The 55374-nt window shown below is 66.0% G+C and carries 61 protein-coding genes and 1 other RNA gene (1 of these 62 cut by a window edge); 35 read left to right on the top strand and 27 right to left on the bottom strand.

All coding sequences use genetic code 11. From position 1 onward, the window contains the following. The 5 genes from NN4_RS18350 to NN4_RS18330 form a co-directional block, all read right to left on the bottom strand. Window positions 1–447, bottom strand: the start of a protein-coding gene (locus NN4_RS18350; RefSeq protein ID WP_147132592.1) for an acyl-CoA synthetase. It extends 1179 nt beyond the left edge of the window; 447 of the gene's 1626 nt are visible here — the first part of the coding sequence; its start codon is at window positions 445–447; the stop codon falls past the left edge of the window. Between the two features lie 329 nt (window positions 448–776). After that, window positions 777–1268: an ArsR/SmtB family transcription factor gene (locus NN4_RS18345; protein WP_147132589.1), complete on the bottom strand. Its 492-nt coding sequence runs from the start codon at window positions 1266–1268 to the stop codon at window positions 777–779. A gap of 111 nt (window positions 1269–1379) precedes the next feature. Further along, window positions 1380–2012: a hypothetical protein gene (locus NN4_RS18340; protein ID WP_147132585.1), complete on the bottom strand. Its 633-nt coding sequence runs from the start codon at window positions 2010–2012 to the stop codon at window positions 1380–1382. 720 nt (window positions 2013–2732) lie between these two features. Continuing rightward, window positions 2733–3962, bottom strand: a complete 1230-nt coding sequence (locus tag NN4_RS18335; protein ID WP_107658868.1) for an acyl-CoA dehydrogenase family protein — start codon at window positions 3960–3962, stop codon at window positions 2733–2735. A gap of 33 nt (window positions 3963–3995) precedes the next feature. Further along, complete coding sequence (locus NN4_RS18330; protein WP_371865678.1) at window positions 3996–5390, bottom strand: acyl-CoA dehydrogenase family protein; 1395 nt, start codon at window positions 5388–5390, stop codon at window positions 3996–3998. 129 nt (window positions 5391–5519) lie between these two features. On the opposite strand from NN4_RS18330, the gene NN4_RS18325 reads away from it, so the two are divergent. Beyond that, on the top strand, window positions 5520–7010 hold the full coding sequence (locus NN4_RS18325) for an ArnT family glycosyltransferase (RefSeq protein WP_147132576.1): 1491 nt from the start codon (window positions 5520–5522) through the stop codon (window positions 7008–7010). A gap of 237 nt (window positions 7011–7247) precedes the next feature. Here the strand turns inward: NN4_RS18325 and NN4_RS18320 are convergent, their stop codons facing one another. Beyond that, complete coding sequence (locus NN4_RS18320; protein WP_147132573.1) at window positions 7248–8009, bottom strand: alpha/beta fold hydrolase; 762 nt, start codon at window positions 8007–8009, stop codon at window positions 7248–7250. 50 nt (window positions 8010–8059) lie between these two features. Here NN4_RS18320 and NN4_RS18315 point away from each other — a divergent pair, with 50 nt between their 5' ends. Then, window positions 8060–8428 (top strand): MerR family transcriptional regulator, encoded by a 369-nt coding sequence (locus NN4_RS18315; protein ID WP_147132570.1) that lies wholly within the window; start codon window positions 8060–8062, stop codon window positions 8426–8428. Window positions 8429–8577: 149 nt separating this feature from the next. Here NN4_RS18315 and ftsX read toward each other — a convergent pair whose 3' ends face one another. The 6 genes from ftsX to NN4_RS18285 form a co-directional block, all read right to left on the bottom strand. Continuing rightward, window positions 8578–9483, bottom strand: a complete 906-nt coding sequence (gene ftsX, locus NN4_RS18310; protein ID WP_147132566.1) for a permease-like cell division protein FtsX — start codon at window positions 9481–9483, stop codon at window positions 8578–8580. Beyond that, the gene (gene ftsE, locus NN4_RS18305) at window positions 9483–10172 is read right to left on the bottom strand and encodes a cell division ATP-binding protein FtsE (RefSeq protein ID WP_107658862.1); all 690 of its coding nucleotides are present in this window, start codon (window positions 10170–10172) and stop codon (window positions 9483–9485) included. The genes ftsX and ftsE overlap by 1 nt, the downstream gene beginning before the upstream one ends. 73 nt (window positions 10173–10245) lie before the next feature. Beyond that, window positions 10246–10464, bottom strand: coding sequence for an Rv3103c transmembrane domain-containing protein (locus tag NN4_RS18300; protein ID WP_135232901.1), 219 nt, complete (start codon window positions 10462–10464; stop codon window positions 10246–10248). Next, on the bottom strand, window positions 10451–11296 hold the full coding sequence (locus tag NN4_RS18295) for a mechanosensitive ion channel family protein (RefSeq protein ID WP_107660856.1): 846 nt from the start codon (window positions 11294–11296) through the stop codon (window positions 10451–10453). Before NN4_RS18295 ends, NN4_RS18300 begins: the two co-directional genes overlap by 14 nt. 115 nt (window positions 11297–11411) lie before the next feature. Beyond that, window positions 11412–12527: a peptide chain release factor 2 gene (prfB, locus tag NN4_RS18290; RefSeq protein WP_135232900.1), complete on the bottom strand. Its 1116-nt coding sequence runs from the start codon at window positions 12525–12527 to the stop codon at window positions 11412–11414. A gap of 232 nt (window positions 12528–12759) precedes the next feature. Beyond that, window positions 12760–13608, bottom strand: a complete 849-nt coding sequence (locus NN4_RS18285) for a helix-turn-helix transcriptional regulator (protein WP_147132564.1) — start codon at window positions 13606–13608, stop codon at window positions 12760–12762. 139 nt (window positions 13609–13747) lie between these two features. Here NN4_RS18285 and NN4_RS18280 point away from each other — a divergent pair, with 139 nt between their 5' ends. After that, window positions 13748–14338 (top strand): NADPH-dependent FMN reductase, encoded by a 591-nt coding sequence (locus NN4_RS18280; RefSeq protein ID WP_147132561.1) that lies wholly within the window; start codon window positions 13748–13750, stop codon window positions 14336–14338. 46 nt (window positions 14339–14384) lie between these two features. Then, complete coding sequence (hisN, locus tag NN4_RS18275; protein WP_147132558.1) at window positions 14385–15170, top strand: histidinol-phosphatase; 786 nt, start codon at window positions 14385–14387, stop codon at window positions 15168–15170. Window positions 15171–15339: 169 nt separating this feature from the next. Here the strand turns inward: hisN and NN4_RS18270 are convergent, their stop codons facing one another. From NN4_RS18270 to NN4_RS18260, 3 genes are read right to left on the bottom strand one after another with little or no spacing between them, the layout of a single operon-like run. Next, complete coding sequence (locus NN4_RS18270; protein WP_147132555.1) at window positions 15340–15963, bottom strand: histidine phosphatase family protein; 624 nt, start codon at window positions 15961–15963, stop codon at window positions 15340–15342. Further along, window positions 15963–16475: a GNAT family N-acetyltransferase gene (locus tag NN4_RS18265; RefSeq protein WP_246180938.1), complete on the bottom strand. Its 513-nt coding sequence runs from the start codon at window positions 16473–16475 to the stop codon at window positions 15963–15965. The genes NN4_RS18270 and NN4_RS18265 overlap by 1 nt, the downstream gene beginning before the upstream one ends. A gap of 36 nt (window positions 16476–16511) precedes the next feature. Beyond that, complete coding sequence (locus tag NN4_RS18260; protein ID WP_147132552.1) at window positions 16512–17480, bottom strand: SMP-30/gluconolactonase/LRE family protein; 969 nt, start codon at window positions 17478–17480, stop codon at window positions 16512–16514. A gap of 246 nt (window positions 17481–17726) precedes the next feature. Here NN4_RS18260 and recQ point away from each other — a divergent pair, with 246 nt between their 5' ends. The 14 genes from recQ to NN4_RS18190 all read left to right on the top strand — a co-directional run bounded on the left by recQ (window position 17727) and on the right by NN4_RS18190 (window position 32806). Next, window positions 17727–19556 carry a DNA helicase RecQ gene (gene recQ, locus NN4_RS18255; RefSeq protein ID WP_186818496.1) on the top strand — a complete coding sequence of 610 codons (1830 nt, stop codon included), beginning with the start codon at window positions 17727–17729 and terminating at the stop codon, window positions 19554–19556. 232 nt (window positions 19557–19788) lie between these two features. Further along, on the top strand, window positions 19789–21279 hold the full coding sequence (gene phoA, locus NN4_RS18250; protein WP_371865677.1) for an alkaline phosphatase: 1491 nt from the start codon (window positions 19789–19791) through the stop codon (window positions 21277–21279). 76 nt (window positions 21280–21355) lie between these two features. Continuing rightward, the gene (locus tag NN4_RS18245; protein WP_147132546.1) at window positions 21356–22420 is read left to right on the top strand and encodes a metallophosphoesterase; all 1065 of its coding nucleotides are present in this window, start codon (window positions 21356–21358) and stop codon (window positions 22418–22420) included. A 67-nt stretch (window positions 22421–22487) separates the two neighbouring features. Further along, complete coding sequence (locus tag NN4_RS18240; protein WP_147132543.1) at window positions 22488–22721, top strand: WLR motif membrane protein; 234 nt, start codon at window positions 22488–22490, stop codon at window positions 22719–22721. 56 nt (window positions 22722–22777) lie between these two features. Beyond that, window positions 22778–23251, top strand: a complete 474-nt coding sequence (smpB, locus tag NN4_RS18235; RefSeq protein WP_107658851.1) for an SsrA-binding protein SmpB — start codon at window positions 22778–22780, stop codon at window positions 23249–23251. Next, window positions 23248–24111 carry an EamA family transporter gene (locus NN4_RS18230; protein WP_186818495.1) on the top strand — a complete coding sequence of 288 codons (864 nt, stop codon included), beginning with the start codon at window positions 23248–23250 and terminating at the stop codon, window positions 24109–24111. Before smpB ends, NN4_RS18230 begins: the two co-directional genes overlap by 4 nt. An 89-nt stretch (window positions 24112–24200) precedes the next feature. Beyond that, window positions 24201–24572: a transfer-messenger RNA gene (gene ssrA, locus NN4_RS18225) on the top strand. Between the two features lie 548 nt (window positions 24573–25120). Continuing rightward, window positions 25121–26437, top strand: coding sequence for a Fic family protein (locus tag NN4_RS18220; protein ID WP_222595099.1), 1317 nt, complete (start codon window positions 25121–25123; stop codon window positions 26435–26437). Between the two features lie 99 nt (window positions 26438–26536). Further along, window positions 26537–27004: an NUDIX hydrolase gene (locus NN4_RS18215; RefSeq protein ID WP_147132537.1), complete on the top strand. Its 468-nt coding sequence runs from the start codon at window positions 26537–26539 to the stop codon at window positions 27002–27004. Between the two features lie 92 nt (window positions 27005–27096). Then, window positions 27097–28005, top strand: a complete 909-nt coding sequence (locus tag NN4_RS18210) for a LysR family transcriptional regulator (RefSeq protein ID WP_147132534.1) — start codon at window positions 27097–27099, stop codon at window positions 28003–28005. Window positions 28006–28221: 216 nt separating this feature from the next. Then, window positions 28222–28776, top strand: a complete 555-nt coding sequence (locus NN4_RS18205; RefSeq protein WP_147132532.1) for a cysteine dioxygenase family protein — start codon at window positions 28222–28224, stop codon at window positions 28774–28776. A gap of 39 nt (window positions 28777–28815) precedes the next feature. Further along, a complete protein-coding gene (locus NN4_RS18200; protein WP_147132529.1) occupies window positions 28816–30060 on the top strand; it encodes a pyridoxal phosphate-dependent aminotransferase in 1245 nt (414 codons plus the stop codon). Window positions 30061–30160: 100 nt separating this feature from the next. Then, window positions 30161–31927, top strand: coding sequence for a sugar-binding protein (locus NN4_RS18195; protein WP_246180935.1), 1767 nt, complete (start codon window positions 30161–30163; stop codon window positions 31925–31927). Window positions 31928–32146: 219 nt separating this feature from the next. Further along, complete coding sequence (locus NN4_RS18190; RefSeq protein WP_147132526.1) at window positions 32147–32806, top strand: RraA family protein; 660 nt, start codon at window positions 32147–32149, stop codon at window positions 32804–32806. 14 nt (window positions 32807–32820) lie between these two features. On the opposite strand, the gene NN4_RS18185 is transcribed toward NN4_RS18190, so the two are convergent. Next, complete coding sequence (locus NN4_RS18185) at window positions 32821–34245, bottom strand: pyridoxal phosphate-dependent decarboxylase family protein (protein ID WP_147132523.1); 1425 nt, start codon at window positions 34243–34245, stop codon at window positions 32821–32823. 204 nt (window positions 34246–34449) lie between these two features. Between NN4_RS18185 and NN4_RS18180 the strand changes: the two genes are divergently transcribed. Beyond that, complete coding sequence (locus NN4_RS18180; RefSeq protein WP_147132520.1) at window positions 34450–34884, top strand: MarR family winged helix-turn-helix transcriptional regulator; 435 nt, start codon at window positions 34450–34452, stop codon at window positions 34882–34884. Between the two features lie 118 nt (window positions 34885–35002). Next, window positions 35003–35584 carry a TerD family protein gene (locus NN4_RS18175; protein ID WP_135232881.1) on the top strand — a complete coding sequence of 194 codons (582 nt, stop codon included), beginning with the start codon at window positions 35003–35005 and terminating at the stop codon, window positions 35582–35584. 13 nt (window positions 35585–35597) lie between these two features. Here the strand turns inward: NN4_RS18175 and NN4_RS18170 are convergent, their stop codons facing one another. The 4 genes from NN4_RS18170 to NN4_RS18155 all read right to left on the bottom strand — a co-directional run bounded on the left by NN4_RS18170 (window position 35598) and on the right by NN4_RS18155 (window position 38669). Next, window positions 35598–36224, bottom strand: coding sequence for an SAM-dependent methyltransferase (locus NN4_RS18170; RefSeq protein WP_147132517.1), 627 nt, complete (start codon window positions 36222–36224; stop codon window positions 35598–35600). Then, on the bottom strand, window positions 36221–36973 hold the full coding sequence (locus NN4_RS18165) for a PIG-L deacetylase family protein (protein ID WP_147132514.1): 753 nt from the start codon (window positions 36971–36973) through the stop codon (window positions 36221–36223). Before NN4_RS18165 ends, NN4_RS18170 begins: the two co-directional genes overlap by 4 nt. Further along, window positions 36955–37899, bottom strand: a complete 945-nt coding sequence (locus NN4_RS18160; RefSeq protein ID WP_147132624.1) for an acyl-CoA dehydrogenase family protein — start codon at window positions 37897–37899, stop codon at window positions 36955–36957. Before NN4_RS18160 ends, NN4_RS18165 begins: the two co-directional genes overlap by 19 nt. Before the next feature lie 68 nt (window positions 37900–37967). Next, window positions 37968–38669 carry a glycosyltransferase family 2 protein gene (locus NN4_RS18155; RefSeq protein ID WP_147132511.1) on the bottom strand — a complete coding sequence of 234 codons (702 nt, stop codon included), beginning with the start codon at window positions 38667–38669 and terminating at the stop codon, window positions 37968–37970. Between the two features lie 214 nt (window positions 38670–38883). On the opposite strand from NN4_RS18155, the gene NN4_RS18150 reads away from it, so the two are divergent. The 3 genes from NN4_RS18150 to NN4_RS18140 all read left to right on the top strand — a co-directional run bounded on the left by NN4_RS18150 (window position 38884) and on the right by NN4_RS18140 (window position 42663). Beyond that, on the top strand, window positions 38884–39156 hold the full coding sequence (locus NN4_RS18150; protein ID WP_147132508.1) for a GlsB/YeaQ/YmgE family stress response membrane protein: 273 nt from the start codon (window positions 38884–38886) through the stop codon (window positions 39154–39156). Between the two features lie 35 nt (window positions 39157–39191). After that, window positions 39192–40913: a thiamine pyrophosphate-dependent enzyme gene (locus NN4_RS18145; protein WP_147132505.1), complete on the top strand. Its 1722-nt coding sequence runs from the start codon at window positions 39192–39194 to the stop codon at window positions 40911–40913. 184 nt (window positions 40914–41097) lie between these two features. Continuing rightward, the gene (locus NN4_RS18140) at window positions 41098–42663 is read left to right on the top strand and encodes a peptide ABC transporter substrate-binding protein (protein WP_147132621.1); all 1566 of its coding nucleotides are present in this window, start codon (window positions 41098–41100) and stop codon (window positions 42661–42663) included. A 59-nt stretch (window positions 42664–42722) separates the two neighbouring features. Here the strand turns inward: NN4_RS18140 and NN4_RS18135 are convergent, their stop codons facing one another. Next, the gene (locus tag NN4_RS18135) at window positions 42723–43472 is read right to left on the bottom strand and encodes an SDR family oxidoreductase (protein WP_147132502.1); all 750 of its coding nucleotides are present in this window, start codon (window positions 43470–43472) and stop codon (window positions 42723–42725) included. A 101-nt stretch (window positions 43473–43573) separates the two neighbouring features. On the opposite strand from NN4_RS18135, the gene NN4_RS18130 reads away from it, so the two are divergent. Beyond that, the gene (locus NN4_RS18130; protein ID WP_147132498.1) at window positions 43574–44434 is read left to right on the top strand and encodes a helix-turn-helix transcriptional regulator; all 861 of its coding nucleotides are present in this window, start codon (window positions 43574–43576) and stop codon (window positions 44432–44434) included. 124 nt (window positions 44435–44558) lie between these two features. Here the strand turns inward: NN4_RS18130 and NN4_RS18125 are convergent, their stop codons facing one another. Continuing rightward, the gene (locus NN4_RS18125) at window positions 44559–45053 is read right to left on the bottom strand and encodes a GNAT family N-acetyltransferase (protein WP_147132496.1); all 495 of its coding nucleotides are present in this window, start codon (window positions 45051–45053) and stop codon (window positions 44559–44561) included. A gap of 119 nt (window positions 45054–45172) precedes the next feature. Here NN4_RS18125 and NN4_RS18120 point away from each other — a divergent pair, with 119 nt between their 5' ends. Together NN4_RS18120 and NN4_RS18115 are read left to right on the top strand one after the other, a co-directional pair. Then, entirely contained in the window at window positions 45173–45775 is a 603-nt protein-coding gene (locus NN4_RS18120; protein WP_135232874.1) for a ClpP family protease, read from the top strand. 2 nt (window positions 45776–45777) lie between these two features. Beyond that, entirely contained in the window at window positions 45778–46371 is a 594-nt protein-coding gene (locus NN4_RS18115; protein ID WP_107658826.1) for a ClpP family protease, read from the top strand. A gap of 4 nt (window positions 46372–46375) precedes the next feature. On the opposite strand, the gene NN4_RS18110 is transcribed toward NN4_RS18115, so the two are convergent. Beyond that, window positions 46376–46753 carry a helix-turn-helix domain-containing protein gene (locus tag NN4_RS18110; RefSeq protein WP_147132493.1) on the bottom strand — a complete coding sequence of 126 codons (378 nt, stop codon included), beginning with the start codon at window positions 46751–46753 and terminating at the stop codon, window positions 46376–46378. Between the two features lie 65 nt (window positions 46754–46818). Continuing rightward, window positions 46819–47229, bottom strand: a complete 411-nt coding sequence (locus NN4_RS18105) for a pyridoxamine 5'-phosphate oxidase family protein (protein ID WP_147132490.1) — start codon at window positions 47227–47229, stop codon at window positions 46819–46821. Between the two features lie 149 nt (window positions 47230–47378). On the opposite strand from NN4_RS18105, the gene NN4_RS18100 reads away from it, so the two are divergent. Beyond that, complete coding sequence (locus tag NN4_RS18100) at window positions 47379–47726, top strand: hypothetical protein (protein WP_147132487.1); 348 nt, start codon at window positions 47379–47381, stop codon at window positions 47724–47726. Window positions 47727–47790: 64 nt separating this feature from the next. After that, window positions 47791–48120: a plasmid stabilization protein gene (locus NN4_RS18095; protein WP_147132484.1), complete on the top strand. Its 330-nt coding sequence runs from the start codon at window positions 47791–47793 to the stop codon at window positions 48118–48120. Between the two features lie 9 nt (window positions 48121–48129). Here the strand turns inward: NN4_RS18095 and NN4_RS18090 are convergent, their stop codons facing one another. Next, on the bottom strand, window positions 48130–49023 hold the full coding sequence (locus NN4_RS18090) for an NAD(P)-dependent oxidoreductase (protein ID WP_147132481.1): 894 nt from the start codon (window positions 49021–49023) through the stop codon (window positions 48130–48132). Between the two features lie 64 nt (window positions 49024–49087). On the opposite strand from NN4_RS18090, the gene NN4_RS18085 reads away from it, so the two are divergent. The 3 genes from NN4_RS18085 to NN4_RS18075 all read left to right on the top strand — a co-directional run bounded on the left by NN4_RS18085 (window position 49088) and on the right by NN4_RS18075 (window position 51794). Next, complete coding sequence (locus NN4_RS18085) at window positions 49088–49522, top strand: MerR family transcriptional regulator (RefSeq protein ID WP_147132478.1); 435 nt, start codon at window positions 49088–49090, stop codon at window positions 49520–49522. A gap of 124 nt (window positions 49523–49646) precedes the next feature. Further along, window positions 49647–50540 carry an EamA family transporter gene (locus tag NN4_RS18080; protein WP_246180934.1) on the top strand — a complete coding sequence of 298 codons (894 nt, stop codon included), beginning with the start codon at window positions 49647–49649 and terminating at the stop codon, window positions 50538–50540. 105 nt (window positions 50541–50645) lie between these two features. Then, a complete protein-coding gene (locus NN4_RS18075) occupies window positions 50646–51794 on the top strand; it encodes an Rv3169 family protein (protein ID WP_147132475.1) in 1149 nt (382 codons plus the stop codon). Window positions 51795–51843: 49 nt separating this feature from the next. On the opposite strand, the gene NN4_RS18070 is transcribed toward NN4_RS18075, so the two are convergent. Then, on the bottom strand, window positions 51844–52287 hold the full coding sequence (locus NN4_RS18070) for a hypothetical protein (RefSeq protein WP_147132471.1): 444 nt from the start codon (window positions 52285–52287) through the stop codon (window positions 51844–51846). 465 nt (window positions 52288–52752) lie between these two features. Then, window positions 52753–53031, bottom strand: coding sequence for a glutaredoxin family protein (locus NN4_RS18065; protein WP_147132468.1), 279 nt, complete (start codon window positions 53029–53031; stop codon window positions 52753–52755). A gap of 186 nt (window positions 53032–53217) precedes the next feature. Here NN4_RS18065 and NN4_RS45760 point away from each other — a divergent pair, with 186 nt between their 5' ends. The 4 genes from NN4_RS45760 to NN4_RS18050 all read left to right on the top strand — a co-directional run bounded on the left by NN4_RS45760 (window position 53218) and on the right by NN4_RS18050 (window position 55187). Next, complete coding sequence (locus tag NN4_RS45760; protein ID WP_222595098.1) at window positions 53218–53874, top strand: phosphotransferase family protein; 657 nt, start codon at window positions 53218–53220, stop codon at window positions 53872–53874. Between the two features lie 15 nt (window positions 53875–53889). Further along, window positions 53890–54153 carry a hypothetical protein gene (locus NN4_RS45755; RefSeq protein WP_222595097.1) on the top strand — a complete coding sequence of 88 codons (264 nt, stop codon included), beginning with the start codon at window positions 53890–53892 and terminating at the stop codon, window positions 54151–54153. Between the two features lie 101 nt (window positions 54154–54254). Next, on the top strand, window positions 54255–54662 hold the full coding sequence (locus NN4_RS18055; RefSeq protein ID WP_147132465.1) for a hypothetical protein: 408 nt from the start codon (window positions 54255–54257) through the stop codon (window positions 54660–54662). Between the two features lie 186 nt (window positions 54663–54848). Further along, window positions 54849–55187, top strand: coding sequence for a hypothetical protein (locus NN4_RS18050; RefSeq protein ID WP_107658814.1), 339 nt, complete (start codon window positions 54849–54851; stop codon window positions 55185–55187). The last annotated feature ends 187 nt before the right edge of the window (window positions 55188–55374 follow it).

Below are 55374 nucleotides of genomic sequence, written 5' to 3'. Positions count from 1 at the left end.
GAGGAACTCGCTGTCGTGCAGCATCGCCTTGACGTTCTCACGCTGGCACACCTCGGCGAACTGCGGCTTGGCGAAACCGGTGTTCATCAGGGCCACCCGCACGCCGAGCTTGCCCGCGGCGACCATCGACAGGATGAGGCCGCGGTGGTCGCGGGCCAGCACGCCGATGACGGTGCCCTCGGTGATCCCGGCGGCCTGCAACCCGCGTGCGATCGCGGTCGACTGCTTGTCGAGCTCGCCGTAGGTCAGCTCGCCGCGCTCGTCGGCCAGGCCGGGGGAGTCGGGCGTGATGCGCGCCGCATGCCGGATCAAGGTGGCCTGGGGGCCGAAGATCTTGGATTCCTTGATCGTCCTGATGGTCTCCAGCGGCTTACGCGGGTCGGAAACCCCGCGGGACCGGAGCACCCCAAGCGCTTTGACGGTCTCCAGCGCGTGCGCCAACTTCATGGTCGAACACCTCCACCAGCAAACTCGCGTCGGTACTCGACCTAGCGATATAGAAACGGCGTATCAGGTCACTACCGTAGCAGCGGGGTGTCGGGGATCACATCACCACGCTGTCTCGGGTTCGGACCGCGAGCTATTTGACAGCGCCACGCATAGCGCGTTCGATACCGGTAGGGGGTAGTCGAAGGAAGAATGGAGCTGCGTCGATGATGAATCTCGAGCTTGTTCGATCGGCTGTTGCACCGGATTGCACGTGTGGTCCGGCTTGTCAGTGCGGGTGTCAGTCCGGTGGTCCGTGCGTCTGCGGCGATCGCTGCTGAGCCCGGCGGTCAGCGTCGTGCGCTGGCCAATGCGATGAGTAGTGGCACCACTCGGGCCGCGGGCACTTCGAAACGCCCGCGGCCCGCGGTGTGCAACCAGCCGACGGCGGCGAGCTGGCGTAGATGGTGGTAGACCTGCCCGGAGGTGCCGACGCCCTCCAGTCCGACGAGTTCGGCCGCGGTCCTTCGACCGCCCATGATCTCGCGCAACAGTCGTAGGCGCACCGGGTTACCCAGCGCGGCAAGGCATTCCGCGGTCTCGGCCCAATCGTCCTCGATGAGGTCGCCGGTGGTGAAGGTCGCCTGCCAGCCGTAGTGCTCGCCGGTCGGTAGCCGGGCCGAACCGGCGAACAGCACACCGCCGTTCGGCTCGTCGCCCGCGACGAACTCGTCGTGCAGGCGGGTCACCGCCCAGAGGTCGCCCGCCGCTTTCCCGCTCTCGTCGGCCACCATGTCGTCGAGCCGCCGTTCGAGTTCCGCAACCCGCTCTTCCAGACTCACGCCACCGAAGCTACGGAATTACGTAATTCCGGACAAGAGGTCGATCGTGGGTGCTCCGAGAATGTTTCGGCCCCCACGGAGCGTGCCGTGGGGGCCGAAACGTCGGGTCGATCAGTTGTAGACGGCGCCGAACGACGGCACCGAGATGGTGCCGCGCTGGTACTGGAACCCGTCCGGGTTCGCGTCGCTCACCGGAACCGACCAGCGGTGCCACAGGCTGCCGTACACCGCGGCCACGATCATGCCGCCGCCGGTGTCGAGCTGGCGCGTCCTGATGGTGGTGTCCACGGGAATGTCCTGGTGCTCGTTCAGCACCTCGGTGCCGCTGCGCCCGTTGGACAGGTTGATCCACAGCACTTCCAGCTTGGCACCCGCCTGATTCGGCGCGATAGTGCCCGGTCCGCCGAAGAATCCGAACCGGAACCCGTCGATCCCGAGCGCGATGCCCGAACCGTAGACGCCGGGCCCGTCACCGCGACCGATGTCCGACTGCGCCGGAATTTGGAACGGCTGCGCAGGCAGCGCCACCTCTCCGGCCTTGTTCAGTTGCCCCGAAGCCACCAGGCGATCCACCGCCTGCTCGGCCGCCGGGTTACCCGCAGCGGCCGCCCGCAGCTGCTGCGCGGCACCGGCCCAGTCCACGGTCGCCGGCTCGGCACCGGCACTACCTGCAAAAACACTCGCTACCACCGCGGTCGCGGCAAAAACGGTAGCAAGGCGACGCGTCACGCTCAGTCGTTCCATATCCAGTTGCTCCTCGAAGGTCTCTGGTACAGCTCGAAAGAAATTCGTCCGCTGAATTGTCGATCAAGAAACGTAGCCCGTTACGTTGCCAGCGTTCCCCGATCGGGTCCACTATCCGCCCCGTCGTGTCGGTCCCCGGTCAGGGGGGTTCCAGACGCATGCGTGTCTCGAAGTTCCCGACTGCAACCCTTGTCTTTGCGCTCGTCACGCGGGCCAAAAGTGAAACGAATGCGTTCGCACATGGTTTCGAGCGCAGCCGAAAGTTGTTGGTAGACGCGGGTATTGTGGTGCGCACTTCCTTCCGAGGGGCGATGGACATGGTCCAGACATCGCGCCCAGGGAGGAGGTGGTGGGGATGGCGAAACATCGCCAGAAGAAGAGCAAGGCCCCGGTCGATTACGGCATCAGCTTGACCGTTGCTGTCGCAATCGCCGGGGCACTCATCTTGGTCCGCCGAGTTTGGCTGGCTAGGTAACCCACCAGGTAGGGCCGTCGTTCGCGCGGCGGTCCTACCGCTCAGCATCACTCGCGTGACAACCCCATGGTACCAACCCGCCACGCTCGCGTGCCAGCAACCAGCCAGCTCGACGCGTCAGCATGGGCTTCGGCCGATGGCGGCCTACTGACGGCCCGGGTCTCGAACTATGCAGCTGCTGATGCAATAGAAAACCGGTGCGCGTCCGCCGAACGGGCTCACACCGGTTTCCCTTGTGCCACTTACTACTTCAGCTCTGCGCTGGTCTTGCCGAGGATCCGGCGCGCCACGATGAGCTGCTGGATCTGTTGGGTCCCTTCGAAGATGTCGAGGATCTTCGAGTCGCGGCCCCACTTCTCCAGCAGGGTGCGCTGGGAGTAGCCGATGGCGCCGGCGAGTTCGACGGCCTTGAGGGAGACGTCGGTGCCGGTGCGGCCGGCCTTGGCCTTGGACATGGAGGCCTCGAGCGAGTTCGGCTTCTTGTTGTCGGCCATCCACGCGGCGCGCAGCGACAGCAGGTAGGCGGACTCGTAATCGGCTTCCATGCGCAGGAATTCGGCCGCCGCGGCGTGCTGGTTGTTCGGCGGGGTGTCGTAGGAGATCTCGACACCGGCGTCGGTCAGGATGGCACGCAGCTCTTCGAGGGCGGCGCGGGCGACACCGACCGCCATCGCGGCGACCAGCGGACGGGTGTTGTCGAAGGTCTGCATGACCCCGGCAAAACCCTTCTCCACGTTGACTTCCGGGCTACCGAGGATGTTGTCCTTCGGAATCCGGCAGTCCTGCAACAGCAATACGGCGGTGTCGGAGGCCTTGATACCGAGCTTGTGCTCGAGCCGGGCCACCGAAAGCCCCGGAGCGTCGCGCGGCACGACGAACGACTTGATCGCCGCCCGGCCCAGGCTCTTGTCGACGGTCGCCCACACCACGATGTGGGTGGACCGCTGACCCGCGGTCACGAAGATCTTCTCGCCATTGAGCACCCACTCGTCGCCGTCGAGCACGGCGGTGGTGCTGACGGCCGCGGAGTCGGAACCGAACGACGGCTCGGTGATCGCCATCGAGGCCCACACCTTGCCGAACCGCTTCAGCTGCTCGTCGGTGGCGACGGCGGCGATGGCCGCGTTGCCGAGCCCCTGGTAGGGGATCGAGAGCATCAGGCCGACGTCACCCCAGGAGGTCTCCAGGGCGTTCAACAGCGCGGACATGTTGCCGCCGTTGGAGTTTCCGAGCAGCTCGGTGGCGTGGTTGTCCGACTCGCTGTCGTCCTCGCGGCCACCGGCGGCGCCGCCGATCTTCTGGGTGCCGGAGTCGGCGAGGCCTTCCACCATGGCGGCCATGGTGTCCAGCTCGACCGGGTACTCGTGCTCGGCGAGGTCGTACTTGCGCGAGATCGGCCGGAAGATCTCGGTCGCGACCTGATGGGCCTGGTTTGCGCTGGCCCGCAGCTTCTTGGGGAGTTCGAGGTTGATCATGGGAAGTCTCCTGGAAGGTAAGGAACGAGCCGGTTAGATGAGCACGACACCTTCGGCGACGCCGATGCCCCGCAGGTCGCGGTACCAGCGCTCGACCGGGTGTTCCTTGGTGAAGCCGTGGCCGCCGAGCAGCTGCACGCCGTCCAAGCCGATCTGCATTCCCTTGTCCGTGGCCAGCTTTCGGGCCAGCGACGCCTCGCGGGCGAACGACAGACCCTGTTCCGCGCGCGACGCGCCACGCAGGGTCACCAGCCGCAGGCCGTCGAGCTCGATCGCGATGTTGGCGACCATGAAGGCGACCGCCTGCCGGTGCGAGATCGGCTCGCCGAACGCCACCCGCTCGTTCACGTACGGAATCACGTAGTCCAGCACGGCCTGGCCGGTGCCGACCGCGAGCGAAGCCCAGCCGAGACGGGCCAGCCGCACGGCGTCGGCGTAGTCCTCGGCACGCTGCTTGGCGTCGCCGTCACCGAGGATGGCGTCGGTGCCGACCGCGACATTGTCCAGCAGCAGCCTGCCGAGACCGGCGGCCCGCAGACCCATGCTCGGATCGGCCTCGACCACCAGGCCGGGGGTGTCCGACGGCACGATGAAAAGCGAAGGGCGACCGTCGAGTTCGGCGGCGATCAAGAACAGCTCGGCATCCGCGGCGGCGGGCACCAGGCTCTTCACACCGGAGATCCGGTAGCCGCTCGGCGAGCGAACGGCCTTGGTCTGCAACGCGAACGGGTCGAACAGGGCGCGCGGCTCGCTGATCACCACGGAGGCCTGCGGCACGTTCTCGCCGGTGAAGGCGGGCAGGTAGGTCTTCTGCTGCGCGTCGGTGCCCCACTGGGAGAGCGCGACCGCGACACCGCTCGGCGCCAGGATCGGCAGGGCCAGACCCATGTCACCGTGCGAAAGCGCCTCGGCTACCAGGGAATTGGTGACCGCGCCGCGCTCCGAGGCAGCGCCCTCGAGCTCCTCGGGGACGTTGATCAGGGTGATGCCCAGCTCGGCGGCGCGCTCGAGCAGGTCGCGCGGAGCCTTCGCGGCGGCATCGGCGTCGTAGGCGGCCGGGCGCAGGATCTCGGCGGCGAAGTCCCGCACCGTCTCGACGATCATCTGCTGCTCGTCGCTGGGGGTGAGGTCGAAGAAGTCCTTGTTCTTGGACTCGTTCGGGGCGAGCCGCTTCGGCTGACCGTTGCCGGTGACCTTGGCGAAGGCGCGGGTGGCGGCGCCGAGCGTGCGGAAGCCGGTCTTGGTGCCCTCGTAGGTGACTCGCTCGATCGGCTTGCGCAGGTTGTACTTCTCGGCGAGCTCCGACCCGGTAATGGTCGTCATCACCCGCATGGCCGCGCCCATCCAGTCCCGCTTGGGGTGGCTGAGGCCGACTGCGGACGTGTCTGGACTTCGCTTCGTTGCGCTGTCTCGAGTGCTCATCATCACCTGTTTTCTCGGGTGGGTGGGGTGAGGTCTTGTCCCGGCTATCTTACTCCTGAGTAAGACTATCTTACTCCAGAGTAAGAACCGCGTCGAGGTGCAGCATACGCCGCTTATCTGTGCCAGGCTGAACGGGTGCCCATAGTCGCGGCGTTGTTTGCCGTTGTTTTGGTCGCCTGTGCCCCGCGCTACGGGTATCACCGCGACGAGCTGTACTTCCTTGCGGCGGGTCGCCACCTGTCCTGGGGCTACCCGGATCAGCCGCCGCTCACGCCGCTGGTGGCCAAGGCCATGGCGGCGATCGATCCCGATTCGTTATTGATGCTGCGGCTGCCCGCGGTGCTCGCGGCGACCCTGGTGGTGGTGTGCGCCGGGCTGATGGCGCGGGAACTCGGTGGCGGTCGGGCGGCGCAGGCGTTGGCCGCCGCGGCGGTGGCGAGCGCGGCGTTCGTCATGGGGGTCGGGCACATGCTGAGTACGGCGGTGTTCGACCTGGCCGCGTGGTCGGTGGTGACGCTGGTGGTGTTGCGGCTGATCCGGGAGATCGGCGGATCTCCCGAGAGCGCGAATGGTGAGCAGGCCCGTCGAGTCGCCGGGTGGCTCAGCGGTCCACGGTGGTGGCTGGTGATCGGCCTGGTCGTCGGCGTAGGACTACAGAACAAGCTGCTGTTGATCTTCCCGGTGCTCGCGCTCTTGGTGTCGCTGCTGCTGATCGGTCCACGAAAACTGTTCGTCACCAAAGGGTTTGCTATAGCCATCGGGATTGCCGTGCTGATCTGGCTGCCGTATCTGGTGTGGCAGGCAGGTAACGGATGGCCGCAGGGGGAGATGGGCCGGGCGATCGCGGGTGGGTCCTCGGGCACGTCGGATACGCCGATCATGTTCGTGCTCTTGCAATTCGGGCTGATGGGCCCGTTGCTGGTGCCGCTGTGGGCGTTCGGGTTGTGCCGGCTGGCGCGGGATGTCCGGTATCGGGCGTTCGTGATCGCCTACGGCCTGCTTTTCGTGCTGTTCCTGGCGATCGGCGGGAAGGCGTACTACCTGGGCGGGATGTATCCGATCCTGCTCGCGGCGGGCGCGGTGCCGGTGGCGGCATGGCTGGACCGCCGCCGAACCCGTTGGGCGGCAGTCGGTTTCGTGGTAGCGGTGAATGCGATCGGCTCGGCGGTACTGTTCCTGCCGGTGCTGCCCGTCTCGATGCTGAGGAACACACCGGTCCTCGCGGTCAACTACGACGCGGGCGAAACGATCGGCTGGCCGGAATTCACCAGGCAGGTCGGCGAGGCGCGCGCCCGCCTCGGACCCGACGTCGCCATCCTCACCGCCAACTACGGCGAAGCCGGTGCCATCGAACGCTTCGGCGCACCCTACGACCTGCCGAAACCCCACTCCGGTCACAATTCCTACTGGTGGTGGGGTCCGCCGAGCGACACCGCTACCGAGGTGCTCACCGTCGGCCTCGAGCGCGACTACCTGACGCGCTTCTGCACCGACCTGCAACCCGCAGGCCATATCGACAACGGCCTGGATATCGACAACGACGAACAGGGCGAACCCCTCTTCGTCTGCCGAAACCCGCGCGCCTCCTGGTCGGAACTCTGGCCACAAGCCAAACATCTCGGCTGACCCTCCTATCCGAATCCGGACATCCCCGGCCTGACTGCCCGGACCGGCAGGGGCATCCTCGGCTGCCACCTGGGCCGATCGGGGCACGCTCCGCCGACTGCCCGGGCCGACAGGGGCATCCTCCGCCGACTATCGGGCTGAACAGTACGACGGCGGCACTCGATCCAGCGCGCCGAGCGGGACCTGACGGCGGCCACACTCGGTGGACACCGCAGCCATGTCCCGTCCGGCGATGAATCAGAGCTGGTGGCGGACGAGGAAGTCCTCGACGATCTTGCGCCACTGCTCGGGCTGCTCAGCCATGAAAACGTGTCCTGCCGCGATCTCGGCGTATTCCGCGCCAGGGATGGTGCCGGCGAGGAATCGCGAGTTCGACGGATCGATCAGCAGGTCCTCGGTGGCATTGACTACCAGCGTCGGCACGGCAATCCGCCCCAAATCACCGGTCGTGTCGACGCTTTCGACCAGACTCGCCTGCTGGCTGGTGCCGCCCGGAATGGTTGTCACGCCCGCGCGAGCGAACTCGTCGACCTGGTCAGCGGGCAGCCCGTTGAGGAACGCGGCGCTGAACGCCTGCGAGAGAGTCAGGCGGGAGAAGGTCGCATGGTCGCCACGATCGAGGAGGTTCTGCCAGATCTGCACGGCGAGGCGAGCACGGTTGTCGGCCTTGGCGAACCCCGCAGCGAGGATCAGGCCGCGCACCCGCTCCGGATGACGCACCGCGGCGCGCACGGCGACCGTGCTGCCGAGTGAATAACCGAGCACGGTGAACTGCTCGACCCCGCCGTCGACCGCGGCCGCGACCAGTGCGTCGGCGAGACCGTCGAGGGTGAGCTGGATATCGCTGTCCGGATAGTCGGCGGCGACCACGGTGTGCGTCGCGGCCAGTGCGGGAATCAGTGCGCCGAAGTTGGTGTCGATGGTGCCGCCCGCGCCGTGCGCGAGGACCACGCCGGGTCCGGAACCGGTGACGGTGGTCTGCAGGGGAATTGCTGTCATGGGAGCCAAGTTAGGAATTGACATCAGTGTGAAGGCAAACGGAGGAAGCGATGTTGATCGGAGAGTTGGCGCGCCGTACCGCCGTGAGCACCCGCTTGCTCAGGTACTACGAGGAGCAGGGCTTGCTCTATCCGCAGCGGGACTCGCTCGGCTACCGGTCCTATGCCGACGATGCGCCCGAACGGGTGGGTCGCATCAGAGCGATGCTGGCCGCGGGCCTGTCCACCGAGGACATCCGTGGCCTGCTGCCGTGCGAGATGGACCACGGCGCCTGGATCCAGTCCTGCGACAAGTCGGTGCAGATCGTCGAGAGCCGATACAGCGACCTGGACAACAAGATCGCCGAACTCGAACGGCAGCGCGCGCTGCTCACCGTGCAGCGAGCCTCGATCAGGGATGCGATGCCCGCCGGTCAGTGACCTGCCCACCGGTCTTACCGGCCACTTTTGGTGCCGGACTGCCGGAAAACCGCTGTGCGGCACGAAAAGTGTCCGCGGAGGCCGACCCCTCGAACAACACGAGCCGACCCAGCACCCTGGACCGGCTCGCGCTGAGACTCGTACCTCCGCTACTCGCGCACGTAATACCGCAATGTCCCGTACGCGGTCAGTGCCGCGAAGACGATGCCGACCGGCGCGATCACCAACGCGACCATCGCGATATCGTCGCCGGTGATCCGCGGAAAGACCTTGCTGGAGAACAGATCCCCGAGGGCGCGATCGATCACCAGCGGCCGCGCGACGAGTAGCCCGATCACCGCGACCAGCGAACCGGCCAGCGCGGCAACCACCGCTTCGAGCAGGAATGGCAGCTGGGTATACCAGCGGGTCGCACCCACCAAGCGCATGATGCCGACCTCGGTGCGCCGGGTGAACGCGGCGAGCTGCACCATGTTCGCGATCAGCAGCAACGCGGCCAAGGCTTGCAGCACAGCAAGACCGAACGCGGCGTTGCGTAGCCCGTCGAACAGGCTGACCAGCCGGTCCACGATGTCCTTGTCGTTGCGCACCATGCCGACGCCTGGTCGCTGATAGAACTTCTCGTAGATCGACGGATACAGCTCAGCATTACGCATCTTCACCCGCAGCGACGCGGGCAGCGGCGTCTCGCTGACGTATTTGGCCAGCTCGGGCTGGTCCTTGAACGTCTTCTCCTTGGCCTCGCGGACAGCGTCGTCGCGGCTGAGGTACTGAACCGATTCGACATCCTTGGTCGACTTCAGATCCGCCATCAGCGTCTTACACGGGTCGCGGGAGCAGTCCGGGTCGTTCGCCGAGATGTCCTCGGTGAGATACAGCCGCACCTCCAGCCGATCCAGGAAGTACTGCTCGGTCTTGTCCGCGATGCGCACCGCGAGCAGGCCGCCGCCCAGCATGGTGAGCGAGACCGCGACGGTCAGGATCATCGCGATGGTCATCGTGACATTGCGCCGAAGGCCGGCGAAGACCTCGCTGAACAGGAAACTCGCGCGCATCAGCGATCCACCCCGTACACACCGGTCGCCTCGTCGCGCACCAGGCGGCCGCGGTCGAGTTCGATCACCCGCCTGCGCATGGCGTCGACGATGTGGTTGTCATGGGTGGCCATCAGCACCGTGGTACCGATCCGGTTGATCCGCTCCAGCAGCATCATGATGTCGCCGCTGGTGTCCGGGTCGAGATTGCCGGTCGGTTCGTCGGCCAGCAGGACCAGCGGCCGGTTCACGAAGGCGCGGGCGATCGCCACCCGCTGCTGTTCGCCACCGGAAAGCTCGGAAGGTAGTCGATCGGCTTTGCCGCCGAGACCCACCATGTCGAGCACCTCGGGGACGGTGCGCTCGATGAACTGGCGTCGCTTGCCGATCACCTCCAGCGCGAACGCGACGTTGTCGTGCACCGACTTCTGCTGCAACAGCCGGAAGTCCTGGAACACGCATCCCATCCGCTGGCGCAACTTGGGCACCTTGCGGCCCGGCAGCCGGTCGACCCGGAAGTCGGCGACCTGGATCTGCCCCGCGGTGGGGCTCTCCTCTTTGAGCAGTAGTCGCATGAAGGTGGACTTGCCCGAGCCGGACGGTCCGATGATGAAGACGAACTCGCCCTTGCCCACATCGACGGTGATGTTGTCCAGCGCGGGTCGCGTCGAGGTCTTGTACGACTTGGTGACGTTCCGCATGGTGATCACGGGGAGCCAGTGTAACCAGCAACCCCGTGCGCACCGCGTTGCCGAGCGCCGAGGCCCGGCGAGTCCGCCGAGCTCAGCGTGGGGCGACGGCCGGATTCACCGCTGCCGGAACGGTGTTCAGGCTCGACTGCGGCGTATACGGTTGATCCGGTTTGACCACCAGGTACAGCACGAAGGTGGCGACCCAGGTGGCTATCAGGATCGCGGTGGATCGCCGTGGCCTCGATTCCTTCAGGAGTGTGGTGGGTCGCACCGATTCCTTCAAGAGCGTGATGGTTCTACGTGGTCTCACTGATTCCCTCCCGGCGCAACGCAGCGGCTACTCGTACCCGCAGTTCGCGTCCGACTTCGAACTGTTTGCCCGGCAAGGTGCGGGCAACCATTCGGATGTTCATTTGATCAACGGTCAAATCCTCGACGCCCATCACCGTGGGCTCGTCGAGTAGCAGTGGCTTGAGACGAGCGTCTTCGTACGCCCTTGTACCGACCTCGTGCAGGATCTCGTTGACCCTGGTGATGTCCGCGCTCGCGGACACCGGAACGTCGATCGCGGCGCGTGCCCAATCCTTCGACAGATTCGTCACTTTCACGATCTGGCCGTTGGGCACGGTGATCACTTCACCGTCGGAGTTGCGCAGTGTGGTGATCCGCAACGTGACGTCTTCGACGGTACCCTCTGCCATCTCCGCGGCTCCAGTCACCGCGATGCGAACTACGTCACCGAAGCCGTATTGACGTTCGGTGATCAGGAAGAACCCGGCCAGGATGTCCTGCACGATGCGCTGCGCGCCGAAACCGAGCGCCGCACCGAGCACCGCAGCGGGGGCGACCAGCCCGGTGATCGCGAAGCCGAGCCTGCGCAGCACCTCCATGCCGACCAGCACATAGACAATGGTCAGCACCACCCAGGTGACCACCTGCGCCAGCGCGTGCCGGTGCTTGGCCGCCTCGGACCGCACCAGCGCGTCGCCGCCCTGGAAGCCCTCATCGATCTTACGAGTGATCCGATCTCTGATGAAGGTGGCGAACCGGCTGAACAGGATGGCACCGAGGATCAACAGCACGATCTCGAGCCCGTTGGAACGTAGCCAGTTCGTCGTCTCCGAGGTCGTCGCGAGTGACATGGTCAACACCTCGACTGAACTCCCAACTGGACGCACGCCAGACAGGTTACCGCCGTACGTCCTACCATTCCGCGCAAGCGGCACTGCTCGTCGGCTGTTGCACTAACCGCAACAATTAACTCGGCTGCTCACGCATACGCCAGCGGATGCCCGATTCGATGAAGCCGTCGATATCGCCGTCGAGCACCGCCGACGGGTTGTTGACCTCATAGTTGGTCCGCAGGTCCTTGACCATCTGGTACGGGTGCAGCACGTAGGAGCGCATCTGGTTGCCCCAGGACGCACCCTCGTTGGTCTTCAGCGCGTCCATCTCGGCGCGCTCCTCCTGGCGCTTGCGTTCCAGCAGCTTGGCCTGCAGCACGCGCATGGCGGAGATCTTGTTCTGCAGCTGCGACTTCTCGTTCTGGCAGGTGACGACGATGCCGGTCGGAATGTGCGTCAGGCGCACCGCCGAGTCGGTGGTGTTGACGCTCTGACCGCCGGGGCCCGAGGACCGGTACACGTCGACCCGGATCTCGCCCTCGGGGATCTCGATGTGGTCGGTGGTCTCCACCACCGGCAGCACCTCGACCTCGGCGAAGGAGGTCTGGCGGCGGCCCTGGTTGTCGAACGGGCTGATCCGCACCAGGCGGTGCGTGCCCATCTCGACCGAGAGGGTGCCGTAGGCGTAGGGCGTCTTCACCGCGAAGGTGGCGCTCTTGATGCCCGCCTCTTCGGCGTAGGAGGTGTCGTAGACCTCGACGGAGTACTTGTGCCGGTCGGCCCAGCGGATGTACATGCGCATCAGCATCTCGGCCCAGTCGGCGGCGTCCACGCCACCGGCGCCGGAGCGAATGTTGACCAGCGCGTCACGCTTGTCGTACTCGCCCGAGAGCAGGGTGCGGACCTCCATCGCCTCCACGTCACCGTGCAGTGCGGCGCGTTCGGCGTCGGCGTCGGCGAGCGCGGTCTCGCGCGACTCGCCCTCTTCGCCCTCGGCCAGTTCGTACAGCACCGGTAGGTCGTCGAGGCGCTGCCGCAATTCCTCCACCCGGCGCAGCTCACCCTGGGCATGCGAGAGCTCGCTCGTCACCTGCTGCGCGTGATCCTGGTCGTTCCACAAATCGGGATCTGCGGCTTGGTGCTCGAGCTCGTCGATACGTCGGCGCAGCTCCTCGATGTCGAGGACCGATTCGACCGTCTTGAGGGTGGCGTCGAGTTCGGCGAGATCAGCGGAAACGTCAGGATGCACGGTGGTCAAGCCTACTGGTTCGGCGTAGCCGCTATAGCAGTGGTGCGGCTCGAATGGGTTGCGTTCGTGGATTGATGAATTGGGGAAGACCCGAATGCGCGGCGGTGCCGTGGCTCGGTGCGTCGCGTGTGTGCTGCTGTGGCGTGGTGAAGGGGTGCTTATCGGCAAGATCGCACGGCGTGCTGGGGCGACCTGTCGGCTTGGCCGCGCGATGTACTGACCGACTTATCGGCTAGACCGCGCGGAGCGCACCGGGGCGGATGCCCGTCAGCTTGTCCAGAGCGGTGGCGGTGGCTTCGTCGGCGGGGAGATGGACGATCAGGCGTTGATCGTCGTCCGCGGAGAGGTCCAGGATTTCGAAGGCCAAGCGCAGTTGGCCTGCCTCGGGGTGGACGAGGCGGGTGATGCCGGTGGCGGCGGGCAGGCTGGGCACCGTCTCGACACGGTCGGTGAATTCCGGGCCGACGGTGACGGTGAGTTCGTCGGCGAGCGCCGCGATGTGCGGATCCTTGCGGAACGGACCATGTTTGAGGGTGGCGACCTCGTGGTCGGCCACGTGACTCCAGTCCGGGTAGGCCGTGCGGGCGCGGGGATCGGTGAACGCGAAGCGGGCCAGGTTTGCGGGACCGCTCTCGAACAGGCCGATCGGCGCCATCACGCGGTGGTAGCCCGCCGTGTAGGCGAGCACCTCGGTGAGTCTGTTCACGACCACCGCGGGCGCGGGTTCGAGGCGGTCGAGAATGGCGCGGACCGCGGGACGAACCTCGCGCAGCGGTTGGGCGCCGCCCATGCAGCTGAAGCCGAGGTCGGCGGATTTGGTGAGGCGGTGCAGGTGGACTCGCTCGCTCGGGGCGAGGCGCAGCGCGTCGGCGAGCGCGGAAAGTACCTGAGGTGAGGGCCGGCGATCTCGGCCCTGTTCGAGCCGGGTTATGTACTCGACGCTGACTCCGGCCAGCGTGGCCAGTTCGGCGCGGCGCAGGCCCGGCGTGCGGCGGCGCGCGCCGGTGGGCAGGCCGACCTGGGCCGGGGACAGGGCCTCGCGCCGGGTGCGCAGGAACAGGCCCAGCTCGTTGTCACTCACCTCTCGAACCTAACAAGCGGCGGCGGCCGGAGGGTGTCCCTGCCACTACCACCCTTACGGCGGCCTTCCTGGTCGGCGCGGCGACCAGCAGATTGGAGGAGCGGCCGAAACCGGTCGCCGATTTGTTAGGAGGAACTCGATGTCGGCATTGAAACTCGCGGTGATCATCGGCAGCGTTCGGGAAGGACGCTTCGGACCGGTGGTGGCCGAATGGTTCACCGAGCACGCCAGGAGCCACGGTGCGTTCGAGGTGGACGTCATCGATCTGGCGCAGGCGGACCTGCCGCTGGCGTTGCCCGCCGCCCCACCAGCGCTGGAACCGAATCCCGAGCGGCCCGCCGGCATGGTCGATCTCACCGAGCGGCTCGCCGCGGCCGACGCGTTCGTGATCGTCACGCCCGATTACAACCGCAGCATCCCGGCCGCGCTGAAGGCTGTTATCGATTGGCATTTCACCCAGTGGGACGCCAAGGCAATCGGTTTCGTCGGTTACAGCGGCGCGAGCGGCGGGCTGCTCGCCATCGAGCATCTGCGGCAGATCTTCGGCGAGCTCAACGCGCATACCGTGCGCAACTACGTCGCGTTCCCGCGCTACTACCTGCTCTTCGATGAGGACGGCCGTTTGCGTGAACCGGAGGAGCCTGCTGAGGCGGCGCTGGCGATGCTCGATCAGTTGCAGTGGTGGGCCGACGCTTTGGTCGCGGCTCGCACGGTTTCCGCAGTGGCGTGAGCCAGCACCACGGACTCCGATTTCCGGCATCCATTAAGGTGCGGGCGTGGCTGTGGACTCTTCTGACCTGGAACTTGCGCTGCGGTTGGCCGATGCGGCCGACGGCATCACCCGGGCACGGTTCGGGGCGCTGGATCTGAAGGTGGATGCGAAGCCGGATCTGACGCCGGTCTCGGATGCCGACCTTGCGGTGGAGCAGGCGATCCGGCAGGTGCTCCGCGAGCAGCGGCCGGACGATTCGGTGCTGGGGGAGGAGTTCGGCGGGGATGCCGAGTTCAGCGGACGGCAGTGGGTGATCGATCCGATCGACGGCACGAAGAACTTCGTTCGCGGGGTGCCGATTTGGGCCACGCTCATCGCCTTGCTGGAAGACGGTGTGCCGAAGGTCGGTGTGGTGAGCGCGCCCGCGCTGTCGCGGCGCTGGTGGGCGGCGGCCGGGTCGGGTGCCTGGGCGAGCTTCGATGCCGAAGTACCGAAACCGATTTCGGTGTCCGCCGTCGGCGAACTCGGGTCGGCCAGCCTGGGTTTCTCCAGCCTGTCCGGTTGGCGGGAGCGTGGGTTGCGGGAGAACTTCCTGGCGCTCACCGACGATGTGTGGCGGGTGCGGGGTTACGGCGACTTCTTCACCTACTGCCTGCTGGCGGAGGGTGCGCTCGATATCGCGACCGAGCCCGAGGTTTCGCTGTGGGATCTGGCTGCGCTCGACATTCTGGTCCGTGAGGCGGGTGGGCGGTTCACCTCGCTGGCCGGGGAGCCCGGTCCGCATGGTGGTGACGCTGTCGCGACGAATGGGTTGCTGCACGACGAGACGTTGCGTCGGCTGCGGGCCTGAGTCGTACACCGGGGTCGGTCGATGTAGCTCGCGTACATCGCCGCGACCATGGCTGCGTGCCGGTGCACGCGGCGGGCGATTTCGCGCAGCCCGTCGGCACCGTCGGGTGGCCGGCACCCCGGTGCCGGGCCAGGTCGAGCTGCACCTGACCGCTCCGCAGCTCCGTTTCTCAGAGGTGTAGTTCCGGTGGGTACCCGGTCCAGCGCAGGTCCGGTGGTAGGTGGCCGGTGTCGTTGAAGAACAGCACCGAATCGGGTCTGCCTGGGGCGTAACGGATCACTGTGAGCGCGGCGTTGGCTGGGCTGATCCCTATCCAACGCCATTTCGGTGCGTCCAACGCGGCCCGCACCAGCCATCCGATGAGGAACGCGTGCGTCACCAGCAGTTCGTGCCGGGGAGTATCGCCCGCGACCGGTCCGGTGAACTGCTCCACGGCTGCCTGCGCCAGTTGCGGTCCGCGCGACCGCTGCTCGGCGGGGAATTGGGTGAGGAAGCCGAGGATGGCGTCCGCGGATGCTGCGGGCAGTTCGTCTTTCCGTGGCAGATAAGGCAGGTAGTCACCGGCCGACTCGGCGGCGTGCAGCGGCACGCCGTCCAGGCGCTCGCCGATCAGTTGCGCCGTCTGCGTCACCTGGGGCAGCGGACCGTGGTGGACCTGGGCGAGCGAACTACCGCGCAGCCGCTCACCGAGCAGCCAGGCCTGGCTGCGACCGCGTTCGCTCAGTGCACTCTCGTCCGGTGTCGCCTCGCCGTGCCGGGCGAGATAGAGGTACCTGGGGGCCGTTCCGGTCATCAGGCCAGCATCTTCTCCATCAGGACGACGTGCGTCGTGCCGTGGAACTGGGGCGGCAACCGCGTCTCCCTGAGCTCGGTGAAACCCTGTGCGGTGTAGTACTTCCGGAGCACCGCGTTATCGGCGGCGGTGTCCAGGCGTTGCAGGGTGACGCCGTTGGCGAGGGTGTAGTCGGCGCAGAACTGGATTATTCGGGTACCGAGGTCGCGTCCGCGCTGTTCCGGCGCGACCATCAGCCCGTGGATATAGCCTGCCTCGGTGTCGTCGTCGGCGCCCCAGAACTCCGGATCCCGCCAGACCACCCGGACCGCGGCGACCAGCGCGCCGGCCTCGCGCCAGACGAACCATTCGCCGCGCGCGGCTTCCTCGGCGACGAGCGTGCTCGGATACTCGCCCGGCACCCACTGGCCGATGCCGTTGTCGACCATCCACTGGGCGAGCCGATTACGCAGGTGAGCGATGTCTTCGGCATCGTCCGGGGTGGCGACGATCATGGGAGCCGGTTCCGGCATGCTGGTTCCTTTCCGCGCGGGTCCAACCCTTTTGTTCTACCGGCTCGGCGTGGCAGGGGTGAGGTCGATGCCCGCCGGTGGTCGTAGTCGGCGCAGCGTTCCGTCCATGCCGGTGACGTACAGCGCCCAGCCGTCGCCGTCACGGGCGATGCGTACCGAGGTGGTGCCGTCGGGCGGATTACGCATCGGTCCGGGCTTGATCAAGCCGGTGATGATCGCGCAGGCGGCACCCGTCGTGGTGTTCACCTGATTGATGGAGCCGAAGGCGTGGTCGGCGACGTACAGGGTATCGGTGCGGGTGGCCTCCATATCGTCGGGCATGGAAACGAGATTCGGCACCGCGGAGATGACCACCGGACTCTCGGGAGCATCCAGGGGGATGCGGAAGATCCGCATGGTCAGGTTGTCGGTGTAGATGGACTTGCCGTCCGGTGCGAGCGCAAGGCCGTTCGTCAGCGGCAGGCTGGACCACGTTTTGGTGTAGGCGCCGGTGGACGGCCGGTAGCGCCCGATCCCGGTGGGCGGCCCGTTGACGCCGATCGTGCTGAACAGGAGGTCGCCGTCCGGCAGCAGCAGTAGTCCGTTCGGGCCGTTCAGCTCCGTCAGCAGGACCGTCGTCGCGCCGGTGGCGATCTCGTATCGCTGCAGAGTGCCGGGCTTTTCCGTGAGCCCGTCGCCGGTGAGGAAGTACACGTAGGGCCCGGCGACCCGGACCCCGGCCGGATGGTCGAGCCCGGTCAGTAGCTTCTCGAACCGGCCCGCGCTGTCGACGTTGGCGAAGTACCCGTCGAGGAGGCCGGTGACGTAGAAGCCGCCGTCGCCGTCGGAGTCGAGGTTCTCCAGATTGCCGACCCCCTCGACCAGCGTGGTCGCTTCCCAGCCGTCGGCGCACATCGACGGGACGGGGTCGGCGCCGGCGGTCGGTGCTGTCGCGACCAGCCCTGCGGCGACCGCGACCGCGAGCATCGCCGCGCGAATTCGATTACTCCCCAGCCCTGTTGCCATGTGCGTCAACCTAACAAAACCGCAATACTCCGGCAGCGCGGCAGAATTCGGTTGTTGTGCGGAAATCCCAGGTCAGTGCGTCGGCAACGCGGATCGTCCGTCGATCTATCCACATGTGGAGTACTCGAGAACCGAGCTGGGGATTCTGACGGCGTACCGGTAGCGCCCCGTACGCGCACTCGTAGGATGGGCCGGGTGACTCTCCCCGATGCATTCGCGGCCGCGGCGACCGACACCGATCCCGGTATGGACGCCGGATCCGGTGCGGCGCAAGAGGTTCTACGCCGGGTCTTCGGCTACGACAGTTTCCGCGGCGACCAGCGCGAAATCGTGGAGCACGTGGTCGCGGGCGGTGACGCGCTGGTACTCATGCCGACCGGCGGCGGCAAGTCGCTCTGCTATCAGGTGCCCGCACTGGTCCGGCCCGGCGTGGGCGTGGTGATCTCACCGCTGATCGCGCTGATGCAGAACCAGGTGGACGCGCTCAGCGCGCTCGGTGTGCGCGCCGGATTCTTGAATTCGACCCAGTTCCCGGACGAGCGCCGCGCCGTGGAGGCGCAGTTCGTGGCAGGGGAGTTGGACCTGCTGTACCTGGCGCCCGAGCGGTTGCGGCTGGAATCGACGGCGCAGCTGTTCGATCGCGGCAAGGTGGGGCTGTTCGCGATCGATGAGGCGCACTGTGTCTCGCAGTGGGGTCACGATTTCCGCCCCGACTATCTGGCGCTGTCCATGCTGCACGAGCGCTGGCCCGACGTGCCGCGCATCGCGTTGACCGCGACCGCCACCGCGAAGACCAGCGACGAGATCGTGCAACGCCTCGACCTGGGCAACGCCCGCCGCTTCGTCGCGAGCTTCGATCGACCCAATATCCAGTATCGGATCGAGCCGAAGAACAAGCCCGATCGGCAGCTGCTCGACTTCATCCGCACCGAACACGCAGGCGACGCGGGCATCGTCTACTGCCTGTCCCGCAATTCGGTGGAGAAGACCGCGGCGTTCCTCACCGAGAACGGTGTCAGCGCGGTGCCGTACCACGCGGGTTTGGACAACCGCACCCGCGCGGAGAACCAAACGCGGTTCCTCCGCGAGGACGGTCTGATCGTGGTGGCGACCATCGCCTTCGGCATGGGCATCGACAAGCCGGACGTGCGTTTCGTCGCTCATCTCGATCTGCCGAAGTCCGTGGAGGGCTACTACCAGGAGACCGGCCGGGCGGGCCGCGACGGTCAGCCCTCCACCGCGTGGATGGTGTACGGCCTGAACGACGTTGTGCAGCAACGCAAGATGATCGACTCCTCGGAGGGCGACGCCGCCCACCGCCGCCAGTTGCAGCTGCACCTGGACGCCATGCTCGCGCTGTGCGAGACGGTGTCCTGCCGCCGAGTGCAGCTGCTCAACTACTTCGGTCAGCACGAGCAGCAGCCGTGCGGCAATTGCGATACCTGCCTCAACCCGGCCGAATCATGGGACGGCACCGTCCCCGCGCAGAAGCTGCTGTCGACGGTGCTGCGGTTGAAACGCGAACGCGGCCAGAGCTTCGGTGCCGGCCACATCGTCGACATCCTGCTCGGCAAGAAGAATCCCAAGGTGCTGCAGCACGACCACCATGAGCTGAAGGTCTTCGGGATCGGCACCGATCTGCGTGACATCGAATGGCGCGGTGTGGTGCGGCAATTGCTGGCAGGCGGATTGCTCGCCGTGCACGGTGACTACGGCGTGCTGACGCTCACCGACGCGAGCAACGAGGTGCTCTTCGAGGGTCGTCAGGTGCTGTTGCGCCGCGAGCGCGAACGGCCGACGAAACCGGCGCGGGCCGCCAAGGCAGGCAAGGCCGCGGCCGCCGCCGAGATGGCACCCGCGGATGTTCCGGTGTTCGAGAAGCTGCGCGAATGGCGGGCCGCGACCTCCAAGGAACAGGGCGTTCCCGCCTACGTCGTCTTCCACGACGCGACCCTGCGCGAGATCGCTGCCCGCAAGCCGACGAGCCTGGCCGAGCTCGGCACGGTCACCGGCGTCGGCGAGAACAAACTCGCCAAGTATGGCGAAGGAGTGCTGGAGGTACTGGGCGCAGAGTGACATTCTGCACCCTCGGCTCGATCCGGCAGACGGCTCGACTCGTCTGCCGGACGGCATGAAAGTAACTGCGCAGCAGCGAAATTCGACCACCCTGCAACGTGTTCACTTATGCGAACATGTGAATGAGTAATCGTGTGGTAACCGTGCGGTTGCTCGATGCACCCTTTTTGTTCAGACGACCTCGTAAAGCTCCGAACATCCCATGTATCTACGAACAACGGAGTTTTCGCTGATGCCCTCTGTCTCGTCGCGCCCCATGCCCCGCCGTTTCCGCGCCGGTGCCGTCCTGGGTGCCGCCGTTCTCGTCGGAGCCCTGGCCGCCTGCGGTTCGTCCGACACCACGAAGCAGGGCAACGGCGAACTCCTCAGCCCGGGTGCCAAAGGCGCGCTGAGTGATAACGGCGGCGCCCGCCGCACCACCGGCGACCGGACCGACGCCCTGCGCGCCTCGCTCAACGGTAACCAGGCCAAGAACGTCATCCTGCTGATCGGCGACGGCATGGGCGACTCCGAAATCACCGTGGCGCGCAACGTCGCCGAGGGTGCGGGCGGCTACTTCAAGGGCATCGACGCCCTCCCGCTCACCGGTTCCTACACCCACTACTCCCTGGACAAGAAGACCGGAAAGCCGGACTACGTCACCGATTCCGCCGCCAGCGGCAGCGCGTGGGCGACCGGAACCAAGACCTACAACGGCGCCATCGGCGTCGACCTGAAGGGCGCCCCACAGACCAACCTGCTGGAGATCGCGAAGGCCAACGGCAAGGCCACCGGCAACGTGACCACCGCCGAGATCCAGGACGCCACCCCGGCCGTGCTCGGCGCGCACGTCACCGACCGCAAGTGTTACGGCCCGGAAGAGACGGCGCTCAAGTGCCCGACCAACGCGCTGGAGCAGGGCGGCCTCGGCTCCATCAGCGAGCAGTTGCTGAACACGCGTGCCGACGTCACCCTCGGCGGTGGCGCGAAGAGCTTCGACCAGAAGGCGGCCGCAGGCCAGTGGCAGGGCCAGACCCTGCGCGACCAGGCCAAGGCCCGCGGATACAACGTCGTCGCCGACAAGGCCGGTCTCGACGGACTCGCCAAAGCCGACCAGGACGCCCCCGTGCTCGGTCTGTTCAGCCCCGGCAACATGCCGGTGCGCTGGACCGGTGACCTCGCCGTGCCGAACGGCTTGAACCTGCCCGCGCAGACCTGCCGCCCCAACCCCGAGCGCGCCGCCATCCAGCCCGACCTGGCCACGATGACCCGCAAGGCGATCGACCTGCTGAAGCCGCGCAAGGACGGCTTCTTCCTCCAGGTCGAGGGCGCCTCGATCGACAAGCAGGACCACAATGCCAACCCGTGTGGCCAGGTCGGTGAGACCGTCGACCTGGACGAGGCCGTGCGGGCCGCGCTCGATTTCGCCGAGCAGGACGGCAACACCCTCGTGATCGTCACCGCCGACCATGCGCACAGCAGCCAGATCGTCCCGCTCGACACCAAGTCTCCGTCGCTGACCAGCAAGGTCGTCACCAAGGACGGTGCCGAGATGGGCGTCTCCTACGGCAACGCCGACGCGGGCGGCTCGCAGGAGCACACCGGCACCCAGCTGCGCGTCGCCGCGTACGGTCCGCACGCCGCGAACGTGGTCGGCCTCACCGATCAGACGGATCTGTTCTTCACCATGTCCGACGCGCTCGGCCTGGACCGGAGCAAGAAAGCGCTAGCCGCGGCAAAGTAGTCCACTCCCGGCCCACCCGGCATCGCCATGGGCGAGGATGATAGCCGGGTGGGCTACGGACTCTCGAGGACATCGCATGCATGACAACAGTTTTGGTCGCCGGGGCTTCCTGGCCGGTGCGGCGGGGATCGCGACGCTGGTCGGCTTGACGCCCGCCCAGGCGGTACCGGTTGCGGACAGCGTGACCAAGTTCGGCTTCCCGACCGGAAACCGGTTGCGGGTGCTGGTGACCGGTGACGCCGGCACCGGAACGCGCACCCAGTGGGCGGTCGCCGACGCCATGCGTGCGTTTCACCGCCGGGAACCCGTCTCCCTCGCGCTCGGCCTCGGCGACAACATCTACGAGGCGGGCCCGAGCAGCGGCACCGACCGTCAGTTCGCCGACAAGTTCGAAAACCCCAATGCCGGACTGGATTTCCCGTGGTTGATGGTGCTCGGCAACCACGACACCAGCTCCGTCCTGCCCGGTGACGGCGGCTGGCTGCTGCGCGGCAACCACGAGGTCGAGTACCACGCGAACTCGCCGCGCTGGTGGATGCCCAGCCGGTACTACTCGGTGCGGGTGCCGGAGCACAACCCCGTCGTCGAGTTCTTCGTGCTCGACCTCAACCCGCTCGCCGCTTATATCCCGCCGGTCTTCTCGCCCTACTGGGCGGTGGACGGACAGTTCATGAACGAGCAGCGCGCGTGGTTCGACCAGGCGGTCGCGGCGTCCACCGCCACCTGGAAGATCGCCTGCACCCACCACCCGTACCTCAGCAACGGCCCGCACGGCGACGCCGGAAACTACGAGGGCCTGCCCATCGAACCGATCAACGGCATCCACGTCAAGCGCTTCATCGAGGATCACGTCGCGGGCACCTGCCAGTTCCTGCTGTCCGGGCACGACCATGCGCTGCAGGTGCTGGAGCCGACCATCGCCTCCAAGGGCACCAGGCAAATCGTGTCCGGCGCGGCCGCGAAGGTCGTCGGTGCCGAAGACGCCAGACACCGCGCCGGGAATACCGCGCTGTTCGAGAACTATCACCAGCTCGGCTTCATGGTGCTCGATCTCACTCCGACCGCAGTCGACCTGCGCGTCTTCACCGTCGACGTCGCCGACGCGGTCCCCACGGAGGTCTTCGCCCGACGTCTCGCCTGAGTACCAACTCTGTTGCGGCGCGCGGGAATTACGGCAATCGGCGCCGGGCCCCACTACGGTGCTGGCTATGGCTACCGGTGATGGCCCTGACGATGGCGAAGCGTCGGGCAGTTCCCCTGGTTCCGAGGCCCCGGACGCGCCGCCGAACGTCCGCAGGGAGACCGACCCGTCGGTGGAGAGCGTGTGGCTGCGCCATCGCCTGCCGCCGCGGCCCGGCAGACCTCGTGTTTCCACCGTCTTGCTCGTCGTCGCCTTCATCTCGTTGCTCGCGTTGTGGGTCGTCCTGCGCCCTGGCGGTTAGTGCCGCGCCGCGACCTGGGAATAATCCGGTTGCCGCGTCACTTAAGGTTGATCGTTATGAAGGAACAGGGGCGCAAGGTCATCGCGACCAACCGCCGGGCGCGGCACAACTACACGATCCTGGACGTCTACGAGGCCGGGATCGCGCTGGTCGGCACCGAGGTCAAGAGCCTGCGTGAGGGCAAGGCCTCGCTGGTCGACGCGTTCGCGACGGTCGACAACGGCGAGGTGTGGCTGCGTAACCTGCACATCCCGGAGTTCAGCCACGGCACGTGGACCAACCATTCGCCGCGCCGGACCCGCAAGTTGCTGCTGCACAAGCGGGAGATCGACCGGCTGGTCGGCAAATCGCGTGAGGGCAACCAGACGCTGGTCCCGCTGTCCATGTACTTCTCCGACGGCAAGGTCAAGGTCGAACTGGCCCTGGCCAAGGGCAAGCAGGACTACGACAAGCGGCAAGATCTGGCAAAGCGCACCGCCGAGCGCGAGGTCACCCGCGAGCTAGGGCGGCGTATCAAAGGCATGCGCTGACCGCCATCCTGCTGTCGCTGGTAGCCGCCTTGGGCTACGGCGTCAGCGACTTCTTCGGCGGCGTCGCGGCCCGCAAGGTGACCGCGCTGCGGGTCGTCATCTACTCCTACCCGATGTCGATCGTGCTGGTGCTGCTACTCCTGCCGTTCGTCGACGGGGTAGCGGACGTCGCGTCGATGGGCTGGGGACTGGCGGCAGGCGTGGCCAGCGGCGTTGCTGTCTGGTGGTTCTACGCCGCGCTCGCCAGCGGCCCGATGGCGGTGGTGTCGCCGCTGACCGCGGTGCTGGTGGCCGGCATCCCGGTGCTGGTCGGCCTGATCGCCGGGGAGCGACCTGGACCGCTCGCCTTCGTCGGCATCGTTTTCGCGTTGGTGGCGGTGTTGCTGGTCAGCCGGGAGTCCCCGGACGCCGTCACCGAGGAGATCACCGGCGGCCGCGAACTGCGATTCACCAAGATGGTCGCCTTGCTGACCGTCGGATCCGGCTTGGCGTTCGGCCTGATGTTCGTTTTCATGCACGAGACCGCCGCGTCCGCCGGGCTCTGGCCGCTGCTCGCGCAGCGGGTCGCGGCGACCGGTGTGGTGTGGGTGACCGCATTGACGCGCGGCGAGTTCAAGCGGTTACGTGGCGAACCCTTGCGACTCGCGTTCTACATCAGCGTGCTGGACGTGATCGGCAACGCGGCGCTGCTGTACGCCTTCCACGGCTCGATGCTCGCCCTGGTCAGCGTGATCGGCTCGCTCTACCCGGCGGCCACCGTGCTGCTCGCCATGGTGTTGCTCGGCGAACGCGTCGGCAGACAACAGCAGGCAGGCATGGTCCTCGCCCTCGTCGCCGTCGGACTTATCGCCGCAGCTTGAGCGGGGTCCGGGACACCAGGCCAATAATGGGAAGAAACGGTCCCTGGCCGGTGTTAATATGAACAGCCCGGCAAGGTGTCGGGACGTACGGGGCTGAACGGTTTCGACTTTGTACGTAGATTCAGGGGAAGCGTGTCGGTGCAGGCAAGAGACCACCGTAAGCGTCATTGCAACCAATTAAGCGCCGATTCCAATCAGCGCGAGTACGCCCTCGCTGCCTAAGTAGCAGGTCGTCTCTGTCAGTCCGGGTTCGTCCCTCGACCCGGGTACTGGCATCAGCTAGAGGGACTTACCGTCCTGGCCGGTCGCGGACCAGGATGGAACATCGAACAGCGACTGGGATCGTCATCTGAGCTTGTTCGCGAGACCCAGAGATCCGAGTAGAGACACAGCGAACTGCACACGGAGAAGCCCTGGAGACGCGGCGGAGGACCCGGGTTCGATTCCCGGCAGCTCCACCCAGAAGGCCCGGTCCACACGGACCGGGCTTTCATCGTTCCCTACGAAGTCTCACGCCCATCCTGCCGACGCGACCACCAGCCCTCCCCGCTCGCCAGCCCCGATGCCGCGCCCCCGGGCCCCCTCCCAGGTGTGCCCACCGAAGTCTGGTCCCCGGCTCGCCAGCCCCGATGCCCGCGCCCCCCGGACCCCCACCGCGGTGCGCCAGTCCCGATGCCGCGCCCCCAGACCCCTCCCCGGTTTGTCCTTAGACCTGCAAGTTCAAATAACGTCAAATTGAGTCAAAATTTGAACTTCGCCAGTCGTCGTGGCGGTGGCGGGCTCTCCTCAGAGCCACCTCGACTTCCTGAGTTTGCGCAGCCCACCTGGCTCAACAGGAAGGTCAAACGAAGTTCAAATTAAGTCAAAATTTGAACTTGGGCTAGAATAGTGCGGTCGAGGCGAGCCATCCCCGCGCTTCGTCTGCGACCACCATGCACTCGAGCCGATGTCCGGCTGACGGAAGGATCGAGCCATCAAGACTCCCGCTCCACCGCCAAGCATGAGGGAGTTGCTGAACAAGTTCAGCAGCGGTAGCGGCACGCGCTTGCTGAGGGTGATGGAGTCGGCTGAAAGCACCGCCGTCGCGCCCTATCTTCCGTGGGACAAGTTCAGATACAAGACTCCGCCGGACGGCTTGACAGTCGAGGAGTGGTGGTTCGCGAACAAGATGGGGCGACTGTCGATGCGTCGCCGGTTGCCGTTGTATTCGGTTGCCGGAGAACCGTTTGCGTATGCCCTTCCCGATGAGGTGTTGCGGCTACTGGATGAAGTTGCGCAGCGAGCCAGTGGTCAAATTGCCGCGCCTGAACAGGTTACGAATCCTGCAACAAGGGATCGGTATGTGGTCAGTTCGCTCATCGAAGAGGCTATTGCCTCCAGTCAATTGGAGGGTGCCTCGACCAGTCGGTTGGATGCCAAGAATATGATCAGGCATGGCATGCGGCCCAAGGATCGTAGTGAGCAGATGATCCTGAATAACTACAATGCAATGATATTTGTGCGGGAGAACAGGAATGCCGAGTTCACTCCCGAAATGGTCTGCGAACTTCACAGGATAGTGACCGAGGGCACGCTCGATAATCCGGATTCGGCAGGCAAATTGCAGAATGACCCTGATCCCGCCGATCGTGTCAAGGTGTTCGATGCCGCAGACAACGTCTTGCATGTCCCGCCGCCTGTCGATCAGCTACCGGCGCGACTGCAAGCCTTGTGCGACTTCGCAAACGCCAAGTCGGATGACAAGCGGTACTTGCCACCCGTGGTCAGGGCACTGGCGATCCACTTCATGGCGGGCTACGACCACTATTTCGAGGATGGGAACGGTAGAACCGCCCGTGCTCTCTTCTACTGGAGCATGCTGAAGCAGGGATACTGGTTAACGGAGTACCTGACAATATCAAAAATTCTCAAGAAGGCTCCGTCGAAATATTCGCGTTCATTCATCTATACGGAGCAAGATGACGGCGATCTGACTCATTTCATTATCTACCAGCTCCAGGTCCTGAAGCGGTCGATGAACGAGTTGGATGATTATCTCAACCGCAAGGTGCAGGAAGTGCAGCACGCGCGAACGCTCCTCTCGGGTTCCGGCGAGTTCAACTATCGTCAACTAGCGCTACTGGAGTCGGCGATGCGAAATTCTGGCAACGAATTTACGGTCAAGTCGCATAGCAAGAGTCACGGAGTCTCGGGTCAGACCGCCCGCAACGACTTATACGACTTAGAGAAGCGAGGTCTGCTCGAGCGATTCAGTATCGGCCGGGTCTACGCATGGTCGCCCGTCCCGGATCTGTCCGAGACGCTGAATAAGGCTGCACCGGGCTGACACGCCTGCAGCCGCGACATCACTTACCCCGGGGTGGCTATTCGCAGCAGTGTCGACGTGCGGGCAAGTTGTTCGACTACGAGAGAAGCGGGTCAACCGATGAGTGGCGCTGCTTGGGAACCTGATGAGGAGACGAAACGTCCGCGGCACAAGGTGACTGGGGATGTTCACCTGTTACTGCGGCGCGGTGACCGAGTGTTGTTCGGCAGGCGGCAGAACACTGGTTTCGAGGATGGGGCGTGGCATCTGCCGTCTGGTCATCTGGAGGCGGGTGAGTCTGTGGTTGCGGCTTTGATTCGTGAGGCCGAGGAAGAGATTGGGGTGGTGGTCGAGCCGGGCGATGTGGGGTTCAGTCACGTTATGCACAACTCCTCGGCTGGTGGGCGGGTGGCGTTCTTCTTCACTGTGACTGAGTGGGAGGGGGAGCCTGTCAATAGGGAACCTGAGAAGTGCAGTGCCCTCGGCTGGTTCGCGGTCGACGAGTTGCCGGAGCACATGATCGGGTACTGCGAAGTGGCTATGCAGCATGTTGCGGAGGGAAAGCCCTTCTCTGTCTATGGGTGGTAGCTGACGAGGGTCAGGCAGGGGGTGGACCTGCTGACTTCTCCCCAATCCCCGCGAAACCCTATGCACCCCAAAGAAATGCTTATTCTGGACCGATGTTCGACTCACGGCATGTTCGGGTGTTCGACGAGGTCGTGCGGACGGGCTCGTTTGCGGCGGCGGCGCGGAGTTTGGGGTATACGCAGCCGGCGATCAGTCAGCAGATGAAGGCGTTGGAGCGGTCGGTGGGGACGCCGCTGTTCGTGCGGGTGGGGCGGGGGTTGCGGTTGACGGATGCGGGGCAGGTGCTGGCGCAGCATGCGGCGGGGATTCTGGGGACGATCTCGGCGGCGCAGCAGCAGATGACGGCGATTACCCGGTTGAAGACGGGGCGGGTTCGGGTGTGTGCGTTTCCGAGTGCGAGTGCGACGTTGGTGCCGTCGGCGGTGGCGGCGATCAAGACGCGGCATCCGGGGATCCGGGTCGAGTTGTTCGATGCAGAGCCGCCGGATTCGGTGGAGGCGTTGCGGCGGGGGGAGTGTGACATCACGTTGGCGTTCACCTATGACGCCTCGAGTGAGCAGCCGGAATCGGATGACCTGTACAAGGTTTCGTTGCTCAACGATCCTTTGATCGTGTTGCTGCCGAAGGGGCATGCGCTGGCGCGGCGGCGAACGGTGGAGCTGGCGCAGCTGGCGGACGAGCGGTGGATCGCCGGATGTGTGCGCTGCCGTAGCCATTTCATCGAGTCGTGCGCGACCGCCGGTTTCGAGCCGCACATAGATTTCACGACGGACGACAATCTCGCGGTGCAGAGTCTGGTGGCGGCGGGCACCGGGATCGCGGTGATGCCGAGCATGGTGCAGTCGTTCATCCGCCATCCGAAGGTGGTGAGCCGTCCGGTGATTCCGGTGGACTCGCGGACGGTGGCGGCGTACGCGCTGGCCGGTCATCACAACATTCCGGTCACCCGGCTCATGATGGAGGCGTTGCAGGTCGCCGCCGATGAGATGAGCGGCAAGTGAAACAGCCTGCCGCACACATAACAGATCCTTTGGTTACGGCAACAATGTCTAAGTAGACCGTAGCGTTGCCGCCATGCAAGCTGGTCGACATAAGCCGACTCCAAAGCCTGGCCGTCAGTGATCTTCCGTTGCTGGGCAAGGTGTTTCAAACGAGTCGGCAGCGCCGCTGATCGAAGGTGCGGCGCGCGTTGGTCTACTTGTTCGATCGGAGTCGCCATGTCCATCAGTACTGCTGCCCCGTGTACGCCGGTCCTCACCGATCTGGTCGCCGCGGTGCGCGAAGTCGTCCGGCGTGAACGCCCACCGGCCGAGGCTGCACAGCTCGTCGCCAATCGGCTCGAAGGCTTTCTGGCGCAGCCGAATCTGCTGCCCGCCGAGTTCCGGGAGGGTTCGCCGGAGAAGTATCGACAGCATCTCGTGCACACCGAGGACGACGGGAGTTTCTCCGTGGTGGCCCTGGTGTGGCTGCCAGGGCAGCAGACGCCGATTCACGACCATGTGTCCTGGTGTGTCGCAGGGGTTTACGAGGGCGCCGAGACCGAATGGCGCTACGAATTGCGTGGCGAGGGTGAGTCGGCCCGGCTCGTCGCGGTGGATCACGTGGTCAACGAGGCGGGCACCGCTTGCGGTTTCGCCCCGCCCGGCGACATCCACCTGGTGCGCAACGCCGGTACCTCGACGGTGATCTCGATCCACATCTACGGCGCGCACATCGGCAAACTCGGCACCAGCATGCGCCGCGAGTACCGCCTGCCCGTCACGGACGAATAACCAAAGGCCCCAGCCGCTTTCGACATCAGGAGATGACCCTTGGTACCGCGCTCGGCCACGCTGGCCCTCAACGAATCGATCAACGCACGCCGGGCGGCCGGCCAAGACATCCTGCATCTCGGCTTCGGTGAGGCAGGACTGCCGGTGCTGCCCGAGATCGCCGCCGCACTGGCCGAGGGCGCGACGGAGAACTCTTACGCCCCGGTGGCCGGGACCGTCCGGGCCCGCGAAGCCGCGGCGCGGTACCTCTCGCGGCGTGGTCTGCGCACGGACACCGAGCAGGTCATCCTCGCGCCGGGCAGCAAGGCGCTGCTGTACGCGGCCATCGCGGTGCTGCCGGGCGATGTGGTGCTGCCCATCCCGTCCTGGGTCACGTATCCAGCGCAGATCGGTTTCCTCGGCAAACGCGCCATCGGGGTGCCGATCCCGCGTATCGCGGGTGGTGTGCCGGACCCGGACCTGCTCGAACCTGCGCTGACGAAAGCCCGCGAGGCGGGCGCAGACCCGCGGATTCTCATCCTGACCGTGCCGGACAACCCCACGGGAACCATCGCAGGCGCGGACCTGATCGCCCGGGTCTGCGAGATCGCCGACCGGCACGGCATGACCATCATCTGCGACGAGATCTACCGCGACCTCGCCTATGACCCCGAGGCGATGCATAGCCCGGCGACCATGCTGCCGCACCGGACCATCGTCACCGGCGGACTGAGCAAGTCCATGGCGCTCGGTGGCTGGCGGATCGGCTTTCTCCGCACCCCGCCTGGCCGAGCGGGACAGGAGTTGGCAGCGCAGATCACCGGACTCGGTAGTGAAGTCTGGTCCTGTCTGGCAGGTCCGATGCAGGCGGCGGCGGTCTTCGCCTTCGACGCACCTGCCGAGGTGACGGCGCATATCGCCGCGAGCCGGCGATTGCACGCCTCGGTAGCGCGCGCGGCACACACGGTGTTCGCTAAGGCCGGGGTCGCGTGCCGGGCACCGCAAGCCGGGTTCTATCTCTATCCCGATCTCGAGCTGTTCCGTCCCGCATTAGCCGCCCGTGGCATCGAAACGGGCGTGGCGCTCGCCGACCATCTGCTCGACGAGTACGGCATCGGCGTACTGGCAGGCGAGCATTTCGGGGACACGCGGGAGAGTCTGCGTTTCCGGGCGGCGACGAGCCTGCTTTATGGGCAAACGGCTGATCAGCGCTGGGAAGCATTGGGTAGCAACGATCCGACGTCCCTGCCGTGGATCGCCGCGGCACTCGACCGGCTGCACACCGCACTGCAATCGCTGGGCTGACCCCGACCGCCTCGCCGGGGAGGCCGCACCCGAGGCTCGCCCCTCCGCATGCCTCGCCTATGTTCGGCACTGACGTGCGACAAGGCGACTGGAGGTTCGGGTGGCGGGAGGCTTCGAGGCGATACTGCGCCGTCGAACGGTCCTCGCCGCCGGGCTGGCCGCCACCTGGCTGGTTGCGGACAGCTCCTCGGCCAGCGTCGCAAGCACGGATCCGGCGCACACCGACGTGTTGTTCATCGGTGCGCATCCGGACGACGAGTCGAGCAACCTGGCCACGTTCGGGCGGTGGCGCGACGAGTTCGGCTGGACCACCGGCGTCGTCACGGTCACGCGCGGCGAGGGTGGCGGCAATGCCGTCGGGCTGGAAGAAGGCCCCGAGCTCGGGCTGATCCGCGAGACGGAGGAACGCAAGGCGAACGCCCTCGCCGGGATCGAGAACATCTACTACCTCGACAAACCGGACTTCTGGTACACCCTGTCCGCACCGCTGACCGCGCGTGTGTGGGACGAGCAGGACACTCTCGCCAGGCTGGTGCGGTTGGTCCGGCTGACCACACCGCACACGATCGTGGTGATGGACCCTCGACCGTTCGATCAGCATGGCGGACACCAACTCTCGGCGCGGCTCGGTATCGAGGCGTTCCGGCTGGCAGGCGATCGGCAGGTCTATCCGGAACAGCTCACCGGTGAGGGACTGTCGGTGTGGCGTCCGACCAGGCTGCTCGCGCAGAACTACGGGTTCGGCACTTTGCTCGGTCCGGAAGCAGCCGAACTGCGGCACACCGATCCCGACACCGGGTTGCCGGTCACCGGCGTCTGGTCTGGTGTTCGCTCGCGCGCACACAACACGACCTGGGCGCAGGTCGAACGCGACGCCACTCGGCTATATCTGACACAGGGTTTCGCCGCGAAGCCTGCGCAGGTTCCGACCGATCCGAATCAGCTCGGTTCCGAGTGGTTCACGGTGCTGGCCGAGGACGGTCGATTCGTCGAGGTGCCGGTGCATCGGCAAACCGGACTGAAACCGCGGTACGCCGAGTTCGCGGAGTGGGCCGACCGATCCGGGTTGCCGTGGTTGGCCAACCGGGTCCAGCCGGACTATCCACCGAATCCGAGCACCGTCGTCCCGGCCGTGGCGATCGCGCCGATTCTGAACGGCATCGAGGGACCAGGGGAGTACCCGGGACCTGAACTGCCGCTTGCTATTTGGCAGGGCGGCGGTGGGTGTGCGGCGACTGCAAAGCTTTCCAGGCATGACGACGATTTATATGTGCTGGTCAACATCGCCGATGACCGTGAAGGCGCTGCACTGGAAGCCGACGACATCAAAAGGCATTGGCGGACAGACTCGGTCGAGATCGCCATCGACCCGAGCGGCACCTCCGACGACACTTCGACCACCTTCAAGACCGGCATCCTGCCGTACACCGCAAACCGAGGCGGACCGGCCGCAGAGCGCGACGCCGACAACCACCAGGGCGCATCGCTACCGGGGATGCAGGTGGCATCGCTGGTCACCGAGCCGTACCGCGGCTACTCGATCGAGGTGAAAATCCCCCTCACCGCGCTGCCCGAACCGGTCGATCCCACCCGGTTCGCGATGAACATCCTCGTCTACGACTCCGACACCGACGACAAAACCGGCCGAACCCGCCTGGCCTGGTCACCATTCGGCAGCGCCCAAGCCGACCCCTACGTCTGGGGCACCGCAATCCTCGCCGTCTACCGAGCACACCCGACCCCCGAGACACCACCCGTCATCCCCCGAACCGCCGCCCGAAGCGCCGACTCGCCCGCTTCGCTGGCCCAGACCCGGCGCACCGGAATACCGATCGCGGGCAACCCGAGACCCAAGCCCGCACGCTAGCCGGCCGTCGCTGTCGGCGGTGTGATGTGCGGCTTTCCAAGCTCCACCGTGTTTCGTCCGGTAGCGCGAGGCAGAGTTTCTGCTGGCAGAAAGCCTGGGATCGTTGAACAAGTAAGACCCGCCGCAACTTCCGTCCGCGGTCGAGGCAGCTACCCGAACAAGGCCCGGGAAGTAAGGTTTGGGGGACTGGACACTCCGAGCCTCGAAGGGGCGGCGCTGATGCTGACCGACGAACTTGTCGCGAAGGTTCACTCTGTCGATACGACCGCACTGTGCGACGCGGACAAGTCGATGCGGGTGATGGACACCGGGATTCGGGCACGGTCGGCCGAGGTACGGATCCTCGGACCCGCGTTCACCGTGCGCTGCCGGGGCGACTTCTTCGCGGTACTGCGAGCGATCGAGTCCGCCGCACCCGGCGATGTGATCGTGGTAGACGGCGACGGAAGCGAAATCGCCTTCGCGGGAGAGATTTTCGCGCGCGGCGCGCAGGTCCGGCAGCTCGGCGGAATCATCATCGACGGGGGATACCGCGACATCGGTTATGTCCGCCGCTGCGAGCTGCCGATCTACAGCCGATACATCACTCCCATGGCGGGCACCACCGCTCAGCTCGGTGAGCTACAGGTTCCGGTGACCTGTGGCGGCGTCGCGGTGGCGCCCGGCGACTTGATCCTGGCCGACGAGGAGGGGGTCATCGTCATCGATCCGGATCGCCTCGAGCACCTCGTCGACGCCGCGACGGCCGTCAAGGATGCCGAGGCCAGGGTGATCGCGAAACTGGACGCGGGCGCGACGTTGAGCGACGCGATCAACGTCGCCGCCCACACTGAGGCGCTCCGCAACGGTGAGCGTTCGTCCCTGAAGTTTTTAGCCTGAGCAACGCTGAAAGCCTATAGCCCAGGCCCTATTTCGCGAATCACCTGAATCAGCAGATCCGCTTCGGGCTCGGTGATGCGCCAGTTGACGAAAGTCGGCCGCAGCGCGGTCATGCCTCGATACGTGGTGGTGCCGACATAGACGCGCCCGTCGTCGAGGATTGCCGCGCCGAGTCGAGCGTTGAGGGCGTTCAGCTCGCCTTCCGGCACACCGGGCGGACGGTATCGGAAACAGGTGACGCACAACTGAACCGGCGCCAAGAGCTCGAAGTCGGCTGCCTCGTCGACAACCCGGCCGAGGTGAGCGGCCACGTCGAGGTGACGTTCCACCATGTCTCGGTAACCCGCACGGCCGTAAGCACGCAGTGTCGCCCAGATGGGGAATGCGCGTGCACGGCGCGAGGATTCGGGACCGTGCATGTTGTAGCTGACCTGCTCGTCATCGAGGGTCGGCAGGTAGGCGGCACCCCAGCCGCCGAAAGTCTTGCCGAGCACCGTGTTGTCCTTGACGAACGAAAACCCGCTCTCCTGCGGCACATTCAGCCATTTGTGACCGTCGGCGGTGATCGAATCCGCGCGCTCGACGCCGCGGGCGAGGTGCGCCGTGCGTGGTGAGACCGTTGCGAACAGTCCGAAAGCGCCGTCCACGTGCAGCCAGGACCCGTATTGCTCGGCCAGGTCGGCCAGGTCATCGATGGGGTCGGAGTCGCCGGTGTTCACCTCACCGAGGTTGCCGACGATCACCGCGGGCGCGCCGTCGAGCTCGATCAGCGCCTGTTCCAGCGCCGCCAGGTCGATCCGTCCGGCATCGTCACGGACGAAGGTGCGCAGGGTATCTCGGCCGCAGCCGAGGATCTGCAAGGCCTTGCGGGTGCTGGCATGCACCAGTCCGCTGGTGAACACCGGCAGCTGTGGCAGGCCGGCCAATCCTTGGGCGACCACGTCCACCCCGTGCCGATCTGCCCACCAATAACGGGCCGCGGCCAACCCGGTCAGGTTCGCGAAGGTGGCGCTCGGCGTGAGCACCGCGCCGAAGTCTTGCGGCAGGCCGAACAGATCCTTGAGCCACCCGAGCACGACGGTCTCGGTGCGCGACGCCAGCGGCGAGGTGACCCACAGGCCCGAGTTCTGGTCCAGCAGTGCGGTTATCCAGTCCCCGGCCAGTGCCGCCGGTGTCGCCCCGCCTACCACGAGATGGAAGAAACGCGGCCCGGCCGAGTGCACCGACGCCTGCGTGCCGACCGCGAGCAACCGCTCGATCGCCGCCAGCGCACCATCGCCGTCTTCGGGCAGCGGGCCGCCGAGGTCGTCGATCAGCGGGTCCTGGGTGGCATCGTGCACCGGTCGCTCCGGCAGGCTGTCCAGATACGGTCCCGCCGCCTCGTGTACCAATGCCAACGCGTGCGCCGCGACGTTCTGTTCTTTCCACGGATCAGCCATGCCCCAGCGAACCGCGCGTCGGCCGCCTTTGTAAATAGCCAGTCGGCCAAGGTGATCCGCGCTCGCCGTGGCCGAGACTCGCCGGGACTGTCTGCGGTCTACGGCCGCCGCCCAACCGGCACGGCCGCCGAAAACGCCGTTTCGAGGTTTGAGTGTCAAAGTAACTTCATAGGAGACTTCAAGTAGCTGTCTACACTGTGGTCCGTGACAGCGGACCTGCCTGAAGCAGACCTCGGTTATCGCCTGCTCGCCGAGCTCCGTACGGTTTCCGACCAGCTCGACGCCGCCCTCGTCAGCGTCCTTCGCGACCTGGATCTCACCGTGCCGTCGGCGAACATGCTCTGGCATCTCACCCCGACGGCCGCGCCGCCCTCGATGTCCGAGCTCGCCCGCCGCACCTGCAGTGACCCGTCGACGGTCACCTTCATCGTCGACAAGCTGGAGAAACGCGGCACCGTCGAGCGACTACCCGGTCCGGACGACAAGCGGGTGAAGGTGGTGGCGCTCACCGTGGCCGGCGTGACGCAGCGCGAAAAGCTGGTCGACGCGATGACCCGGCATCTGCCGCTGCGTCGGCTGTCGGCCAGGGAGCAACGTCAGCTGCACCGGTTGCTGTCCAAAGCCACATCGAGCGCTTGAGCATCGGCGAGAGCCATTAGCTATCAATGGATTTCACGGTTGCCGGTGTTGTCGCCCATTAGCCGAATGAGAATCTTTCCGGCGCTTGAAGTTCCGAAACCCCCGCTAATCTGAACCCATGATCACGCTCAAGAAAGAAGACGGCGCCGCGGATCTCGCCGGCGTCACCAAGCTCAGCGTCGGAGTGAGCTGGGATCCCTCGGCGGGTGCCAGTGGTGGGGCGCTCGGCTGGGCGCGCCGCAAGAAAGGCGTCGACCTGGACCTGATCGCCATTCTCATGCAGGGTGCCGAGCCGGTCCGCTTCGCCGGGCTCGACTCGCTCGACCCGCTGGGTAACGGCTCCGTGCTGCACAGCGGTGACGAGCAGTCCGGCGCCGCCGCGGGCGACGACGAGACGGTGCACGTCACCTTCGCCGACGTGCCCGGCGGCATCGACGCCATCATCTTCGTCGCGGTGGCCTTCAAGAAGGGCAGCTCATTCGAGAAGGCCAACAACATCAGCTTCAAGGTCTACGACGCCAGCGGCGGCACCAGCCAGCAGGTGGCCGACATCTGGCCGTCCCTGCTCGGCACGGACAACGCCAATGCCGTTGCCCGCGCGTTCCGTTCCGGCACCACCTGGCAGCTGGAAGTGCTGAACCGCAAGGGCAAGATCAAGCAGGGCGACAAGCAGGCGCTGCTCCGCTTCGCGATGGCGTAGGCCGTCGGCGCGGTCACGTGAGGTGCTCGGTGGTCGCGACGGAGACCGGGTCGCCCGCCGTGAAGACGTCGAGCAACATGTCTTCGTCGTGATACCCCGCCAGCGCCGTCAAACCCTGGGTGGTGCGGGCGATGGCGTGTACATGATCACCGGAGAGCGGGTATTCGGGCACCTTGCGGCGCCAGTGCACGCAGAGCAGCGTGCCGTTCGGTTCGAGATGCTGCACCGCCTGCCCGAAAGCCGTACGCAGGGTGGTGGAATCGAGGTAGTAGCAGACCTCGCTGAGCACGATCAGGTCGAAATGTTCGTTGGGCCATTGCTCACCGAGCGCCCAGCGGCGGAATTCGACTGCGCCGCGCGCGGATTCGGGCAGGCGATCGATGCGTTTGCTTGCCGAGTCGAGCGCTTGGGCTGCGATGTCGGTGCACACCAGCCGATCACAGCGGTCGGTGAGCTCCACCGAGAGGGTGCCGATCGAACAGCCGGGCTCGAAGGCGTTGTGGTAGCGGGCTTTCGGTAGCGCCCCCATAGTGAGTGCGCGTTTGCGCTGCTCGTACCAGCGGGTGGTGAAGCCCCACGGGTCGGGATCGTGGGCGTACATGTCCTCGAAATAGTCCGCTGCCAGCCCGGTCCCGTTCATACGAAGAACGTTTCCGTGTTGCCGGTGAACCGGTCGAGCACCGCGGGCGGCAGGATAGGCTGGTCGGCGGGATCGTCCGACATCGGCAAGATCTGGCTGCGGAATTGCGCGAGGGCGCGCACCTTGGCCTCGACCGCCGACCCGGGCAAGGTCAATGTTCGGGCCCGGCTGGCAGGCACCACCGGATGTTCCGGAGTTGCCCAGTGCCACATCCAGACCGGGAACTCCAGCAGCCGGGTCGCGGTGCCCGCGCAAGCCGCGGCGGTGGCCCGCCCGACAGCTTCGTGGTCCGGGTGGCCGTCGCGCCGCCAGGTCGTCGCGCACCAGGCACCCGTGCGGCCGCAGCTGGCGAAGATGTCCGACAGTGCGTCGGTAACCGCGGCTTCATCGGCGGCCACCCGGCCGTCGCCGATGCCGAGCCGGATCGGTGCGTCGACGCCCAATTCCTGGGCCGCCCGGCGCGATTCCTGCACCCGCAGGTCGGCGAGTTCGGACGGCGCGCAGGTGGGGGAGCCCGGATGCGACGCTTCACCGTCGGTCACCGTGACGATGGTGACCGGCAGGTCGCGCGAGCGTGCCAGCGCGATCAGACCGCCGACCCCGAGCACCTCGTCGTCGGGGTGCGGCGCGACGACGATCAGGTGCCGCCAGCCGGTCAGCGAGAGTTCCGGGCGACGGTGGCGCCAGCGGGCCCAGGTGCGCTCGGGCGTGCCCCGGGCAGCGAGATCGATCAGCGGTTCGGCAACCATGAGTACTCCCTTTCCGCATAGTCACGGCCGAGCTGGGCCAGATCCTGCTCCGCGTGGCTCTGCCGGAGGTAGACGGTGAGGTCGGCGACGCGTTGTGCGTGGTCGGCGTCGGCGCACAGCGGAGCGGCCCCGAGCGCCCGGCCGACCCGGTCGAGAGTTGCCGTCGCCGCGTCCTCGACGACGGCCCGGACCGTCCTGGCGCGCAGCCGCGCCGTTTCCGAGCGGTCGGTCGGGTCTGCGTCGGTCTGGTGCGCGGCCTCGGTCAAACACAGTGCGGCGGCTTGCAATCCGCTCATGACGGCGCCGAGGTGGGCCAATGCGTGCTCGTCGGTGGCGCGGTCGTGCAGGGTGCGGGCGACGGCACTGGCGCCGCCGTACCAGCAGGCCGCCACGCCCATGGCGCCGTGCCAGAACCCGGGCCGGGCCAGGTACGCACCGGGGCCGCCGATCGGCTCGGCGGCGGCCGCGTGGAAGTCCACTGCGCCGGAGTCGGATTCCCGCATGCCCACGGCATGCCAGGTACCGGGCACCGGCCGCACCGACGGTTGGCCGAGGTCGACGGCGAACAGCCTGCGTTCCTCGCCGGCGCGCGCGGTGACCAGGGCGTGGGTGCAGATCGTCGCGCCGGAGCACCACGGCTTACGTCCGTCCAGCGTCCATCCGCCCGGTCCGAACCGGGCTTGCAGCACCGGCTTCGGGGGCTCGGCGGCCCACACTCCCCAGATCTGGCCGCGCTCGACGGCACCACCGCCGAGCTCCGCCAGGATCGCCGCCGCATCGGCGTGCGCCTCCACCATCCGTCCGACCACCACATTGCCGAAGGTGAAATCGGCGAGCGTGCGCCAGCGGTCGATGGTGTGGCCGGACCCGGGAGCGGGGAGTTCGAGCCGACCGGAATCGGCGAGCCGCCGTAGCGCGCTCGCCATCGTGCCGGTGGCCGCCGGTGCGGTCGAGTCCGCCGCAGCCGCTGACCGCAGGACCTCGGTCGGCGACATCAGGCGCTCCTGCGCTGGGTGCTGGGCGAACTCTCGATTCGCCGCAAATGAGCAGCGAACCCTTGCGGTGCGCGTCCGACCCGGCGTGCCGAAGTGATGACTCGGACGTCCTCGGCCCACGCGATCCGCGCGCCATCGGCCACCATGCGCGTCACCAAGTCGACGTCCTCACCGGTCCGCAGCTGCTGGAAACCATCGACCCGCCAGTAGGCATCCGCGCGAAAGCCCAGATTCGCGCCGTGTATGTGGCCGTGCGGACCGCTCGTGCGGTACTCGTCTTCGTAGCGTCGCCGGGTGGCGGGCGTATGTGGGGCCCAGTCGCGGACCTCGACGATGCCTGCGACAACATCGCTTCCGGCGCGGGCGTAATCGAGCTGCCTCCGCAACCACAGCTCGTCCACCTGGGAATCAGCGTCGGTGGTTGCGAACCAGGTCTCGGCGCCACAGGCCGCACCGGCATGCAGGAAGCCACGCGCGCGGGCCGCACCGACATTGCGCTCCTCGACCCGCATGACCTCGACCTCCGGCGGCGGCACCTGCTCGGATTCGTCGGTACAGGCGTCCAGTACGAGTTGGATACGGACTCGCACGTCCACCCGCGCGGCCGCTCGCGCCAATGCCGCCAGACACTCCGGAAGCAGGCGCCCCTCGTTGCGTACCGGGACGACAACCACTATCCGTGCGACAGCATCGCCGGGCATCGCGGGATCGTGCCGATCGGCACGCGTGGTAGGGGCCCTGTCGTGCGGACGTGCGGTGGTCATTGCCCCCGGCTACCCGGCGGCAGTCCGAGCAAACGGTCAGCGAGTCTCGATGTGGTGAAGCTCGCGGCTCTGCTTGGGCTGCGCTGCGAGGGGTATGACCGCCGCAGCGCGTTCTTTTCCGGCGTGCCAGAACCAACGTCAGGAGGACATCATGCTGGGTCTCGGGATCATCGGATGGATCATCATCGGCGGCCTCGCCGGCTGGCTGGCCAGCAAGATCATGAAGACGGACGCTCAGCAGGGGATTCTGCTGAACATCGTCGTCGGCATTGTCGGCGGTCTGCTCGGCGGCTTCCTGTTGAAGGCGTTCGGCGTCGACGTCGAGGGTGGCGGGCTGTGGTTCAGCTTCTTCACCTGCATCGGTGGCGCGGTGATTCTGCTGTTCCTGGTGGGTTTGGTGACCGGACGACGAGTCTCGCACTGATCGCCGAGCCGACTGACTAGGAGGAGGAGCCGACGATGACCACTGTTGCGGAAATGATCGTCACTGCGCTGGCCGACCAGGGTGTCACCCAGGTCTGGGGCGTCGTCGGCGACGCACTCAATCCGATTACCGACGCGATCCGCCGAGAAGACCGGATCGAATGGATCGGCGTGCGACACGAAGAGGTCGCCGCCTACGCCGCGGGCGCACAGGCCCAGCTCACCGGCACCATCGGGGTGTGTATGGGAACCGTGGGCCCCGGCTCGATCCATCTACTCGGCGGACTTTACGACGCGAAGAAGTCGCATGCACCGGTGCTGGCGATCTGCGGTCAGGTGCCGACCTCGGAGATGGGCAGCGAATACTTCCAGGAGGTCGACAACGACGCGGTCTTCCGCGACGTCTCGGAGTTCACCGCCACCGTCACCAGCGCCGCCCAGATGCCGCGGCTGTTGGAGCAGGCGGTGAACGCCGCGGTCTCCCGGCAGGGTGTGAGTGTACTGACCATTCCGGGTGACATCGGCGGTCTGAAGCTCGACTCGGACGAGCGTCCCCGGTTCGTCGCCCGCGATCGCACGATCGTGCCGGGTGCGGCCGAGATCGTGCAGGCCGCGGACACGCTCAACAAGGCGGACAAGGTCACGCTGCTGGTCGGCATCGGGGCCAGGGAGGCGCGCGAGGAGGTGCTGCGGCTCGCCGAACAGCTCTCCGCGCCGATGGTGCTCACCATCAAGGCCAAGGAAGGCCTCGAGCACGACAATCCTTTTGCGGTCGGCCAAACCGGTTTGATCGGCAATCCCGCCGCCAATTCGGCGCTCGAAGACTGCGACGTGCTGTTCATGGTGGGTACCGACTTCCCGTATCGGGACTGGTATCCCACCGGCAAGACCGTCATCCAGCTCGACGCCCGGCTCGACCACATCGGTCGCCGCACGCCGGTCGATGTCGCGCTGGTCGGTCACGCGGGGCCCGCACTGCGCGAACTGCTCTCGAAACTGGACGCCAAGTCCTCCGACAAGCACCTGAAGAAGGCGCAGACGGAGTACCAGCGCTGGTCCGGACTGCAGGATCGGCTGGCCGAGCCCAAACACGATCGCAAATTCCTCGGCCGCATCCGCAAGCATCTGGACAACCCGGATCAGCTGATCCGCCCGGAAGCGGTTGCCGCAGCGGTCAATACGCACGCCGCCGACGACGCCATCTTCACCTCGGACACCGGCATGTCCACGGTGTGGCTGTCCCGATTCCTCAGCCTGCGTGGCACCCGCCGACTGCTCGGCTCCTACAACTTCGGGTCGATGGCCAACGCCATGCCGCAGGCGCTCGGCGCGCAGATCCTCGATCGCGAACGTCAAGTGGTGGCCTTCTGCGGCGACGGTGGCCTGATGATGCTGCTCGGCGACCTGCGGACGGCGGTCACCTATGACCTGCCGGTCACGCTGGTGGTGTTCAACAACGGACGACTCGGCATGGTCAAGCTGGAGCAGGAGGAAGGTGGCCTGCCCGAGTTCGGCACCGTGCTCGACAATCCGGATATCGCCGCCGTCGCGCAGGCGATGGGCCTCGAGTCACGGCGGATCACCGATCCCGATGATCTGGACGGGGCGGTCGCGGAGGCCTTCGCGCAGCGCAAGCCCGTGCTGCTCGATGTCGTCACCAACCCCGACGAGATCTCGATCCCCCCGAAACCGACTTTCGACCAGGCCTGGGGATTCGCCATCGCCAAGGTCAAGGAGACGTTGGAGAGCCGGACATAAGAGGTCGGCGCCCGCAGCGGCCCGCCGCGGGTCCGATCATCGGTGGATCCCATGACAACCGACGCCGGAATGGTTAGTGTCCGAGGACATTCCAAGGCGATCGGGTGGGGCCCCGATAGCCGGTTCGAAATCGGGAGAACGCGTGAGATTCACAAGAGCTGGTGCGCTGCTCGCGGCGGCACTGATGGCCACAAGCCTAGGGCTGACCGCATGCTCGTCGGATGACGGTGGCGACGCCGACATCGTCACGGTCAACGGCGGCGAGCCGCAGAACCCGTTGATACCCACCAACACCAACGAAAATATGGGCGGCCGCGTGGTCGACCGGTTGTTCGCGGGGCTGAAGTACTACGACGCCAACGGCGTGGCGCACAACGAGCTTGCCGAGTCGATCGAGTCGCCCGACCGCAAGAACTACAAGATCACCATCAAGCCGGACTGGAAGTTCTCGGACGGCTCACCGGTCACCGCGAAGTCGTTCGTCGATGCCTGGAATTTCGGTGCGCTGGCGACCAACGCGCAGTTGCAGAACTACGTGTTCGCGCCGATCATCGGTTTCGATGATGTGCAGGCGGAAAAGCCTGCGGTGCAGACGATGTCGGGGTTGAAGGTGGTCGACGACCGCACCTTCACCGTGGCGTTGAAGCAGCCCTCGATCGACTTCGAGGTCGGCCTCGGGTTTGCGCCGTTCTACCCGCTGCCCGAAGCCGCGTTCAAGGACCTGAAGGCGTTCGGCGAGAACCCGATCGGCAACGGCCCGTACAAGTTCGCGCGCGAGGGCGCGTGGCAGCACAACGTCCAGATCGACCTGGTGCCCAACCCGGAGTACAAGGGTGGCCGCGAACCCAAGAACAAGGGCCTGCGGTTCGTGATGTACCAGTCTTTCGACACGGCCTACGCCGATCTGCAGGCGGGCAATCTCGACGCGCTAGACGTTATCCCGGACACCGCAATGGCCTCCTACGAAAAGGATCTCGGCGATCGGGCGATCAAGAAGCCGATCGCGTACAAGCAGGCGCTCGGCATCCAGACCAACGTCCCGCACTTCAGCGGTGCAGAAGGTGTGCTGCGGCGCAAGGCGATCTCGATGGCGATCAACCGGGAGCAGATCTGCCAGAACATCTTCCACGGCACCAGGATTCCGTCGCTCGACTTCACCGCACGCACCCTGCCCGGGTACAGCGATAAACTGCCCGGCAACGAATTGCTGAAGTACAACCCGGAGGAGGCCAAGAAGCTCTGGGCGCAGGCCGACGCCATCTCGCCGTGGTCAGGCCGCTACGAGATCGCCTACAACTCCGACGGCGGCCACCAGGCCTGGGTCGAAGCGACGGCGAACAGCATCAAGAACACCCTCGGCATCGAGGCGATCGGCGCGCCGTACCCGACGTTCAAGACCATCAGGGACGCGATCACCGGTAAGACGATCGGTAAGGCGTTCCGGCACGGCTGGCAGGGCGACTACCCGACCATGCTGCAGTTCCTGACCTCGCAGTACTACAGCTTCTCGGGGACCAACAGCGTCACCTACGACAGCAAACAGTTCGACGAGCTGCTGAACAGCGCGCTGGCCGCACCGACCCTGGAGGAGTCCTACCGGATCACGGCCAAGGCGCAGGAGTTGCTGTTCAAGGACATGGCCGACATCCCGATGTTCGACTACATGGCCGCAGCGGGCCGGTCGGAGAAGGTGAAGAAGGCCGAACTCACCTGGAGTGGGCTGTGGGATTTCGAGGGTATCGAGAAGTAGTGCGCTGAACCGTGCACCGAGGCCCGCTGACGCCGAATGCGTCAGCGGGCCTTGCACATTCAGCCCTGCTGGGTCGGCACGACTATCATCTCGGCGACGTTGACCCGCGTCGGAGCAGCGACCGCGTAACCGATGGCGTCTGCGATGTCCTCGGAGACAAGGGTTTCCAGCTGGCCGCGCCATTCGGCAAGAACCACCTTCTGGTCCTCGTCGCGCATACCCGCGCCGAGTTCGGTGGTGACGAAGCCGGGTTCGACGTTCTTCACGCGAACGCCGCGCGGACCGAACTCGGCGCGCAGGTTGCGGGTCAGGTGTGCGACGGCGGCCTTGGTCGCGTCGTAGACGCCGTAGTTGGGGAATACCATGTGTCCGCCGACCGAACCGACGTGGACCAGGTCGGCGCGCTCGCCCTTGCCGGCCGCAGCGAGCAGGTCGTCGATGAACGCCCGTCCGGTATAGAGCAATCCGTTGATGTTGGTGGCGACCATCTGGTCCCACTCGTCGGTGTGTGCCGATTCGAACGGCGCGGGGAGCATGACGCCTGCGTTGGCGACCACGAGGTCTACCGGTCCGAAGGCCGCTCGCACCGTCGCCGCGGCGTCCAGGATCGACTGTTGCACGGCGACGTCGGCCTCGACGGCGAGGACCTCGCCGCCGATCTCGGCGGCCAGCTTTTCGAGCCGATCCTTGCGCCGTCCGAGCAGCGCGACCTTCGCGCCGTCGGCGGCCAGGCGCTGTGCGGTGGCGGCGCCGATTCCACTGGACGCACCGGTGACGACCGCGACGCGGCCGGTGAGGTTGTTTGTCATGACCACCACATTGGTGCTGGTCACGGCCTCGTGCCAGGGGGTGGACTTCCTGGTAGTGGGAGGGCCACCCAGCCGGCTCGGCCCTGGCTTACCCTCGATGAATGGACTCCGACAACCGACTGGGCGCCTTTCTCCGGGCTCGGCGCGAGCTGGTAAGTCCGGCGGATTTCGGGATGTCCGGCGGCGGTCAGCGGCGCGTGGCCGGGCTGCGTCGTGAGGAAGTAGCGATGCTCGCGGGGATGAGCGCCGACTACTACGTGCGGCTGGAGCAAGGCCGGGACAAGCATCCGTCCGAGCAGGTGATCGCCGCCTTGGCGCGGGTGTTCGCGCTCGACGAAGAGGGCACCGCCCATCTGCGCGAGCTGGCGCGCCCGGTGGTGCGGCGCAGGCGCGCGCCGCAGCGGCCCGAGCGGGTGAGTCCCGGGCTGCTGGCGCTGCTGCAGACGTGGCCGAACACCCCTGCGCTGGTGCTCGGTAGATATCTGGATGTGCTCGCTGCGAATCCGCTTGCCACTGCGGTCAATTCGTGTTTGACGCCGGGCGTCAACCAGGTCAGGATGATGTTTCTCGATCCGGAGGCCCGCAATATTTATCCGGAGTGGGCGATGCACGCCGCGGAGACGGTAGCAAGTCTGCGCGCCACCGCAGGCGATCTCGATGATCCTCGTTTGACCGAACTGGTCGGCGAGCTGTCACTGAAGAGCGAGGACTTCCGCCGTCTGTGGGCGCGCCACGACATTCGGGGCAAGACCGCAGGCACCAAACGCTTCCGCAACCCGATGGTCGGCGAGTTGACACTGTCGTACGAAACGTTGTCCGTGAACGGTGCGCCGGGGCAGATTCTCATCGCTTACCACGCTGAGCCCGGGTCCGATTCCGAGCGTGCGCTGGCCTTGCTCGGGAGCATGGTCGCTACCGCGGAACCGGTCGTGCAGGATTCGAACGCGCCGTCGCTCGACTAGCAGTGGCTCCGGAGTGCCAGCTGTCCAGAGAGATGGCGCGCCGTTCCCCTGCCAGGTCCCTCTCGGCAGCGGTCCGGCGGCGCGGATTCGACGGCTCGGCTTTCTGCGGTCCACCCCGGCGCGGTCAGTCGAAGCGCTTCACGTAGCGATGAGCGGGTACGTCGACCGGCCCCGCCGGACCAGGCGCTTTGTGGACGAACAGACCTTCGTCGGACCAGCCGTGCTTCTCGTAGAACTTGCGGGCCCGAGTATTGCCCGGCACCACAGCCAGCCAGACCCGCTGGTGGCCATCGGCGCGGACCCGGCTTTCCGCTGCGGCGAGCAGGCTTGCCGCGACGCCGGAGCCGCGGTGGTCACCGGAGACATAGACCTGGTCGACCTCGTCGCCGTGCACCATCACGAACCCGGCGACAGCGTCACCCACCGTCGCCACGGTGGTGTCCGGGACCCGTTGTGCCGCACGCGTATCGAAGGATTCGCGCGGGCGGACCGTGATCAGCTCGTCGGGGATGTTTCCCAGGTGTGCGTCACACCAGCCCGCATACCAGATCTGCGCGATCGTGGTTACGTCCGCGGGGCCGGCCGGCCGCAGCAGCACGACCGCAACTCCCTCTGTCATTCGCGAACCTTAACAACCTCGGCCGACGCGAGCGGGCCGAAAATGCCCTGGTTCCCTGCCCGGTCTGCTGTCGGCAGACACAGCGGCATTCGGTGCTCGAAGGGCAGTAGACCTGAGTCATGATCGAAACATCGCACCTGGACTACCGGGGCCAACTAGCCGACCGATTGCTCCGGCATCGGACGATCCAACTGACCGGTGAGGTCGATGACGCGATGGCTGAGCGGGCGTGCACCGAGCTGGTGCTGCTCGCAGGCGAGAACGACAAGCGCGACATCGTCCTCTACATCAACTCCCCAGGCGGGTCGGTGCTCGCCGGCCTCGCCATCTACGACACGATGAAGCTCATCCCGAACGACGTGGTGACCGTGGCCGTCGGCTTCGCCGCGAGCATGGGGCAGGTGCTGCTCGCGTCGGGCACCAAAGGTAAGCGAATCAGCCTGCCGCACAGCAGGATCATGATGCACCAGCCGTCCGCCGGCATCGGTGGCACCGCCATGGATATCGCGATCCAGGCGGAGAATCTCGAGTACATGAAGTTGCAGTCGGAGCAGATTCTCGCCGCGGAGACGGGGCATTCGCTGGAGGAGATCAGGATCGACAGCGACCGGGACCGTTGGTTCACGCCGGAGCAGGCGCGCGAGTACGGCATCGTCGACGAGATCGCCGCCAGCTTCGCGCAGATCGCACCATTCACCAACGCACACCGAGCGGGGTTGTGACCATGTCCCAGTACACGATTCCCCATGTCATCGAACGCACGCCGAACGGCGAGCGCTCCTTCGACGTCTTCAGCCGACTGCTCAATGACCGAATCATCTTCCTGGGCACCGAGATCGACGACGGCGTCGCGAATGTCGTGATGGCGCAACTGCTGCACCTCGAGTCGGAGTCGCCGGATCGAGAGATCAGTCTGTACATCAACTCGCCGGGCGGCTCGAACACGGCGATGCTGGCCATCTACGACACCATGCAGTTCATGCGCACACCGGTCGAGACCTACGCCATGGGGCAGGCGGTGTCCGCCGCGGCGGTGCTGTTGGCGGCGGGCACGCCGGGGCGCCGGTACGTGCTGAACCACTCACGCGTGCTGCTGCATCAACCGTCGGCGCAGGGGCAGGGCACCATCTCGGACCTGGCGCTGCAGGCGGCGGAGGTGATGCGGGTGCGCGCGCAGACCGAGGCCATTCTGAGCAAGCACACCGGTCAGAGCGTTGAACAGCTACGCAAGGACACCGCCCGCGATCGGGTGTTCACCGCGCAGGAGGCGGTGGAGTACGGCCTGGCCGACGAGCTGATCTTCACCCGCGACCACTGACGGCTCAGGCCGCCAGCAGCTCGACGCGCGCCTCGGAGACCGGGCGGCGGTGCAGTTGCAGTTGCCGCAGCGCGCCCAGTTTCCGAGCGCCGCGAAAAAGCAGGGACTCGACGGGCAGCCCGAGCGCGAAGCAGATCGAACGCAGCATCTCCGACGATGCTTCCTTGCGTCCCCGCTCGATCTCGGACAGGTACTGCTTGGACATACCGACGTCGGTCGCCACGTCGGCCAGCGTGCGGTCCTGATCCAGCCGCTCGTCGCGCAGCACTTCGCCGTAGACGGCGCGCAGCAGCGGCGACGCCGTTTCGACCCGGTCGCTGCGGGATTCGCTACGGCGGCGCGCATCGAGATCGACTACGACGCCATCCTCTTCTGCTGCCATACCGACGAGTCTTACACCCCGCCGCGCCGGCCCGAACCATGTTCACCCAGGGCAGACAAACTCGGTCATGCCCCGTTGCTGCCGACGTATTCGATGCCGGTGATGATGTCCGGATCAATGACGATCAGCTGATTGTCCTGCGCGGCCGACGGTTGCAGGTGAGCCTGGTACTTGGCGAGTTCCTGACGGTCGGTGACGGTGTCGGCGACGCCGGTGATGATCACGCACCGGCCGAGCGTGGTCTGGTGATCGATGGTGTCGACCTCGTAGGCGACAACCTGTCTGTGCAGCGTGCGGATCATCGCCGGGTCGGCGGCGATCACAATGCAGCCGTTGACGACCGTGTGCCGGACAGGCCGGATCGCGGGCAAGGCGTGCCGCGAGAACGCGATGCGGCCGAAGCAGACGCTGTGGAGCAGGTCCAGAGATTCCTCTACCGACAGCGCACGCGTCTCGCTTGCGTGGTTGGCGGGCATGTCTTCATTGTCCCACCTGTTGCGGATCGGTTTCGGGGCATGGACGCGATAGCGAAAATTGCTTAAGTAACCCTAAAATTAAAGATCTGGTCCGAGTCCCGAAGTGCGGCTCGCAGGCGTTTACCCACCTACCAACGAAGGAGGAGGACATGCCTGACTCCGCGCGACTCGACTACACCGGCAATTCCACGCGTGTGCACCGCCCGCAGCGATCCGACCTATTGTTCGAATCCCTCGGCGGTAACGCGCAATTCGCCGACGTCGGCGACCGGTTGGTTCGACACCTGTTCGATGTGGGTCTGCGACTGCATCATGTCCTCGATGCACTCGACCCCGCGACCCAGCCCCAGCTCCGCGACACCATCACCGCTCTGGTCGATGACCTGGACATGTTGATCCGCGATACCGGCTTGGCCATGCTCGCTCTGACCAGTGCGCACGAGGGATCGGCGCCGACCGGCGGCCGGTCCGCCAGAGTCCAGCTACGCCGCCGTTGACCGAAAATTCCGACGGCAGGTTTGCCTGTTGATGCCTGGGTATTCGATGCGCAGGAGGTGTGACATGCCGAAAGAGTGGAGTGGCAAAAGGGAACGGCAGTACGAGCACATCAAGGACTCGGCCGAGGACCGCGGTGCGAGCACCAAGCGGGCGAAAGAAATCGCCGCTCGTACGGTCAACAAGAATCGCGCCCAGTCCGGCGAGTCGAAGACGGCGAGCCGGTCCTCGGTCCGGGACAAGTCCCCGCAGAGCCGGGGCGGGCAGCGGTCCGGTCGTAAGGGGCCCAGGGGGATGACCCGCGACCAGCTCTACAACGAGGCCCGTCAGCGCGGTATCAAGGGGCGCTCGAAGATGAACAAGGGGCAGCTCGAGAAGGCGCTGGGGCGGTCCTAGCGCTGGTAGTCACGCGCTGGTCGACCGCTTGAATACCTCGAAGACGGACAGGTAATTGTTGGTGCGGTAGCCCTCGGCGCTCGCGCGTTCGCCGAATGCCCGCATCAGCTGTGGAAGGTCGGGCTGGATGCCCTGCTCCACACTGGTGCGGATGATGTGCTCGAGCCCGTTCAGGTTCATTTCCATGGTGCCGAAGTCGCCGGGGTAGTTGGCCTTGTCCAGGTTGGGTGCCTGCTGGACGAGGTACGGAGTCACCACGAAGGGCAGAAACCAGTCGAGTGCGAGTTCGGCGAATGTTTCCGCGGCGACATTCGCCGAACCGACCAGCGCAGCGGCGTGCAGGAATCCGTTTATGGTGGCGTACATGAGGTCTAGTAGCGCCGTGTTGTAGAGAACGGCCAAGCCGGTATCGGCCCCGAGATAGCGGGGGTTACCGAGCGTCGCGAGCGTCGCGTGGTGTTTGTCGAAGACCTCGCGTGACCCGCTATAGAGAAAAACTGATTCGGGATTGCCGACGAGGAAGGGCGGCACCATGATCGCACCGTCGAGGTAGTCGGCGCCTGCCTTCGCCGCCCACTCGGCCGCCGCGTGCGCCTCGCTCGGCGTGCCGGAGTTCAAATTCACCAGGACACTGCCCCGCAGCGCGTCATCCGCCGCGTCGAAGATGTCATAGACGGTGTCGTAGTCCTTCAAGCACAGCAGGGTGACTGCGCTTGCGGAGATCGCTTCGGTGATGCTCCCCGCGCGGTGGACCCCGCGCGCGATGAGGCCGTCCGCCTTCCCCGGTGTCCGATTCCAGACAGTTAACGAATGCCCTTGCTGCAGTAGTGTTTCGGCGAGCGCGATGCCCATCGGTCCGAGGCCGACGACGGTGACGGAACTGGTCGATTGCGGAGCTGTCATACGGAAAACGCTAAAGTCTCACATAATGTGAGACTCAACCTCGAGACGATGTGGTGATCGACACGTGCGCATTGGAGCTCTGTCCGAGCGGACCGGCGTCAGCGTTCGCCTGCTGCGCTATTACGAGGAACAGCACCTGCTGAAGCCGGAGCGCAGACCCAGTGGCTACCGGGAGTACAGCGAGCGTGACGTGCACACCGTCCAGCACATCCGCATTCTCTTGTCGGCAGGGCTCGGGACACACACGATCGGCGAGTTGTTGCCGTGCATGGTCGATACCGGTGCCGGCCTGGCACCCGCCTGCCCCGACATGCTGCCCGACCTCTATCGCGAGCATGACCGAATCGCCCGTGCCATAGCGGATCTCGAAGCCGCCAAGGCGACGTTGGCGGCCATTATCGCGGCGACGCCGCCGGACGACATTCAGGTGGATCCCTGTCCTGCGGAGGACCGGCCGAACCTGCCCGCACGGCAAGCGATCCGGGCGGAGTCGATGTAACGCAGGTGTTCTCGACGTAGCGGGTGTTCGCGTCAAGTGGGGTGGGTCCGTACCCCTATGTTTTCTGGGTATCCGGACAGGGGGAGGGTGCGGATGATGGGTAGTGGAGGGAGGGGATGTCGGGGTGGCGATCGACGTCGAGCAGGTGGGGATGGGGGGTGGGGCTGGGGGAGTGGTCGAGCGGGGGCTCAGCGGGGTGCCGCCTACGGCGTTGGTTCTGACAGGGATCGTCAGTGTGCAGGTGGGGGCTGCGCTGGCCAAGCAGTTGTTGTCCGCGACGGGGGCTGCGGGGGCGGTCAGTATGCGGCTGGTGTTCGGCGGGGTGGTGTTGCTGGTGGTGTGGCGGTCCGCGCTGCGGGTCGGGCGGCAGGCGGTCCCGGTGGTGCTGGGGTGTGGGGCGGTGCTGGGGGTGATGAATCTGCTGTTCTATGCGGCGATCGATCGGATACCGCTCGGGATGGCGGTGACGATCGAGTTTCTCGGGCCGCTGGCCGTGGCGTTGGGTGGGTCGCGGCGTTGGACGGATCCGCTGTGGGTGCTGCTGGCCGGGGGCGGAGTGGTGTTGTTGACCCAGGTCGATGGGGCGGTCGACGGGGTCGGGGTGCTGTTGGCGTTCGGGGCGGGGGTGTTGTGGGCGTCCTACATTCTGTTGAGTGCGGCGCTCGGCGAGCGGACCAGTGGTGGAGGTGGGTTGGCGATCGCGATGGCGTTCGGTGGGGTGCTGATGGCGCCGCTCGGGGTGGTCGACGCGGGGCGTGCGTTGCTCGAATCTGAAGTTCTCACAATGGGATTCGCGGTGGCGATGTTGTCGTCGGTGCTGCCGTACTCGGTAGAATTGGAGGCGCTGCGGCGGATTCCGCCTCGGGTGTTCGGGGTGCTGATGAGTTTGGAGCCTGCGGTCGCGGCGTTGGCCGGGCTGATCGTGCTCGGTCAGTTCATGAATATTCCGCAGTGGGTGGGGGTCATCTGCGTGGTGGCTGCTTCCGCGGGTGCGACACGTACTGCTGAGAAGTGTTGAGGTGCAGCAGTTCCGCGTGGGCAAGGGCGATCCCATGGGCGGCGTTTTCCAGTGGGCGGGATCGGTGCTCGACCTGGGCGCGCGCAACGTGTTACGACGGGCGGCGTGAATCCGATCGGACCGCTCGGCGCTGCCGACGAAGGTTTCAACCATCAGATCGTCGATACCGTGGCGACGGTCGGCACCAGTGACCTGGCGTGGACCGAGAAGGTGTGCGCGATGGCGTGTGCGCCGGACGGGTCGGTGCAGTTGGGTTTCGGCTTGGGGCAGTACAAGAATCGCAATGTGCTCGACGGGTACGCGGGGATCTCGCGGGGCGTCGAGCAGGTCACGGTGCGGGGGAGCCGGACCCTCGCGCCGACGCCGGAGGAGTTGTCGGTGGGCCCGATCGAATACGAGATCGTGGAGCCGCTGCGCAAGATTCGGTTCCGGCTGGCGGAAAACGATTGCCAGCCGGTGGCTTTCGACTGGCTCTTCGAGGCGGCTTTGCCCGCGCAGCTCGAGGATCGGACACACCTGCGGCGTGGGTATCGGGTGATGTCGGATCTCGTGCGCTATCACCAGATCGGCACGGCCTCAGGGTGGGTCAGCATCGATGGGCAGCGGAGCACGTTCGCGGACTGGGTGTCGACCAGGGATCACTCGTGGGGTGTGCGGTACGACGTCGGGGTGCCGCTCGGTGATGTGGAGTCGATGGAGCTGCCGCCGGAGGTCTCGTTCCGGATGATCTGGGCGCCGATTTTGATGACTCGTGCGGACGGGTCACGGTACGGGCTGCACCTGCACTACCAAATCGTGCAGATGGACGGGTTTTTCAGCAAAACCGTGATGGGTGGGGTGGAGCACGCGGACGGACGGTTCGAGAAGTGGAAGGATCTGGTGCCCGAGTTGTCCTACGACCCGGACAACCGGCGACTGCGTGGTGGGTTGATCCGTGCGATCACGGAGGACGGCACCGAGCGGGTTCTGACACTGGAAACTCTGTCGGACACTGGGTTTCATCTCGGCGCCGGACTCTACTTCGGCTTCGAAGGACGTCACCACGGTTCGTGGCTCGGGCCGGGTCTGCACGTGGACGGCGAGCGGATCGAGGACTGCGCCACCTACGAATCCGCTCGCCGGCTACACCAGATCCGCGACACCGTGGTTCGGGTGATTGATTCCACCGGTGCGACCGGGGTCGGTAACTGTCAGCCGATCATCACCGGTGGTGACGAATCTTTGGGGTTGACCAAAGAATCGTCGTTCATGTGAGTTTCCGGATCTATACCGGACCGCAGTGCCGGTCCGGCTTGCCGAGAAGTTACGGCAGGCCGATCCACTGCACGCCGTGGTGTTCCGTCCGGAACAGGACATCGTCGCTGAATGCCACCTTCACAATGCCCTTTCCGGGCTTCGACCACTTCATCTCGTCGTCAGGCTCGACGGTGACGGTCCTACGCTGCTCCGTGCCGTCACACGTCAACTTCTGCATCTCAGGGTCCGACTCGTCGCCGGTAGGTGCCGTGCCCATACCTGTCGTAGCCGGCGGAGGTTCTTCGCCCTCGGCGGCCTTCTTCTTAGCGGCTTCCTCGACCGTGACACTGAGCGACTTGTGCTCCGAGCCTTTCGCGCAGGTGTACAGGACGTCGACCAGCAGGTTCTTTCCGTCCGGGTCGAGCGCCACGGCGGCGACCGAAAGGGACTCTCCTTCCGCTGCCGAAGCCGTTGCGGCAATACCGATCTGCAGTGCCGCGGCGATCGCCACAACGCTGCCTACTAGCACCTTTGATGTGCGCATAGAAACGCTACCTCCCATTGCTGTTTCGGCGACGCCGGTAGCCGAGCCATGAGCTACCGGTACGTCAGGACTGCTGGCAGAACTGCCATCTGAAACGTGTAAAGCAGGCTCTTGGCGCGCTCATGCGAAATGTGGAACAGCGTCCATCGCATTTCCGGATCCCCGAATGCAAGCCGGAGTCGCGGCTGCATTCGGGGCGGGCAATGTGCGGCGGCCACATGCCTGACCATCGGAATGGGATGGATCGCGGAAAGGTTAGCGCATTGGGTCGGGGGCGGCAAAAGGCCAGTTCAGTCGATATTTCTGGGTAGCGTGTGCCGCACTCCGAAATTACCTAAAATTGCACCCATCCAGAACTGTCCTGGCAACGAATATATACTGTCGTTCGAATTGATCGCTTACTGACAGCTGTTTATGGATAACCCTGCGTCGTTACGACACTGGGGGAGACGCGGCGAGGGCTGCGCGGATCTCATCGACGCTCGGATTCACCAGTTGGTGCCCATTCGCCAGCACGGTAGGCGTGACCTCGTCCCCACCGGTGATTGCCCGCACCTCGGCCGCGGCCGCCGGATCGCGAGTGATGTCGACTTTGCGAAAAGGGATGCCCGCCAGGCGAAGTCGGACACCTAGGCGCTGGCAGTACGGACACCAGCGACGCCAGTAGATAGTGATCGGCGCGGTAGTGTCGGACGGTCCGGACTCGGTCATCGTTGGTCCTTGGTGCGCTCGTTGTTCGCGGGGGCACTGCGCCCCGCAAGGGTGTCACCTGAGCGTATACCTGCGGTTAGGTCCGTACCGGCGCTCGCGATCCTGGGTAGGCCCGGACCTGATCCGCCCGGAAACCGCGCCGGAAACTCGGTCGATCCGGGCTCCTGCCGTATCTACGGTCAGGATGTGACCGGTCAGTTTCTGGGCGAGGCGCAAGCCACCAAAATCCTCCGTCCGGTGTGGCCGGATGTGGCCGTAGCCGAAGTCTGCCCGCGGACGGGCGGGCAGTTGAGTTCGGTCTACGAGGTGCGCTGCGTGCAGCCCGCGGATGCGGTGATCGTGAAGATTTATGCCGATCAGTGGCGCTGGAAGCAGGCCAAGGAGGTCTCGGTGTACCGGTTGCTGAGTGCACACGAGATCGGCTCGGTCCCGCTGATCCTGCGGGTCGAGCCCGACACCGCCCTGTTCGGTTACGCCTTCACCGTCATGACCGTGCTGCCCGGCATGCCGCTTTCGCATGTCAGCGCTGATCTCGATGCTGCGCAGGTGGCTCAGGTCTACCGTCAGCTCGGCGCGACGCTGGCAGCGATCCACCGGATCGGGCAGAGCGCCTACGGTTATCTGACGACCCGGATCTTGGATCCCGAGCCGGACAACACGGCCTATATGACGCGTCAGTTCACGAAGAAACTCGCCGAGTTCGAGGAGCTCGGCGGTGACCCGGAACTGCACACCGGTATCCGGGACTATGCCGCGAAACGGGCCCGCCTGTTCCGTCGCTGCGAAGCGCCGGTGTTGTGCCACAACGACTTCCATGAAGGAAATGTCCTTGTCGAGCGCTAGGGCGACGGTTGGAAGATGAGCGGGTTCATCGATGTGGAGAATGCCGTCGCTGCGGATCCGCTCGTAGATCTCGCCAAGACCGATTACTACGCCGTACAAGGTGACCCGTTCAAGCGGACCGCGCTGGTGGAGGGTTATGGACGGCTGCCTGCGGATTGGGCGGCGAGGTTGGAGCTCTACCGGCTCTATCACGCGCTGGAACTGTGGGACTGGTTTGCTTCTATCGGGGAGGTGGCGCCGTTGGCCGGGATCGCGGCGGACATTCGGCGGATGGTCTGAAACATTTGACGGTTTGTGTCACGTGGCGGGGTTCGGGGGGTGAGGATGCTACGTACTCGCCGGGGTGTGGTGCTCCGGTGCCCAGGACTAGGACCGAATTCATGAAGGTTGTGCGGATGCGGGTGGGGGTTGTTGCGGGAGTGGTGGGGGTCGCGGCGGTGGCCGCGGTGGGGGTGGCGCCGGGGGTGGGGGCGACGGTGACACAGGTGGGGCTGGCGCCGGGGATCAGTTTCGGGTCGTCGACCAATTATGGGACGGGGTGCAGGTATCAGGCGCGGGCTACCGTGACCGACGTGGTGCAGCCGGTTGTGTTCTACGACAACGGGATTCCGTTCGCGGTGACACGGCCGTCCGGGGGGACGGCCTTGGTCGATTGGGTGCCTGCTGCGCCGGGGCTGCACACGATCAGTGCGGTCCAGGCGCCGGATGACCGGATCGTCGCGGGGGTGGATATTCGCGTCGGGAACGGCATGCACGTGGGGAACGGCTGCGTCGTCGGCAACGGCTGAAACGGACAAACCGGCACTGCGTTCCGGCGCAGTGGAATTGCGCCGCCGACCGAGTGGTGGGCGCGGCGTTGCGGGGCTACCATCTCCTCGTCGGGCGCCCGTGAGGAGGGCAGTGATGTGGGAAACTCCGTTCGGGACGGCCAGCGCCGATCCCGCTCGTGGCCCGCTGTCGCCGGGGGTACGGACATGATCAAAGTCGAACTCGACATCAATTCCGGCAAGCCGAATCCGCGGTGGAAGTTGACGCCGGGGGACGAGGCGCAGCTGCACGGATTGATCGCCGCGGCGCCACGGGCAGCCGTCGGCGAGATCGAAAACCACAGTGAATACCGAGGTTTCGTCGCCCAGCTGTCGGACGAGGAGACCCTGCGGGTGCATCGCGGGGTAATGGAGATCGCGCGCGGCGACCAGTGCTCGTATCGCACCGACGGCGATCGCGCGGTCGAGCGGTGGCTGCTGGCGACCGGGCGACCGACGCTGGAACCCGGCGACTATCAGACTGTTGTTGCGGCACTGTGGGATTGACGCGCAGCGCGCTGCAGGGTCGACCCGCCAGGTAGCGACCACCCTGCCGAAGCCCTGACGGTAGCCGCACAACTTCTGATTTCCCGCGCCCCGACTGGCCGTGCTGCCACGCGTGTGGATGACAAAGGCTGTGCGGCGGCTCGCGAACTTCTGTTGCGGCAGGGGATTTCGAGGACTGGCCATTGAC

It is taken from the genome of Nocardia ninae NBRC 108245, assembly GCF_007990755.1.
In the GTDB taxonomy this organism is placed as follows: Bacteria; Actinomycetota; Actinomycetes; order Mycobacteriales; family Mycobacteriaceae; genus Nocardia; species Nocardia ninae.
Note: the sequence above shows the minus strand (reverse complement) of the source record. Positions and strands in the feature narration are given on the sequence as shown.

Bases quoted from the DNA above. Each gene is read 5' to 3' on its own strand.
- NN4_RS18340 (WP_147132585.1), bottom strand. From the start codon at position 2,012: ATGGAACGACTGAGCGTGACGCGTCGCCTTGCTACCGTTTTTGCCGCG.
- NN4_RS18335 (WP_107658868.1), bottom strand. From the start codon at position 3,962: ATGATCAACCTCGAACTCCCCAAGAAGCTGCGGGCCAGCGCAAACCAG.
- NN4_RS18320 (WP_147132573.1), bottom strand. From the start codon at position 8,009: ATGACAGCAATTCCCCTGCAGACCACCGTCACCGGTTCCGGACCCGGC.
- NN4_RS18315 (WP_147132570.1), top strand. From the start codon at position 8,060: ATGTTGATCGGAGAGTTGGCGCGCCGTACCGCCGTGAGCACCCGCTTG.
- ftsX (WP_147132566.1), bottom strand. From the start codon at position 9,483: ATGCGCGCGAGTTTCCTGTTCAGCGAGGTCTTCGCCGGCCTTCGGCGC.
- NN4_RS18295 (WP_107660856.1), bottom strand. From the start codon at position 11,296: ATGTCACTCGCGACGACCTCGGAGACGACGAACTGGCTACGTTCCAAC.
- NN4_RS18280 (WP_147132561.1), top strand. From the start codon at position 13,748: ATGTCGGCATTGAAACTCGCGGTGATCATCGGCAGCGTTCGGGAAGGA.
- NN4_RS18270 (WP_147132555.1), bottom strand. From the start codon at position 15,963: ATGACCGGAACGGCCCCCAGGTACCTCTATCTCGCCCGGCACGGCGAG.
- NN4_RS18265 (WP_246180938.1), bottom strand. From the start codon at position 16,475: ATGCCGGAACCGGCTCCCATGATCGTCGCCACCCCGGACGATGCCGAA.
- NN4_RS18260 (WP_147132552.1), bottom strand. From the start codon at position 17,480: ATGGCAACAGGGCTGGGGAGTAATCGAATTCGCGCGGCGATGCTCGCG.
- recQ (WP_186818496.1), top strand. From the start codon at position 17,727: ATGGACGCCGGATCCGGTGCGGCGCAAGAGGTTCTACGCCGGGTCTTC.
- phoA (WP_371865677.1), top strand. From the start codon at position 19,789: ATGCCCTCTGTCTCGTCGCGCCCCATGCCCCGCCGTTTCCGCGCCGGT.
- NN4_RS18245 (WP_147132546.1), top strand. From the start codon at position 21,356: ATGCATGACAACAGTTTTGGTCGCCGGGGCTTCCTGGCCGGTGCGGCG.
- NN4_RS18240 (WP_147132543.1), top strand. From the start codon at position 22,488: ATGGCTACCGGTGATGGCCCTGACGATGGCGAAGCGTCGGGCAGTTCC.
- smpB (WP_107658851.1), top strand. From the start codon at position 22,778: ATGAAGGAACAGGGGCGCAAGGTCATCGCGACCAACCGCCGGGCGCGG.
- NN4_RS18215 (WP_147132537.1), top strand. From the start codon at position 26,537: ATGAGTGGCGCTGCTTGGGAACCTGATGAGGAGACGAAACGTCCGCGG.
- NN4_RS18210 (WP_147132534.1), top strand. From the start codon at position 27,097: ATGTTCGACTCACGGCATGTTCGGGTGTTCGACGAGGTCGTGCGGACG.
- NN4_RS18205 (WP_147132532.1), top strand. From the start codon at position 28,222: ATGTCCATCAGTACTGCTGCCCCGTGTACGCCGGTCCTCACCGATCTG.
- NN4_RS18190 (WP_147132526.1), top strand. From the start codon at position 32,147: ATGCTGACCGACGAACTTGTCGCGAAGGTTCACTCTGTCGATACGACC.
- NN4_RS18185 (WP_147132523.1), bottom strand. From the start codon at position 34,245: ATGGCTGATCCGTGGAAAGAACAGAACGTCGCGGCGCACGCGTTGGCA.
- NN4_RS18175 (WP_135232881.1), top strand. From the start codon at position 35,003: ATGATCACGCTCAAGAAAGAAGACGGCGCCGCGGATCTCGCCGGCGTC.
- NN4_RS18170 (WP_147132517.1), bottom strand. From the start codon at position 36,224: ATGAACGGGACCGGGCTGGCAGCGGACTATTTCGAGGACATGTACGCC.
- NN4_RS18165 (WP_147132514.1), bottom strand. From the start codon at position 36,973: ATGGTTGCCGAACCGCTGATCGATCTCGCTGCCCGGGGCACGCCCGAG.
- NN4_RS18160 (WP_147132624.1), bottom strand. From the start codon at position 37,899: ATGGCGAGCGCGCTACGGCGGCTCGCCGATTCCGGTCGGCTCGAACTC.
- NN4_RS18155 (WP_147132511.1), bottom strand. From the start codon at position 38,669: ATGCCCGGCGATGCTGTCGCACGGATAGTGGTTGTCGTCCCGGTACGC.
- NN4_RS18150 (WP_147132508.1), top strand. From the start codon at position 38,884: ATGCTGGGTCTCGGGATCATCGGATGGATCATCATCGGCGGCCTCGCC.
- NN4_RS18145 (WP_147132505.1), top strand. From the start codon at position 39,192: ATGACCACTGTTGCGGAAATGATCGTCACTGCGCTGGCCGACCAGGGT.
- NN4_RS18140 (WP_147132621.1), top strand. From the start codon at position 41,098: ATGGCCACAAGCCTAGGGCTGACCGCATGCTCGTCGGATGACGGTGGC.
- NN4_RS18135 (WP_147132502.1), bottom strand. From the start codon at position 43,472: ATGACAAACAACCTCACCGGCCGCGTCGCGGTCGTCACCGGTGCGTCC.
- NN4_RS18130 (WP_147132498.1), top strand. From the start codon at position 43,574: ATGGACTCCGACAACCGACTGGGCGCCTTTCTCCGGGCTCGGCGCGAG.
- NN4_RS18125 (WP_147132496.1), bottom strand. From the start codon at position 45,053: ATGACAGAGGGAGTTGCGGTCGTGCTGCTGCGGCCGGCCGGCCCCGCG.
- NN4_RS18120 (WP_135232874.1), top strand. From the start codon at position 45,173: ATGATCGAAACATCGCACCTGGACTACCGGGGCCAACTAGCCGACCGA.
- NN4_RS18115 (WP_107658826.1), top strand. From the start codon at position 45,778: ATGTCCCAGTACACGATTCCCCATGTCATCGAACGCACGCCGAACGGC.
- NN4_RS18110 (WP_147132493.1), bottom strand. From the start codon at position 46,753: ATGGCAGCAGAAGAGGATGGCGTCGTAGTCGATCTCGATGCGCGCCGC.
- NN4_RS18105 (WP_147132490.1), bottom strand. From the start codon at position 47,229: ATGCCCGCCAACCACGCAAGCGAGACGCGTGCGCTGTCGGTAGAGGAA.
- NN4_RS18100 (WP_147132487.1), top strand. From the start codon at position 47,379: ATGCCTGACTCCGCGCGACTCGACTACACCGGCAATTCCACGCGTGTG.
- NN4_RS18095 (WP_147132484.1), top strand. From the start codon at position 47,791: ATGCCGAAAGAGTGGAGTGGCAAAAGGGAACGGCAGTACGAGCACATC.
- NN4_RS18090 (WP_147132481.1), bottom strand. From the start codon at position 49,023: ATGACAGCTCCGCAATCGACCAGTTCCGTCACCGTCGTCGGCCTCGGA.
- NN4_RS18065 (WP_147132468.1), bottom strand. From the start codon at position 53,031: ATGACCGAGTCCGGACCGTCCGACACTACCGCGCCGATCACTATCTAC.
- NN4_RS45755 (WP_222595097.1), top strand. From the start codon at position 53,890: ATGAGCGGGTTCATCGATGTGGAGAATGCCGTCGCTGCGGATCCGCTC.
- NN4_RS18055 (WP_147132465.1), top strand. From the start codon at position 54,255: ATGAAGGTTGTGCGGATGCGGGTGGGGGTTGTTGCGGGAGTGGTGGGG.
- NN4_RS18050 (WP_107658814.1), top strand. From the start codon at position 54,849: ATGATCAAAGTCGAACTCGACATCAATTCCGGCAAGCCGAATCCGCGG.